The sequence below is a fragment of the uncultured Cardiobacterium sp. genome (assembly GCF_938028825.1).
Classification (GTDB): Bacteria; Pseudomonadota; Gammaproteobacteria; order Cardiobacteriales; family Cardiobacteriaceae; genus Cardiobacterium.
Window position 1 is genome coordinate 1 of record NZ_CALIZP010000084.1, and the last position, 40,890, is coordinate 40,890.

Consider the following 40,890-nt stretch of genomic DNA (forward strand, 5'->3'; position numbering starts at 1 on the left):
TTCAGGTCCTAGTGGGAGCAATCCCTTGGAGGTTCGAGTCCTCTTCTGGGCACCACTTAATAAAATTAAGTGGTGCTTTTTTAATTCTGTCACATAGTGATTTCTCTTTTCCCCTAAACGAATCCTTTCAGGACGGCGGGTTATGCTCCCGTCAGCACCTGATTCATCATTCACCGCTGTCATCAAAAACAATGAAGGCATCACCAGAATGCCGGATTAGCGCTACCGGATGGCAGCGATTATCACCTGATTGCGGTTTTACAGTTTTCTCTAAATTAACCAGATCCGGAACCGTTCGGGATGCCACGGATTCCGACTGTTTCTCCTTGTTGTTTTTAATCGGATAGCACGCGACACGCTGCAATGGTTGCCCGCCTTGCGGCAGGATTCCCGGCTGGTGTTTGCGCATGACGGGAAGCCATGTCAAGCGGCATGACCCCATCACGAAAAGGACGGCAGCGCCGTCCTTTTTTGCATTACCATAGCGCCAACCATTCACGGGAACCCGTCATGTTCAAAGCCCTTGCCGTCTTCGCCGCCGTCTATCTCGCGCTTGCCTGCCTGCTTTTCCTGCCACCGACCCCGCTCGCCCTTTACGCCCCGTGGCTCTATCCCCTGCCTGCTTTTGCCGCCGCCGCTGCCGCCGCGCGCATGGCGTCGCCGCGCCTGTGGCCGTTTGCGCTCTTTGCCCTGCCGCTGGCCTATCTGCTCAATTTCGCCCGCTTCGTTGGCGAGACGGTGTGGTATGTCGGCATCGACACATTGCGCCAGATGCACGGCGTGATGCTGCCGACGATGCTCGCCCAGCTGCGCAGCAATCTCGGCGCGGGTGATATTGCCCTGATGGCGCTGAACGTCATCCTCGTCCTCGCCGCCATCGTCCTCGGCGGCAAGCTCACTACCGCCCGGAGAGCCTGACATGAACGGTTGTGCCGCTGCCCTCCTCTATTTCGTCATCATCCTGCCGGCGTGTATTGTCCTGGATTTTGCCTTCGGCACCGAAGGGATGCTGACCGTCCTCGGCCTGATTTTCGGCTTCTGCTGGCTGATCGCGCGCAGCAATGCGGCGCAAAGCACAGAGGATGACGGCAACGACAGCGCGCCGCCCCGGCCCCGCGCGTACTACGGCTATGGCGACGCTGCGGGCGACAGCACGCCTCATCCGCCCCCCGCCTCTGCGGGTCATGACACGGGCGACGATGCCGCCGCCTTGCGCGACGCACTCGGCACGCTGCAACAGCAAATCGCCGCCATGCAGGGCGATGTGCGCGCCATCGAAACCCGTCTTGCCCGCCTCGCCGCGTCCCCGCCAGCGGCCACGCCGACCCCGCCGCTGGGCGATATCCGCCGCTACATTCACACGCCGCTGCCCGCACCCGGCGAAAAAGCAGACGACGCTTGGGCCTACGACCTGCCCGATGCGGACGCTGCCCCGCCGCAATCACCCGAACCGCCCGCCGCCCCCGCCAAGCCCTGCCCCAAACCCGCCACCCAACCGGCCATCCATCACAGCGAGACGGCGGCCGGCGACACTTACTACCGCCCCGCACAACCCGCCATCAACTACAGCGAACCGGCTCCCCGTCCTGCTGCCCCCGCTGACAACAACGACGCCGCCAACGAACCCAACCCCCTCGCCGCCTGGCTCAGTGAAAACCTGCTGCTGAAAACCGGCATCGCCATCCTCTTCCTCGGCCTCGCCTTCCTCCTGCGCTACGCCTCGGCGCGCATCCACATTTCCATCCCGCTGCGCTACTGCGCCGTCGCCGCGACCGCCATCGTCCTCGGCTTTGTCGGCTGGCGCCTGCGCAACAAACGCCGCTACTACGCCCTCGCCGTACAAGGCGCATCGCTCGCCATCCTCTACCTCACCACCCTCGCCGCCCTCAAACTGCACGGCCTCATCCCGCCGACCTTCGCCTTCATCCTCATGGTGGCGACCACCGGCCTGCTCGTCGCCCTCGCCGTGCTGCAAGACGCCCTCATCCTCGCGCAAATCGCCCTGATCGGCGGTCTCGCCGCGCCCATCCTCACCTCCAGCGGCAGCAACAACTACATCGGCCTTTTCAGCTACCTTGCCCTGCTCAACAGCGGCGTCGCCTTCATCGCCCGCTACAAAGCCTGGCGCTCGCTCAACCTCATCGGCTTCATCGGCACCGCCTTCATCGCCGGTGCCTGGGGCAGCCGCTACTACCAACACAGCGACTACCTCGCGGTGCAACCCTTTCTCATCTACCACCTCGTCCTCTACACCCTCATCGTCTGGCTCTACGCCCGCCACCGCATCGACGATGCCGACCCGCCGACCCTCGACAACAACGCCAGCCTGCACACCATGTTCAGCTACTACCTGAGCGGCATGCAGCGTATCGGTGTCCTTGACAGCGCCCTGCTCATCGCCTCGGCGCTCGGCTTCTACACCCTGCAATACCACCTCGTGACCTGGGCACAGTACGGCGCCGCCATCTCGGCGCTGGCCTTCGCCGCGTGGTACACCGTCTGTGCCCTCTATGTGCGCGGCAGCGACGCCCGCCTGCACACCCTCGCCAGCGCCATCGCCATCCTCGCTGCCCTCTTCGCGACCACGGCTATCCCGCTCGCGCTCGACCCACACTGGACCGTCAGCAGCTGGGCCATCCAGGCCGCGCTGGTGTACACCCTCGCGCACGGCACCCGCAGCCCCATCACCCGCTTGGGCGCGCTCCTCCTCTACCTCCTCGCCGTTATCATCCTTTGCGGCCAGTACCGCCTGAGCGGTGGCGACCCGGAACTTACCGGCCCGCTGCACCCAACCATCCTCGCCCTGCTCGGCGGCATCACCATCCAGCTCGCCTGGTGGCGCAACCGCAGCGAAGACAGCGCCGACTGGGAAAAAAACCTCACCGCCACTTGCGCCGTCCTCACCCTCGGCACCGCAATGGCCTTGCCGCACCTGCTGTTGCCTGCTGCCTGGGCCAATACCGTGTGGCTCATCGAAGGTACCTTCCTCTACAACCTCGCCCTCTACTGCGGACACAATACCCTCCGCCACAGCGCCAGCATCCCCTACCTTGGCGGCGTCATCGGCTTGCTCTTTGGCGGTGCCTACCACTTCACGCCAAGCGGCGCGACCCTGCTCACCGGATCCATCCCCATCACCCTGACCATTGCCCTCTGCGGCAGCCTGAACATCCTCGGTTGGTGGCATCACGCCCGTAACCGCGACGGGGGTGAACCGCCCGAACTCCTCATCCACATCATCACCGTTGCCGTCGCCATCCTTGCCCTGCCGCTCCTCCTCCTGCCGACAAGCTGGGCGCTTGCCGTGTGGCTCATCGAAGCCGCCATTGCCTACCACATCGGCATGCGCAGCGGCATCCGCGCTCTCAGCCACACCGCATTCACCATCCACATCGGTGCCATCGCCCTCATCCTGCTGCTGGGCGAATACCGCATCACCCCTTACGCCGAAACCCTCATCAGCGGCCCCATCCACACCACCCTCATCATCATCGCGAGCGGCGCCGCCAACATCCTCAGCTGGTGGAACTATCCCGGTGATGCCAACAACCCGGCTGACACTGCCGTCCAGCGCCTCTTCGCCATTCTCACCTACGCTGCCGCCCTCGTCCTGCCACTCAGTATCCTGCCACCCGCCTGGGCCGCCGTCCTCATTGCCACGACTGCCGCCCTGCTCGCCCTCATCCAGCAGCTCTACTGCGAAGAAGAACGCGGCGACAGCCATCCGGCGGGACGCGTCTATGGCAGACTCGTTACCCTCATGGTGGCATGTAGTGCCCTTCTTGCCCTGACCCTCGCCGCCGGAGAAAACGTGCCGCTCACCGTCACTGCGCTCTTCACCCTCGCCACCGCTTGGCTGCAACAACGCCGCGACACCGCCGACACCCTGCGCGACCAAAGCGGCTGGCTGCTGCTCACCGCCAGCAGCGGCGCCCTCATCTGGGTAGCCTACACCGCACCATTGCTTGCCGCCCTTGCGCCTGCCCGTGCTACCTGGGCGGTCAACCTCACCATTGCCATCCTCACCATCGCCGGATACCTGCGCTGGCGTCAGGCGGCACAAAGCACACTGGCCTACCTGCCGCTCACCATCTTCGCCCTGCTGCTCGACCAATACCCAATAACGCAGGCCAACCCCGGCAGCTGGTTTATCGCCATCGCCGCCGCAGCCGTGCTGCACCTCATCCTGCTCGCGCGCTACGAAGCGAGCAGCGACCCCGTCATCCAGCGCCACCGCGCTGCGGCCCACTTTGGCGGCGTCAACCTCTTCATACTGGCTGGCCTCCGCCTCGGCCACCTTTTCGGCGTTACCAGCCTCGCGCCGGACAGCATCTGGCAACTGCCGCTGCTGCTCGCCACGCCGCTTGCCATCCTCTGGCTCACCACCCTGCCCGCCGTGCAAGAAAAAACGCGCCGCTACCCCGTCGCCTACCACCATCCGGCGAACCTCGCCTGCGGCCTCACCCTGCTCATCCTCGCCTGGTACAACCTCAGCCACGACGGCAACGCCGCGCCCTTCCCCTACCTGCCCGTGCTCAACCCGCTCGAACTCATCAGCCTTGTCGCGCTCTACATCCTCTGGCGCTGGTGGCAGACCTGCATCCCGCTGGGAGAAGCCGCTCATAGTGCCGCCGTGGCGTCAGGCTGGGAAAAACAAAAAAACCTGCTCCTCGGCTTTACCCTGTGGCTCATCATCAGCCTCGATATCCTGCGCATCTGGCACCACTACCTCGGCGTACCGTGGGACGCGCACGCCCTGCTCGCTTCCTTCGGCGTGCAAGCGACCCTGTCGCTGGTATGGAGCATATGCGCCATCGCCCTGATGCTGCGCGGCCACAATCAGCGCCGCCGCAGCCTGTGGCTCGCGGGCGCGACCCTCATCGGCATCGTCGTCGTCAAACTCTTCCTCGTCGAACTGGCGGACACCGGCGGCATCGCCCGCATCGTCAGCTTCATCGGCGTCGGCATCCTGCTGCTCATCGTCAGCTACATCGCCCCCGCACCGGGCAAAGACGCGGAAGAGGAAAATGGATGACGACCGCCGGGCAGGATGAACACCGGGTTCCTGCAGCCCGCCAAGTACAAAAAATCCGGCGCTTTGCGCCGGATTTTTATGCCCGCACCGCCTGCGGCGGGAAGCGCAGTTCACCACTGTTCGTGGCGGCGGTGTGGCGCAGGGCGGTAACCACCCGGTCGCCCGCCTGCTGTACGGCGTTATGCCCGCGCCGCTTGCGGCGGGAAGCGCAGTTCACCACTGTTCGTGGCGGCGGTGTGGCGCAGGGCGGTAACCACCCAGTTACCCGCCTGCTGTACGGCGTCTTGCAGCGATTTGCCGGTGAGCAGGGCGGCAGTGAGCGCAGCGTGGAAGGCGTCGCCGGTGCCTTTGACGTCGCTGGCAATGCGCGGGTGGCGGGTGGTGGCGACGTTATCACGAGTGACGATCAGGTTGGCGATGTGGTCGCTATCGCTGCCGGGGCTGCTGGTAACGACGACGGTATGCAGCCGTGCGCCGAGCAGGCTGCGCGCAGCGGCGACGGTTTCCGCCTCATGCTGTGGGGCGGTGCCGCTCAGGTAGCCGAGTTCGTAGTGGTTCGGGGTGATGAGGTCGGCGCAGGCGGCGAGGCGTTCGCGGTAGCAGGCGGCGAGTTCGGGGCGGACGTAGAGGCCGCAGTTGTCGTCGCCCAAAACGGGGTCGATGCCGATGTGGATGGCAAGGGCGCGCGCTTTCAGGGCGTCGAGCCAGTCGGCAAGCAGCATTGCCTGTTCGGTGCTACCGAGGTAGCCGAGGATGACGGCGCGGGTGCTTGCCAGCGCGCGGCGACGATCGAGATCGGCGAGGTAGCCCGCGAACCAGTCGGCGGGGATGGCACCGCCGTGGATGGTGTCGTAGTGCGGGGTGTTGGAGAAAAGGACGGTCGGCACGGCAGCGGCACGCAAGCCGTGCGCGGCGAGTGTCGGCAGGGCGGCGTTATTGCCGACAGTGCCATAGACGACTTGTGACTGGATGCTGATGACGTCCAGCGGCAGCGGGTTGCGGGCGGCATAATCAGGAATGAGGTTGCTCATTGGGCGGTATTCCGGGTGGTTTGTTGCAGGATGGAGGAATGGGCGGGTTCACCATGTACGGTCTGTAGCAAGTTTTTTCTTTTCCAGCCACGCCATGTGGGCTTTCGGCACGATGATGGTATGCCGCTGTGCGCTGTCAAGAAGCAGCCGATAGCCGTCCGGATTCCATTTTTTATACTGTCTGTTGATGGTGCCGTTGGTCAGCAGCAGGTGTTCGGCCGCAGCATATTGTCCGGCGAAGAGCAGGTACAGCACTTGTTGGTGCAGGGTGGCACCGCATTCCCCGATGGCGATGTTTTTCTGCGCGAGATAGGCAGGCAGGTAGGCGAAAGGGTCGGGCGGTGCCAGGCGCTTTCCCGCGTAGTAGTCAATCAGATCGAGCATGATGTCTGCGTCGGTCATGACGTCGAACCACTGCCACATGTGTTCTTGCAGCAGAGGCAAGGCCCGTTCGGGGCAGGCGGCCGGATAGCAATGCAACGGAACGTCGGCGGCATCGGCGGTTTGCGGGCGCAGCAGCCCATCGCGGCAAAGGACATTGGCCATGTCGTTCATCATGCTGTCGTCGGGGAAGCCGAGGTAAAGATGGATGGCAAAGACGCCTTCGCCCCGAATCTCCTGTTCGTCAATTTGGACGATCCGGACCACGGGTTTGTCCCGCATGAAGCGCCAGTAGCCGTTTCTGCCGATGTGCCGGAAACCTTCTTGCAGCAGGTATTGGTGAATGGGTTTTGCAGCACTCATGGTTGTGTGTCAGCAGGTTTTTCCGGCGCGAGTCCCGGCCAGTATTCGCTATCCGGGGTACGGCGTGCGCCGAAGATAGCCTGGCCGACGCGCACGGTGGTCGCGCCTTCGGCGATGGCCAGTTCAAAGTCGCCGGACATGCCCATGGAAAGTTCGGCGACGGCGGGGTTTTGTTGTTGCAGGCCATCGCGCAGTTCGCGCAGGCGGATAAAGCAGCGGCGCACCGCGTCCTTGTCGTCGGAAAAGAGGGCGAGGGTCATGAGGCCGCGCAGGCGCAGGCTGCTGTATTGCGGCAGGGCGCGGATAAAGGCTTCCGCTTCGTCCGGAGTGATGCCGTATTTTTGCGGTTCGTCCGAGGTGTTAACCTGCACGAAGACATCCAGACTGCGCCCTTCTTGTTGCAGGCGGCGGTCGAGGTTTTCGGCGATGTCGAGGCTGTCCAGCGCCTGAAATTCGGCGGCGAAGCGGGCGACGTATTTGACTTTATTGCTTTGCAGGTGGCCGATGACGGCCCAGTTGAGGCCGTCTAACGCCGTGAGTGCCTGCCATTTGTCGTAGGCTTCCTGCACTTTGTTTTCACCGAGCAGGCGGATGCCCGCGTCGTAGGCGTAGTGCAGGCGTTCGGTGGGCACGGTTTTGCTGACGGGCAGCAGGCGCACGCTGGCCGGATCGCGACCGCAGGCGGCGCAGGCGGCGGCAATGCGGGCGTGGATGTGGGCGAGGTTGGCGGTGATTTCGGCGGCGGTGGTCGCCTGCGGGTAGAGCGGGGTGGTCATGGTTCAGGCCTTTTTCACGAATGCGGATTTGAGCATCATGCCGCCGAAGCCGTCGATTTTGCAGTCGATGTTGTGGTCGGCGCCGGGGATGACGCGGATGTTTTTCACTTTGGTGCCCTGCTTGATGCTTTGGCTGCTGCCTTTGGGTTTGAGCGCCTTGATGAGGACGACGGTGTCGCCGTCGGCGAGCGGTGCACCGTTAGCGTCCAGCACTTGTTCATCGGCGGCGGTGCTTGCTGCGCCTCCGCCGTCCTGCCATTCAAAGGCGCATTCGGGGCAGACGTTGTTGGTGCCGTCGTGATAGGCGTAATCGCAGCCGCACTGCGGGCAGATGTTTTCGGGCATGGTGTTTCCTTCTGGGGATGGGTGTGGGCGATTGTAGCCGTTTTGCGCGGCATTGGACTAACGGCAAGGCGGCGTTATAATAACCTTATGTTGTTTTTTGTGAAATAGAGAGGTTTTTATGCAAAGTCTGGGTGAATTCATCGTGATGCGGCAAGCGGAATACCCGCAGGCCAGGGGCGAATTGAGCGGCATCCTCGCCGCCCTGCGTCTTGCCGCCAAAGTCCTGCACCGCGACATCAACCGCGCGGGCCTCGTCAACGACATTCTCGGTGAGGCAGGCTCGGAAAACGTGCAGGGCGAAGCGCAGAAAAAGCTCGACATCTTCGCCCACCAGAAAATCAAGGCTGCCTTCATGGCGCGCGACAACGTCGCCGGATTCGCCTCGGAAGAAGAGGAAGACTTCGTCGCCTTCCAGAGCGAGAAGAACAAGAACGCCAAATACGTCGTCCTCACCGACCCGCTCGACGGCTCGTCCAACATTGATGTAAACGTCGCCGTCGGCACCATCTTCTCCATCTACCGCCGCGTCACCCCCGTCGGTACGCCCGTGACCCTCGAAGATTTCCTGCAACCGGGCAACCGGCAAGTGGCGGCGGGCTACATCGTCTATGGCTCGTCCACCATGCTGGTGTACACCACCGGCAACGGCGTCAACGGCTTCACCTACGACCCCTCGCTCGGCATCTTCTGCCTCTCGCACGAAAACATCCGCATCCCGGACGACGGCAGCATGTATTCCATCAACGAAGGGCAATACCTCAAATTCCCGCTCGGCGTGAAAAAATACATCAAATACTGCCAGGAACTCGACAGCGCTACCAAACGCCCCTACACCTCGCGCTACATCGGCTCGCTCGTCGCCGATTTCCACCGCAACATGCTGAAAGGCGGCATCTATATGTACCCCTCCGGCAGCAGCTACCCCAACGGCAAACTGCGCCTCAACTACGAAGCAAACCCGATGGCATTTCTCGCCGAACAGGCGGGCGGCAGCGCCACCAACGGCTATCAGCGCATCCTCGACATCCAGCCTACTGCCCTGCACCAGCGCGTGCCACTCTACATCGGCTCGAAAAACATGGTCGGCAAAGTGATGGACATGATCCGCGACAATCCCGATCAGTAATACCAAAAACGACCCGTCGCGGGACGGGCAGCCGCCCGCCACAACAATGTTAACGGCGGTCTGAAGCCCGCCCCGCAAAAACCGTTTTATAGTCAAACATCTAAAAAATCGTAACGGCGTTGCGTCGCCTCGCCGCACTGCTTGTACTGTCTGCGGCGACGCGCCTTGTTACGCTTTTTTATCCATTCAACTATATCCCTTGGGATTGGTATCAATCGCCGCCCGGCGGCAAAGGAAAAAGAATGTACGACATAGAAGTCGCGAGCGGACACACCCCGCGCCTCTACCCGGCGGGCGAAGCACAAGGCTACGCCCGCGTCATCATCCCCGAAACCTGGGTACACGCCGCGCCCGACGCCGCCGCTGCCCGCCTCAGCCAGTACACCTATGGCGAACCGCTGCGGCTTTATGCACAAAGCGGCGACTACCTCCACGCCCAGTCCCTGCGCGACCAATACAGCGGCTGGGTGGCACTTGCTGCCGTCGAAATCCTCACCGCAGCCCCCGCCTGCACCCACATCACCACCGCCATCGCCCCCATCACCGCCGAACCCGACCTGAAAAGCCCCTACCGCACCGCCCTGCCGCCGGACGCCTGCCTGACCATCACCGCCGAAGCGGGCGACTACCTGCAACTCGAAAGCGGCGGCTGGCTGCACCGCCGCCACACCGCCCCCGCCGACAACATCACCGACCCCATTACCGCCGCGCGCAGCCAGCTGGGGCGCAGCTACCTGTGGGGCGGACGCGGTCTCGCCGGGCTCGATTGCTCCGCCCTCAGCCAATGGGCGTACCGCCGCGCCGGACGCAACATCCCGCGCGACAGCGACCTGCAAGAAATGTATCTGCAAGAACACCACAAACGCGTTGACCTCGGCAAACTGGCGCGGGGCGACCTCCTTTACCTGCCCGGCCACGTCATGCTTGCCGCCGACCCCTACACCGTAATCCACGCCAGCGGCCACCACATGCGAGTCGTCAGCGAAAACCTCGCCGACGCCATCACCCGCTGCAAAAAACAGATGGGCGAACGCTATCGCCTGCGCGCCTACCGCTGGGACGCGAAAGAGCCTTTCGTACACGTCTTCGACTGAAACGGCAGAACCCCATGAATACCAATCCCAAGAAATATAGTTGAATAGATAAAAAAGCGTAACAAGGCGCGTCGCCGCAGACAGTACAAGTAGTACGGCAAGGCGACGCAACGCCGTTACGATTTTTTAGATGTTTAACTATATTGGGAATGAGACAAGGCGGCGAACCGAAGGCCGTACAGACCGTACGGCGCAGGTTTTCATAAAGCCCCGCCCGGTGGTCCCGGCATTTCCGCCGCTTGGCGTGTTCGTGGGTTTTCACCCGTTCAGGCGGCGCAGGGCGGCGGCGATTTGTGTGCGGGCGTCGTTTGCGTCTGCCGGGCGTAGGGTGTTTTGCCCGTCATGGTGGACGAGGGTCGGCAGGTCGCGCAGGTAGGTTTCGATGTCGTGCGCTTTGAGCAGGCGGCCATGCAGGTCGTAGCCGACGTTGAGCAGGCGGCCGGGCAGCGGCGCGAGGCGGTCGTGCACGTGGCCGTAGAGGTGGTAGCGGCCTTTGCCGCAGCCGTCCCATTCCTGAATCGGATAATGGAAGAGCATCAGCGGCTGGCTGCAACCGTCGCAGGTGATTTGCCGGTATTGTGCGATGGAGGCGAGCAGCGGTCTGCCGTCGGCTTTCGCGGTGTGGAGGAAATAGTCGCGGTTTTTGCCGATGACTTCGTCGTGGTTGCCGAGGATGAGGTGGTGTTCGCCGTTCAACTGATGCAGGAGGCGGGCGATGCTCGCGACGTCGCGGGCGAAGGAGAGGTCGCCGAGGTTATAAACGGTATCTTCCGGCGCGACGGTCGCGTTCCATTGGGCAATCAGCGACGCGTCCATTTCTTTGATGGAGGCGTAGGAGCGGAACTGCGGGCAGAATTTCATGATGTTTTTGTGCGAGAAGTGCAGGTCGGAGGTGAAGAAGGTGGTGGGCATGGTGTTTCCGGAAGCTTCGTCGTAAGGGGAGCGGCGTAGGGCGGGCTTCAGCCCGCCATTTAGATAAGTTTCGCGAGGATGTATTTTTGCATAGGGTTCTTTTTCGTTTTCAGTTTTTATAGAAGGTATTGGCAATGTCGGATAGTTGCATGGGCAAGCAGTCTAAATACGATTTCTGAAGATTGATGAGGTGTTGCATGATTTCCCTATTCTGCGTCATATCGCCAGCTATCATGCAACATAGCGCTTCCAGGCCATTAGAGCTTTGCATAATTTGAATCATACCCATAATTGGATAGCCCTCTTTTTTTCTGTTAAATGCCAACATTCCACTATGAACATAAGAGTTCGACATTTTATTCAATTGTCTGAATTCTCGAAGTTTTTCAAGTAATTCATTAGGTACGATACCTTTTCCCACCCCTATAGACAGTTCTTGCAGAATATCAGTAATGGTTGGTGTACTGTTATTGACACGATTGACATTTTCTTCATTCAGAGATTGATGCCATTTGTCAATAATGTGGTCTTTCGCAACCCAGTATATCCATGCTGCTTTTAGTGTGGCTTCGTATTGCAGGCGCAGCAGGCTGGTTGCCGAGATATAGCAGTTATTGACGGCCAATAGATGGATGCTTTCGCCATGTTCTGTCGCTATATCCAGTAAAGTCAGCGCTGCCAATATGCGTTTTTCTGTCTCTTCGGTATAAGGCACTTCTGGGATTTTGCGGTGCAGTGCTTCGCGGAACTCCAGCGATTTGGCGTAAAACTTTTTGAATCCGGTGTCCATGGGTTGTCCTTTGGGTTTTTGCTTTGTGCAGGGTTCGTGATTGATTTGCTCGGCGGGCTGAAGCCCGCCCTACGAACTGCCAAGCGGTTTGCTAAATGTTATTCCGCAGGTATGCCTGGATGTAGGCAATTTTTTCCAACTCGGCCATCGCCTTGAAGATCTCGCGGTTTTCTTTGAGGTGGTCAATCAGCGGGTAGTATTCTTCGTCCACGTGTTTTTTATCCAGTTTGTGGTTGAGGTTTTTTTCGTTGCTGCGTCCCAGGAATTTGGAGATGAGGTAATACGGCGATTTGAGTTTGCAGAGCATTGCTTTGCTTTCGCCGTCGAAGACCATGTAACCCTCGTGTTCGACAGTTTTCAGTTTTTCTTTGAGTGCGCCGAAGGTCAGGTTTTCCAGGAGCGGCGGGCGGTGCAGCGGTTTTTCGTGTGTCTTGTTGTAAGCGGCGGCGATGTCGTTCAGTTCGCGTTCGCTGTATTGGCGGCCGGTCGCCACGTCGATGAGGCCGATCAGGGTTTCGCCCAGTCTTTCTTTGATGATGTGCACGTCGTCGGCGTCGGTGATTTCAAAGAGGAAGGTGTGATTGGGGTAGGCGCGGAAGAGGTCTTCGTATGGTTGGCAATGCGCGCGCGTCAGGTCGGCAAAGCGGCTGTCCAGCGAGCCGGTGGTGGAGTAGAGCACTTGATGGTTGTGGTTTCCTGTGTCGCCCGCGCGCGCCACATAGGTGCAGCAGCCGAGGAAGCCGTTGATTTTTTGCACGGCTTCGACGGGGTGGTCGTCGGCAAGGTGCAGCGGGTAACGGCTGTTTTTGGCGGTGCGTTCGCTGTAATTGAAGACTTTTTTGAAGGGGCGGACGATGATGTTGTCGTCGTCATCCAGGATGATGCCGCGCATTTCCAGTAGGGCGTCGTCAAAGCGGTTTTCGTAGAAGACGCTGCGCGCGTATTTGAGGACGCGCAGGGCGGGATAGCGCGCGGATTTTTTCGCGATGTAGTCGCGGTGGCCGCCGCGCAGGTAGGCGGCGGTGGCGGCGTCCATCGGTTTTGTCGGCGGCACATCTTCTTCGTCACGCAGGCGGTTGTGGTTCAGGCGGACGTAGGCGGCGAGTACGTCGGCTTCGCGCACGCCGTGCTGGTTCGGGTAGAAGTTGTGCAGGCGGTAGGTCTCGGTCGTGAATTTGTGTTTGCGCGCGAGGCGCAGCAGGTGGATGCAGGCGGCGGCTTTCTGGTTGGTGTTGGAGTTGATGATGAGGATGTGCTCGTGCGGGTGGGCGCGGCCGCGTTCGCAGGCTTTCTGCATCATGGCGAGACCTTGTCGTTGTGCGGCGTCCACCGCTTTGCCGGAGAAGCGGTATTCACCGTTTTCGTCGGTCATGAGCAGGTCGTTTTCGATGTGGACGATGTGCGCGTTCGGGTATTGTTTTTGGAAGGCAGCGATTTGCGCGTGGGCGAAGGTGGTTTTGCCGGAGCCCTGGTGGCCGCGCAGGAGGATGAATTTTTGCATGGGGTTCTTTGTGGGTTTTCGGTTGTTATGGAAGGTGGGTTTGGGACGCTCCAAGCGGTGTAATTGCCGGGTTTTGTTGTTTTTTAACGGGTTGAAGCCCGCACTGCGCGAATGCAGGTTTTCCCCGCTTGGCGGGTTTATGCGGCGTAACGGTTTCCCGCGCCTCCCTCCCTCGTGATTTCAGGCCGATGTCCGGTTGTATGGGTACGTTGTGTGTGTCGCTGTTGTGCTGCTGGATAAGTGATGTTGGGCAGTCGTTGTACGGTGTTACGGTAGCCCGCTACCAGCTCCAATTGCTTTTAAGGGTTTGACATCCACGTCCCGGAATCACTACTGAAACGGTTATGCCGCGTGTGTTCTCATGTTGTTTGGACGGCGGGCTGAAGCCCGCCTTGCGGTGTTTATTGTCCTTCTTCTGCCGCGATGTCGTTGTCCCAGTTCGCTTGCTGGATGCGGATATCCAGTTCGCGACAGTGTTTGGCGACGTCGTCCGCTTCACGACGCAGGGCACGGATGTCCACGGCGGCGAGGGTGCGGATTTCGCTGCGGCTGTAGCGGGACTGATCCGCCATCGCAGCGTCCGCGACTTTGCCGAGCATGGCGTGTTCGGCTTTCAAGCGGTCGCGCTCGGCCAGCGCCGCCAGCATGGTGGTACCGTCGGCGAGGGTCACGTTGTGGTTGGCGCGGTTGATGGCGACGATAAGACGGGTCAGCGCCGCCGCACTGCGGCGGTAGTCGGTGAGCAGATCCTGCGGGTCTTCGGCAGGCGCTTCGCCTTCCTGGTATTGGGCGTTTTGTTGCAGGCGGGCGGCAAGTTGCGCCAGTTTGCGTTGCAGGTCGGCGCGTTCGATAAGGGCTTGGGCGAGTTTCATGGGGTTCCTTTCAGGCGAATGTTATGGTTGCGGGGGTTTTGTTCTCGTCAGTTTTTTGTTTTCCGATGCTGCGTCAAGCGGCGTAGTTACGGGGTTTTGTCGCTGCGCGGGTTGTCCAACCCCAACCCCTCCCCCAATGGGGGAGGGGCTTTTGGGTCGCGCTCAAATTCGATGTCTATTTCTGCGGCGGGATGGTAGCCACCGAGGGCTTCCGCGATGGTGATTTCTTTCGGCGCTGCCGTTTCGTTTTGTCGGGTGATGTAGTGGCGCATGAAGTCGCGCAGGACTTCGGCGGGGTCGAGGTGTTTTTGTGCGGCGGCGCGGTTGAAGGCTTGTTGCAGGGCGTCGTCAACGCTGAAGGTGTAGTGGTTTTGGGTCATGAGTGTTGTCCTTTTTTGCTGTGCTGTGGGTACTTTATGTTGTCCCGCCTGTGGGGGCAATGTTGCCACTGCCCCCTTTCGTCGCGGCGGGACGCGCAAGCGGGGGAAGGGTTTTGTCGTCATGCTGCCTGCCGCAGCAGCTCGACGGCTTCGATGTGGCGCACCCAGTGGTCGTCGCCGCTGTTTTGCGCCGCGAAGTCGCCCAGCAGGCTGAAGACGTGGTCGCTGAAGCCGCCGATGTTGAGGATGTCCGTGCGGTTTTTGGTCTGCGCGGCGGTGTACGGCTGGATGTCGATGCAGACGAGTTTCGCCTGCGGGCAGCGCCGTTTCAGGGTGTCCCATTCGGCGAGCAGCGCGCTTTTCTGGCCGCGATGCTGGTCCGCCCAGGATTCGTTGTCCGAGACGAGGATGACCATATCGACGCGCGCTTTTTCGCGGTTGAGCAGGGAAAGCGGCGCGCTGCACGCGGTGCCGCCGCCACCGATGCCCGCCAGTTTTTCGGCGTTGGTCATGATGCTGTCGCGCGGGTTGAGGCGGATGTTCACCGTGGTGATTTCAAACGGGATGACGCGCGCCTGCGGGTTGTGGCGCAGCACGGCGGCGCCGATGAGCGCGGCGACGTCGATGCAGCGGGTTTTTCCCGTTCCGCCCGCGCGGTAGCCGCTGACCGGGCTGTGCATGGAGCCGGAGACGTCCGGGCAGACGACGATGTTGCCCGGCAGTTGCGGCACGTTTTGCACGGCGGTTTCCATCGCGTCCTGCAAGGCGTCGCGGATGGCGCCCGGCATGGCGTCGCCGGCGGCCTGCCAGGTGGTCAGCAGTTGGTACGGCATGACGCGGGCGCGGCGGATGGCGGCCGGGTCGCGCAGTTTGGCGGCGACGCGGCGGATGTGTTTGTCTTTGCCGAAGACACCGTGGCGCGCGAAGGTGTTGAGGTTCTGCCGCACTTGCTGCCAGGAGCCGTCCGCCGCGATTTGTGTCCAGGCGCCGCAGCCGAGATCGAGCGCGGTCAGCATCTGGAAGGGCACCGGCGGCAGCGCGCCGCACCGTTCGCGTTTGTAGGTTTCAAAGGCAGCGGTCAGCGGCGGCAGGGCGGCGGCGGCGTAGGGTTTGCCGATGAGCCAGGCAAACCAGGCGGCACGCCAGGCGTCATGCGGCTGCGGATGCACCATTTTCACCACGTCTGCCAGCGAGGAGTTGTTGCCGATGGCGGCGTTGAGCAGTTGCTGTTCGCTAGCGCGGTTCAGCCAGTTTTGGATGAGTTTTTTCGGGCGGGTGCCGAAGGATTTGCGCCCGGCGACGCCGCTGCGCACGATTTGCGCGAAGTTGCGCAGCATTTTGCCGCTGTCGATGACGCGGTCGAACACCGCCGCGCACAGCGCCACATCGCGCGCCGCCAGCACCGCCAAAAGCAGCGCGGGCATGTCTTTCATGTAGCCGCGCTCGCGGGCGTAAATTGCGGTTTTGGCGAGAAATTCGGGGGAAACGGCGCGGGCGAGGTCGAGCACTTGCGCCAGCTGCATTTCCGCGCTCGCGTAGTAGGTGCTGTTCAGGCAGCCGGTGGCGGCGAGCTGCGCCAGTTGCTGCGCCGGCGTTTGCGTGTAGGCGCGGCCGCCCGCTTCGTTATAGGTATCAGTGGCAGTTTGTTTTTGTTTGTGCGATTGAAACAGTTTGAAATTGGCCATGGTACTTGTCCTCTTAAATGTTGATGGCGACGAGTCGGGGCAGGACATCGGTTTTCAGGATGTAGTCCTGCCGGCATTCGCCAGATGCGCCGTGCTGCACGGCAGCGTGATCCTGCGGGTTGCCGGATGCCCACAACGGGCAATCCTGCATACGAAACGGTCAGGTAACCCGCCAAGCCACAGCGGCGCAACGCAGAGCGGACAACGAGGGGGAAGAAATTGTTACGCGCTCTATCCGCTGAGCTACCCTGCCATCGCTGGCGGCAGGGACGGGATTCGAACCCGCGACCTCGGTTTCCGAAAAACCGTAATTCCTTCGGCATTTGTCCGCTCTGCGCTGCACCGCGCGACGCAGCGCAGGACAGTCAACGAGGGGTGAAGAAATCGTTACGTGCTCTACCGCTGAGCTACCCTGCCATTGATATTGCTGACGGCAGGGGCGGGATTCGAACCCGCGACCACGAGCGTTGGAGGCTGTAATTCCTTCGGCATTTGACTGCCCTGCGCTACGCCGCAAGGCATAGCGCTGCGCCGGCGAATACCGGGAATGGCTGCTCTACCCGACTGAGCTACCCGCAGCGAACCACGGGGCGGGACTCGAACCCGCGACACTGTACATTCCCGCGCATCCGGCGCGTGCAGATAACAAAAGTGAAGAAACCGCTTGCCGTGCGGCTGCCCTTTCACCCGCTGCCCGCAAGCAGCGGCGGGATTCGAACCCGCTTTCACGGCTCCGGATGTAGTTCCTTCGGCATTTATCTGCACCTACCTTATTGCCGGTAACGTGCCAATCATGAAAATAAGTCAGGAGAATTTCATAATCTATTGTTCTTAAACATGATATATACACACCGCCGCGTACGGCAACTAACGCCAAAAAGAAGAAAAACTATCCATACGGATATGAAGATAGAAAATAATCCGGCATAGCCGGTTATCGGTTCAGCCATGGCAACGGCGACTTCGTCCGGACGATGCGTATGCCGGAGAAAGCGGCACCATTACCGATAGCCCCGCCCGATAAACCCGCTGCCTTTTTTCGAGCGGAACCAGCAAAGCACAACATATAGTGCTGCCACGACAAGAAACACGCTATATTTGGGGGCAGATAAAAAATTCCGCCATTTCAGCCGACTAAGCTGCCCCGCATTTTGTCAAGATTTCCATCCGGAAAAATCTCCCTACAATGCCGCACACTCGCGCCCGCGCGAACCCTTATGCCCACCCCATTCAGGAAGCCCCATGAAACCCCGCAACCTCTTCGAAAAACGCCTGGAAATCAAACCCTACGAATACCCGGAACTGCTCGAATTCAAAGACGCCATCCGCCACTCCTACTGGCTGCACACCGAATTCAACTTCACCGGCGACATTCAGGACTACCGCACCGTTATCAACGACCGCGAGCGCAGCGTCCTCACCCGCGCCATGCTGGCCATCTCGCAAGTCGAAGTCAGCGTCAAGCGCTTCTGGGGCGACCTCTACCGCTACTTCCCCAAACCGGAAATCGACGACGTCGGCGGCACCTTTGCCGAAAGCGAAGTGCGCCACAAAGACGCCTACTCCTTCCTCCTCGAAAAACTCGGCATGAACGAAATGTTCACCCAGATCAAACAAATCCCCGCCCTGATGCGGCGCATCGAATATATGGAAGACTTCATGCGCGACAAAGACATCGGCCGCGAGCGCTTCGTCCTCTCGCTGGTGATGTTCTCGCTCTTCGTTGAGCACATCTCCCTCTTCGGGCAGTTCCTCGTCATCATGTCGTTCAACAAACACCGCAACCTCTTCAAGGGCATTTCCAACGCCGTCGAAGCCACCTCCAAAGAAGAAGAAATCCACGGCCGCTTCGGCATCGCCCTCTATGGCATCATCAAAGAAGAACACCCGCGCCTCTTCACCCCCGACTTCTATGACGAGCTGAAAGCGCTGGCCGATCAGGCACTTGAAGCCGAGCGCGGCATCCTCGACTGGATGTTTGAAGAAGGCGACCTCAGCTTCATCACCCGCGACACCGTGGAAAACTACATCGTCAACCGCTACAACAACTCGCTCAGCATCCTCGGCATCAACGCGCCCTACCTCGTGGATGCGCGCAAACTGCGCGAAACCGAGTGGTTCGACATCGAAATCCTCTCCGGCAAAGAAAGCGACTTCTTCTACAAACGCAGTACCGATTACAGCAAGAAGACCAAACAAATCACCGCCGACGACCTCTTCTGACATCCCCCCTGAGACACTAAAAAACCCCTCCCCTGTGAGGAGGGGCCGGGCAAATCGCGATAGCGACAAAACCCGGCCATCTCGCCGCTTGACGGCATTTCGCCGTGAACAAGAGGATTGATACAAAATCACCGCCCACCCGAACAATCACGAGGCGGGCTACGAACCCGCTTCGCCTGCATCTATCCCAAGGAAAACACAACAAGGACCCCCATGACCGCTACCAACAGCACCGCTGCCTCCCGCTCCGATTTCGCCTGGCTGAACGAAGACAGCCGCCTCTTTCTAGAACGCGGCTACCTGCTTGACGGCACCACGCCCGAAAACCGCATCCGCGCCATCGCCAACCACGCCGGCAAAATCCTCAATGACCCCACCTTTGCCGACCGCTTCCATCACTACATGGCGCGCGGTTACTACTCCCTCTCCTCGCCGGTGTGGTCAAACTTCGGCCTCAGCCGTGGCCTGCCCATCTCCTGCTTCGGCAGCTACATCGGCGACTCCATCTACGACATCATGCGCACCACCGCCGAAGTCGGCATGATGAGCAAAATCGGCGGCGGCACCAGCGCCTACTTCGGCGACATCCGCCCGCGCGGCAGCGCCATCAGCAACAACGGCAAATCGGACGGCTCCTTCAACTTCAGCAAACTCTTCGACACCATCATCGACGTCATCTCGCAAGGCACCTCACGCAAAGGCCAGTTCGCGGGCTACATCGACATCGACCACGGCGACATCGACGAATGGCTGGACATCCACACCGAAGGCAACCCCATCCAGCTCATGTACTACGGCGTCTGCATCAGCAACCAGTGGCTCGAAGACATGAAAGCGGGTGATGCCAACAAACGCCGCATCTGGGCGAAAGTCTTGCAACGCAAAGCCGAAACCGGCATCCCCTACCTCTTCTTCAAAGACAACGCCAACGTCGGTCGCCCCGATGTTTACCAGGCGCTCAACCTGCCCATCTACGCCTCCAACCTCTGCACCGAAATCATGCTGCCGGCCAGCGACGAAGAAAGCTTCGTCTGCTGCCTCTCCTCCATGAACCTGCTGCACTACGAAGAATGGAAAAACACCGACGCTGTCGAAACCCTCACCTGCTTCCTTGACGCCGTGATGAGCGAATTCATCACCAAAAGCGCGGACATCCCCTTCCTTGACCGCGCGCACCGCTTCGCCAAACGCCACCGCGCCCTCGGCCTAGGCGTCCTCGGCTGGCACAGCTACCTGCAATCGCAGCGTATCGCCTTCGATAGCTTCGCCGCCATGCAGAAAAACAACGAAATCTTCCGCCTGCTGCAAGAAAAAACCCTCGCCGCCTCGAAAAAACTCGCCGCCGAATTCGGCGAACCGGAAATCCTCACCGGCTATGGCCGCCGCAACACCACCCTGATGAGCATCGCCCCGACCAAATCCAGCAGCTTCATCCTCGGCAGCGTCTCACCCTCCGTCGAACCCTTCAAATCCAACTACCACGTCAAAGACCTTGCCAAAATCAAAACCACCTACAAAAACCCCTTCCTCGTCGAACTCCTTGAAGAAAAAGGCCTGAACACCGAAAAAACCTGGGAAAGCATCCTGCTGAACGATGGCTCCGTGCAACACCTTGCTGCCCTTTCCGACGAAGAAAAAGAAATCTACAAAACCTTCTCCGAAATCAGCCAACTGGCGGTCATCCAGCAGGCGGCGCAACGGCAGAAATACATCGATCAGGGGCAAAGCATCAACGTCATGATCCACCCCGACACCCCGACCCGCGACATCAACCAGCTCTACCTCACCGCCGCCGAACTCGGCCTTAAATCCATCTACTACCAGCACAGCATCAGCGCGGCCCAACGCTTTAACCGTAACTTGCTGAATTGCAGCAGTTGTGAGGGATGAATTTTTCGAATACAAACTAGCTAACTTATAAAGGAAATGAAGAATGAATTTTAATTTTAACATCAAGACTTTTCGGGATTTACTTGGGACCAATTTTAACCAGCTGGTAATTCCTAGATTTCAACGAGATTATTCTTGGGAAAAAGAACATATATCAGAATTTCTTGATGATTTAGTATTCGGCTTAAATGCTGAAGAAACTTCTAATAAATCTCCATACTTTTTCGGTACCATTTTAGTTGTTGGAGATATAACTGGCTCAAAAGGAAAACTAGAGGTTATAGATGGTCAGCAAAGAATAACAACAGCAACCATTTTGTTATCAGTAATTGGAAAATTGCTGGATATGAATGGAGAGAATAGTTTAGCAATTCGCGTTTGGGAGTATATTGTTAAAACAACGGACAATGATGAAAAAATTACAATCTTGCAGAATGATACTTTAGATGACTTCTTTAAAGATAATGTTCAAGATAGAAAGCAAGAATTATCTGATATTTTGAAGAAAGGAGCTGATATACCAGATGATGAAACAAGAAGAATATTTGAAGCTATAAAATATTTTTTCCAAAAATTAAAAAAGGAGCAGATAAAAAAGTTAGTTAAGAAAGAAGATGAAAGCTACATAGAGTCTTTAAAAAGAATTAGAGATGCTCTACTAGAGAGTCAAGTGATTTGTATATCTACGGTAGATAAAGGTAATGCAAATTTAATATTTGAAATATTAAACTCAAAAGGAAAGAAATTAGAAGATATTGATTTAATTAAAAATGAAATATTTAGATACTTAAATAATATAGAACCAAAAGACAATGCAAACAGTAAATGGAAGAAAATAAAGATACAATTAGCAGAACGCGAGAAGATAGAAATTTCTACATTTTATAGACACTTTTGGTCTTCTAGATACAGTATAAATAAAAGATTAGCTCTTTATGAGCAATTTAAGGCTCAAGTGTCGAAAGAAAAATATGAAGATTTCTTAAATGACCTACAAAAGGCGGCAGAAAGCTATAAAAAAATAATATCACCATATTTATCTGATTATGATAAGAAAGATAAGTATATGGTAGATTCATTAAATTATTTAGGCGCGTTTAACATAAAACAATGTAGACCATTGCTATTATCTTTGTTAAGAGCAAAAGAAAAAGGTATATTAACACCAAAAAATTGTAAAAAAATATTAACATTTCTTCCCAGATTCCATTTTGCTTATAATGCTCTATGCAAGAAAAATCCTAACGCTATAGAAACTAAGTACACAGATTTTTCAGTACTAGTATCTAAAAGCAATAATTCAAACGACTTAGGAATAATTATTGATGATATTATAAGGACTTTTAAAGACAAATTGCCTACGAAAAATGAGTTTTTAGAGAAATTTATAAAACTATCTTACTCAAGCAATGAAGAATACGATAGTAATATATTATCTAAATTTGCCATTTCTGAGATTGAAAAAAAAATGTCAAATAGAGTCTGTATCCCAGATAATTATACTATTGAGCATATTGTTTCTGAAAAAGATACCAGATATAGACATTATTCTCTAAATATAGGCAATCTTATTTATTTAGAAGATAACCTGAATCAAAAATGCGGAAATAGCACCCTAGAAGTTAAAGTTGAAATTTATAAAAAATCAAACTCAAAATCTACTGAAGATTTCTTGAAGACATTATCTGACAAAAAATTTTTTGAGGAAGAAGAGATTGAAGAAAGATCCAAGTATTTAGCAAATTGTTTTTATGAACTGTTTGAATAATTGGTCGTAGTGTCCCCTTCCTCTAGCTAGGTAGAGAGGAGGGGATTGGTACAGCGCGCGTCAGAGAGTACAGCAGACAATCCCCGCAGAACAAATCCGAAAATACCGCCAAGCGGCTCAACCACGCCGTTGTCCATTCCATCCAACCCCCAAAAACCATGACCTCCCGCGAAACCTTCCTTCACGCCTGCACGCAAATCGCCGCGCAACTGGACGGCTTCCGCCTCCTGCAAAAAGGGCAGGTGTTGAAAAAAGACCTGTCCGACCGCGACACCGTCTGCGAAATCCGCTTTCAGGGCAGCCGCAACAACGGTGCGCATAACATCACCATGCTGGTGCACATCGTGCTCTCCTCCAGGCAATTCAAACAATGGGCGCAGAGCCAATCCCTGCCGAACGGTGACGTCAGCGGTATTTTCTATGCCAACCAGCTCGGTTACCTGACCCCTAGAAAAGACTGGCGCCACTGGCAACTGGCGGGCGCCAGCCTGCCGCACAGCGTGCGTGGCATCGTTGCTGACTTGCAGCAATACGCCCTGCCGCTGTGCGATCTGTTTACCGATAAAGCCGCCGCCGTTGCCTACCTGCGCCAGCACGGCAGCGCCTTAACCCCTTGGCTGGACAACAAAAACCTGCACACCGGCCTCTTTTATTACGCCTTCTGCTATGGCGGCAGCGAGGCGGCGCGCGATTTCCTCAACCACCATATCCGCGCCTGCGGCTATCGCAGACGCTATGCCGACCTTTACGCCGCCTTAGCCAGCGGTCAGCCGGATGCCAGCAGCAATAGCGACTTTATCGGCGCAGATGAACTGCGTTTTGCCTATGCGCAAGGCATCCGCTTCGATTTCTAACCGACACCAAGCGGGGCTAAAATCCGCATCCAGCGAAACTTCCCCGACCGGAGAACCCCATGCCCATCAACATCTACCGCTTCAAAATATCGCTCATCGAATACCACGCTGTGCCCGTTAACAAACTGCACCGCATCCTCGACATCGCCGGCAATGCCACCTTCGAAGACCTGCACGCGCTCATCTTCACCGCCTTCGACCGCTACGACCCGCACCTCTACCAATTCATCCTCACCCGCGCAGAAGCAAAAAGCGACCACGCCTTATACGATTGCAAAGAGCGGGTTTTTGACCCGTACAGCATGGAAGAGGCCGACATGATGATGGATGAAGGCGATATCGCCCACAACGCCGCGACCTTCACCCTCGACAACACGAAGCTGCAAGAAAAAGATTTCATCTACTACCGCTTCGACTTCGGCGACGACTGGATGCATCACCTGCGCCTGGAAAAAATCTACCCGCTGGCAGCGGCAAGCAGCGACGAGCCCTATGCCGCCATCGTGAAAAAAGTCGGCGCATCCCCCGCGCAATATGAAGAATACGACGACGAGGAAGATGACGGATAAAGCCACACGCCCCCGCTCGTATTAGGCTTTTCGCGAAAGTCTCTTTCTCCTCAAGCTTCTGGCTATTGTGAAATAGCTATCCGCAGCAGCTGCGGCATCTTGGTGATGACCTGCCTAGGCAGGGAATATGGCAGGGCGAGAAATATAGTCGTTTCAACTAGAATTGATACGGTGTTGGCGCGCCTCACCGTACTATCTGTACTGTCTTCGGCTCGCCGCCTTGTCTCAGTCCTATTTGAAATGACTATATCAGCGCACCTCACCGGTTGCAGCCAAAAACGGAATGACAGCGTCATTCCGTTTGGTGACGTTGCCGGACGCCTTGCTGCGTCCGGCATACTGTTTTGCGTGGAAAGCGGTGAATCAGGGTTGATAGCGCTTGACTTTGCCTGCTGCATGCTGCCCGTCGGTGGCGGGCGGTTCTTTGTTTTCGCAGACGTCTTTGCAGCCGCAGGCACGTTCGACGCCGACGGCGCCCAGTCCGCCGCAACTGCCTTTGATGGGCGCACGGCCGAAGATGACACCGACGGCCATGCCTACGCCGACGAGCATAAGGACGATGAAGACGACGATGAAGGTGGTCATGGTTGTTCCTCCTGTATGGCTTGGGTGAAGGCTTTGCTTCTCTGGATGATATAGGGTGTCCCGTTACCGGCGAGAATGAGTTCGGCGGCAAGCCCGTGCTCGTCGGCGAAGGCGAGGGCTTTTTCGTCGCCAAGCAGCATCAGGGTGGTGGCGTAGGCGTCTGCGGTCATGCAGTCGGCGGCAAGGACGGTCGCGGAGAGGAGGCGCGAGCGGTGCGATTTGCCGTCTTTGGGGTCAATGATGTGATACGCCATTTCCCCACCCTTTTCAGCGTAGTTGCGGTAGTTGCCGGAGGTCGCCATTGCCGGCAGGCGGTCATTCATGGCGATGACCGACTCAACCGCCGCACCGCTCACTAATCCAGCCTCAGGCCGTTCAATGCCGACGCGCCACGGCGCGCCGTATTTGTTGCCTTTGCTGCGGATTTCGCCGCCGATTTCCACGAGGTAGTCGGAGTAGCCCGCCGCGTGAATGGTTTCGGCCACCCTGTCCACGCCGTAGCCTTTGGCGATGGAGGAGAGGTCGATGAAGATGTCGGGGTCGGTTTTGGCAAGACCCGCATCGCCGAGGTGCAATTTGTGGTAGCCGACATGTTGCAGGGCGGCGGCAATTTCGGCGTCAGAGGGTTTGTCCTGCCGCTTGACCGGACCGAAGCCCCACAGGTTGACCAGCGGGCCGACGGTCACGTCGTACACACCGCCGCTTTCTTCGCTGATGGCAAGTGCTTTGGCAAGTACACGGCGCAGACCGTCGCTGATGGGCTGCACTGTGGTGTCGCGGCTGCGGTTGAAGCGCATCAGCTCGGAGTTGTCGCGGTAGGTGGACATGCTGTCGTTCACCGCTTCGAGGGTGGTATCAATTTGCTGTTTGAGGGCGCTTTTGGCGGCATCGTCGAGTTCGGCGGCAATGCTGACGTTCCAGAAGGTGCCCATGGTTTCGCCGGAGAGGCGGCTTACGTTCTGCGCACGGCTTTCTGCGCAGACGAGAAGGAAAAGCGCTGTTGCCAGCAGCAACAGCGCTTGTCGGAGTGTACTCAGGTGCCGGTACACGTCAGCCCCCGAAGTTATCCAGCAGGATGTTTTCGTCTTCGACGCCGAGGTTGTGCAGCATGTCGATGACGGATTTGGTCATCATCGGCGGGCCGCACATGTAGTACTCGCAGTCTTCCGGCGCGGGGTGGTTTTTCAGGTAATTTTCGTACACGACGTTGTGGATGAAACCGGTGTAGCCCGTCCAGTTGTCTTCGGGCAAAGCATCGGAAAGGGCGACGTGCCAGGTGAAGTTCGGAAATTCTTTGGCGAGGGCGTCAAAGTCTTCCTGGTAGAAGATTTCCCGCTTGGAGCGCGCGCCGTACCAGAAGGTGATTTTCCGTTTGCTGTGCAGGCGCTTCAGCTGGTCGAAGATGTGTGAACGCATCGGCGCCATGCCCGCACCACCGCCGATGAAGACCATTTCGGCATCGGTGTCTTTGGCAAAGAATTCGCCAAAGGGGCCGGAGATGGTGACTTTATCGCCGGGTTTGAGGTTGAAGATGTAGCTGGACATGATGCCCGGCTTGGCTTCGGGAATTTTCGGCGGCGGGGTGGCGATACGGACGTTGAGCATGATGATGCCTTTTTCGTCCGGGTAGTTCGCCATCGAGTAGGCGCGCATGGTCGGTTTGTCGTTATGCGCCTCGAGTTTGAACAGGCCGTATTTTTCCCAGTCTTCGCGGTATTCCGGGGCGATGTCGAAGTCGCTGTATTTGATGTCATAAGCGGGGCATTCGATCTGGATGTAGCCGCCGGCGCGGAAGGGGACGGTTTCGCCTTCGGGGATTTTAAGCTTGAGCTCTTTGATGAAGGTCGCCTTGTTGTCGTTGGAGATGACGGTGCATTCCCATTTTTTGACGCCGAAGACAGCTTCATCCACTTCAACTTTCATGTTGCTTTTTACCGCGACCTGGCAGGAGAGGCGTTCGCCTTCGCGCGCCTCGCGTTTGCTGATGTGGTTGAGCTCGACCGGCAAGATTTCGCCGCCGCCTTCATGTACTTTGACGACGCACTGGCCGCAACTGCCGCCGCCGCCACAGGCGGAAGAGACGTAGATTTTGTTGTCGGCAAGGACGTTGAGCAGTTTGCCGCCCATCGGTACGTCCAGTTCACGTTCGCCGTTGACGAGTATTTTCACGTTGCCCTGCGGCACGAGATATTTGCGCGCCACCAGGATGATGGCGGAGAGCAGCAGGATGAGGCCGGTGAAGATGAGCACACCGTAGAATATTTCCATGTTTGTCCCCCTTTATAGTTGTACGCCGGAGAAGGACATGAAGCCCAGTGCCATCAGCCCGGCGGTGATGAAGGTGATGCCCAGTCCTTCCAGCCCTTTCGGCACGTCGGCATAGCGCAGTTTTTCGCGGATACCCGCCATGGTGACTATGGCCAGTGCCCAGCCGGCGCCGCTGCCGACGCCATAGACGACGGATTCGCCGAAGGTGTAGTTGCGTTCGACCATGAAGAGCGAGCCGGCAAGGATGGCACAGTTCACGGTGATGAGCGGCAGGAAAATGCCCAGCGCCGAGTAGAGCGAGGGGACGTATTTGTCGAGGAACATTTCCAGGATTTGCACGACTGCTGCGATCACGCCGATGTAGGCGATGAGGCCGAGGAAGCTGATATCCACTTCCACGCCGAGCATTTGCCAGAACGCGGCGTTTTCTTTCAGGAGGTACGTGTAAAGCAGGTTGTTGAGCGGCACGGTCAACGTCTGCACGACAATAACGGCGGTGCCGAGACCGGCGGCGGTGGTGATTTTTTTCGATACGGCGAGGAAGGTGCACATGCCCAGGAAGAAGGACAGTGCCATGTTCTCGATGAAGATGGATTTGATGAACAGGCTCAGATAGTGTTCCATGTCCGTGCTCCTTAGTGTCCGGTGCCGCCGATGAGGATCGGTTTGGCGGCTTTGGCTTCGGTATAGTCACGCGCTTCGTTCTGTTCGGGTTTCCAGGTGCGCAGCGCCCAGATGAGCAGGCCGATGACGAAGAAAGCACTCGGCGGCAGCACCATCAGGCCGTTCGGGACATACCAGCCATCCGGTTTGGTGGGCAGGATGGTGATGTCGAACCAGGTGCCTTTGCCGAAGATTTCGCGGATGGTGCCAACGGTGAGCAGCATGGCGCTGTATCCGAGGCCGTTGCCGATACCGTCCAGAAAGCTAGGGATGGGCGGGTTGGACATGGCGTAGGCTTCGAGCCGCCCCATGACGATGCAGTTGGTCAGGATGAGGCTGACGTACACCGAGAGTTGTTTGGACAGTTCGAAGGCAAAGGCCCTCAGCAACTGATCCACGACGATAACCGCCGAAGCGGCAACCGCCATCTGCACGATGATGCGGATACTGCTCGGGATGTTGTTGCGGATCATGCTGACGAACAGGTTGGAAAAGGCGGTCACGAAGGTGAGGCCGAGGCTCATCAGGAAGGCGGTTTTCATGCTGCCGGTCACGGCCAGCGCCGAACAGATGCCCAAGACTTGCAGGCCAATCGGGTTGTTGGCAAAGATCGGCCCCAGGATGATTTCTCGATAGTCGTATTTTTTGTTATCGCTCATGATTTATTGCTCCGTTTTTTGCCCGATGGCGGCCTGGGAAGCGTCGCGCAGGTCGGCAAGGGTTATTTCACCGTTTTTGATGTGATCCACCAGCGGCTTGTAGCCCTGCTCGCCCAGCCAGAAGTTCATCATGTGTTCGACGCCGTTACTGGTCAGCGTGGCGCCGGCGATGGCATCTACCTGGTTTTTCGCATCCGGATTGCGGACTTTTACCAGATCGACATGCGGATTGCCGCTGTCGTCGTAGGGAATGATGCCCGCCCACAGCGCCTGCCAGGCCGGTTCGACGATGCGCGCGCCCAGTCCGGGGGTTTCTGCATGCTGGTAGAAGGTGATGCCGGTGACTTCCGGCTGTTTGTCCTTGAAAGACAGGGCGGTGAAGCCGTACATGGTGGACCACAGTCCGTAGCCCTGTATCGGCAGGACGAGGCGGGAAATTTGATCCCCGTCGGCCACAACATAAGCAAGCCCCTCTTTGGCAATGCGTTTGATGCCTGCCGGATCGTCGGTGAGGGCATGACCTTCGCTGTCGCTTTGTGCCGCGTTGTACATATTGTAGGTCAGCGGGTTTTTGTCGCGTGCCGGTTCGCCGGTTTTCAGGTCAATCACCAGCGGGATAATCTGCGTAAATTTTTCGTTGATTTGCTCGGTCGTGAGGCGTTCCTCCGCCCCGGCCAAACCAGCTGCGCGCAGGATGTTGATTTTTTTCTCGTTCTCGGCGTTTTGTTTCTGGAAACCGCGCAGTGATACGGCGGCGGTGGAAACAAACAGCGAGCAGAGCAGACAGACGATGGTGGCGAATTTGAGTACGCCCCAAGCGGATTGTTTTTTCTCAGACATGGGTTCTCTCCTGACGGCGTTTGGTGTTCGCGCGCATCACGAAGAAATCGATGAGCGGGGCAAACATATTGGAGAAGAGGATGGCCAGCATGATGCCTTCCGGGAAGGCGGGGTTGACCACCCGGATAAGGACGGTCATCACCCCGACCAGCGCACCGAAAATGTAGCGGCCGGTATTGGTGACGGAGGCCGTGACCGGATCCGTTGCCATGAAGAAGGTGCCGAAGGCAAAACCGCCGAGGACGAAGTGCCACCAGAACGGCATCGCAAACATATGGTTGGTTTCGCTGCCGATGATGTTGAACATCAGTGAGGTGATGGTTGCACCGGCAATCGCGCCAACAACAATGCGCCAGGAAGCGACGCCGGCAAAGAGAATGATGGCACCGCCGATGAGAATGGCCAGCGTTGACACTTCGCCGATGGAACCGGGCATGTTGCCGATGAAGGCATCCCACCAGCTTAACTGGCTGCGCACCGCATCCATACCGCCTTCTGCCGCGCGACTGAGGGCGGTCGCACCGGAATAGCCGTCCACCGCAACCCAAACGCGGTCGCCGGATATTTGCGCCGGATAGGCAAAATAAAGAAAGGCCCGGGCCGCGAGTGCGGGGTTGATAAAGTTGCGGCCGGTTCCACCGAAGACTTCTTTTCCCAGCACCACGCCGAAAGAAATACCGATGGCGACTTGCCACAGCGGAATGGTCGGCGGCAGGGTCAGGGAGAAGAGGATTGAGGTAACGAAGAAACCTTCGCTGACTTCGTGTTTGCGCACGATGCAGAAAAGAATTTCCCACGCGATACCGACGGCGAAGGTGACGATATAAATCGGCAGGTGCAGTTTCGCGCCGAACCACAGGTTCGCCAGCAGGCCGGGATCGGCAATACCCTGAGCCTGTGCCGCTTGTGCGCCGACGAAATACCAGCCGGCAATCATCGCCGGGAATACGGCAAACCAGACGAGGATCATCACCCGTTTCAGGTCTATCACATCACGCACATGCGACGGACGCGCGGTAACGAAGCGGGGGGAATAGACAAAGGTGGCCGTTGCTTCGTAAAGCGGGAAGAGTTTTTCGAATTTCCCGCCTTTTTCAAACAGCGGTGCTATTTTTTCAAAGAAATGTTGTTTCGCCATAATCAGCCTTCCTGCTCTATCAAGGTAAGGTTCTCGCGCAGAATCGCCCCGAAATCATGTTTGCCGGGGCAGACGAAGGACATGAGTGCCACGTCTTCTTCGTCCAGTTCCAGCGCGCCGAGATTGATTGCCGTGTCGGTATCTTTCACGATCAATGCTTTCGCCAGCAAAGTCGGCAGGATATCGAGCGGCATCACTTCTTCATACACGCCGATGGGAACGATAGGGCGGGGGGAGCCGCGCAGCGAAGTATTGAACTGCATCGGCCCTTTCAGGAATTTGCCGATATAGGCATTGGTGCGCGAAAACCAGCCAACGCCGGGACGCAGAAAGCCGAGAAAATAGGACTCGCGACCTTCCGGCAGAACAGTGACTTGCTGGTCGTAAGCGCTGAGATAAGCGGTCTCGTCATGTACCTGGCGGCCGGACAGGGCGGACCCGGAAATGATGCGCTGTTCGCCGTCGTTCAGGTTATCTGCCAGCAAATCCGCCATCGCGGTACCACGCACGGCGCGGATGATGCGCGGTCTTTTCACGCCGGGACCCGCAACGGCAACCAAACGCTGCATATCCAGAATGCCGCTGCGGAAGAATTTGCCGATGCAGAGCAGGTCTTGCACACCGATATGCCACACGGTTTTACCGGCACCGACCGGATCAATGAAGTGGATATGGGTGCCGACCAGCCCTGCGGGATGCGCACCGCCGAAGTCGTGAATTTCCAGGCGGTTGAGGAAATGCGTCGGCACCGGGGTTTCGCGACGGCGGCACAGGTGGACTTGTCCACCGGAAAGCGCCTGCATGATGGCAAGCCCGGTCAACAGGTCGGCATCGCGTCCCTGCATGGCGAGCGCGGGGTCAAATGACAGCGGGTTGCTGTCCATCGTATTAACGAAGATGGAGTGCGGCACACTGTCAATCGCCGGAATTTTACTGAACGGACGGGTGCGGAAAGTTGCCCACAGGCCGCAAGCGATCAAACGTTTGACGATTTCTTCACGCGGGAGTTTTTTGGCCGCGTCATCGCCAAAAGCTTCAAAGACGACGGCTTCTCCCGCTTCGGGACGGATAATGACGGACAACAGGCGACGTTTTTCGCCACGCACAATTTTTTCGACAGTGCCGGAAACCGGTGCACAGACAAGCACACCCGGGTTCTTCTTATCTTCAAAAAGCGGCTGTCCCAGTACAACTTTATCGCCTTCGGCGATGAGCATGGTCGGTTTCAGACCCTGATAGTCTTCGCCGATGACAGCTACATTGTGTTTGGGGACGATGTCGTGAATGTCGGTGCTACTGACGGCACCGGGGATGGGAAGGTCTAAACCTTTCTTGACGAATATCATGCTAACAATACCTTACCTCAGACTACGTCTTTATTTTTATATGGTGCCGACGGCGAGACTCGAACTCGCAAGGCTTTCGCCACTACCCCCTCAAGATAGCGTGTCTACCAGTTTCACCACGTCGGCGGTCTTTGTTGACCCTGCGCGCCCCGCTTAAGGCTTGGCGGGCGCAGGGACGTCGGTATTCGAAGCAGGCGGCGGATTATCCATACCGGCGGTAGGGATGTCAAGCGCTGCTTCGCTTTTTTCTGCTTCCTGAACGACTGTTTGCTGGTTCAGGATGCTGCTGTCGCGTTGTGCTTCGCGGTTTTGCAGGTAGCCCAGAAGCAGGGCTCCGACGAAGAACACGGCGGCGAGGAATCGTGTGGCCTTATAGAGAAACGAGCTCGCACCGCGCGCACCGAATACGGTGCTGGATGCACCGCCACCGCCCAACGCGCCTATGCCGCCGCCACTTTTGGGTTGTTGCAGCAGAATAAGCGCGCACAAGGCAAGCGAGGCGAGCAGGAAGATGATTTGTACCAGTTGTACGGTCATGCCATCGCTCCCACGATTTTGTCGAAGGTGTCCGCTTGCAGGGATGCACCGCCAACGAGGAAGCCGTCAATGTCCGCCCCGGCGAAGAGTTCGGCGGCGTTGTCCGGTTTGACGGAACCGCCGTAGAGGATACGGACTTTGTCGGCAACGGCTGCGGCGCGTTCGTGCAGCAAGGCGCGGATTTTGCCGTGGACTTGTTGCGCATATTCCGCAGTTGCCGCCTTGCCGGTACCGATGGCCCAGACGGGTTCGTAAGCGATAACGGTATCGGCATCCACCAATCCGGCATCCAGCACCGGATTGAGCTGGCGCAAGAGGGCGCTGTCACACTGCCCCGCCTCGTACTCTTGCAGGGATTCGCCGATGCAGTAGATGACTTTCAGCCCCTGGGCTTTGAGTTGTTGCCATTTTTCAATCAGCAGCGCTTCGGTTTCACCGTGAGCGGTGCGGCGTTCCGAGTGGCCGATGATGGCGTAGCTCGCCCCCGCTTCTTTCAGCATGGCCGCCGAGATTTCGCCGGTATGCGCGCCGGATGCGTGGGCGCTGACGTCTTCCCCTGCCAGTTCCGCCAGCCCCATTTCGTGGGCTTTGGCCAGATAGATGGCAGGCAGGCCGAAGATTTTTTCGACGTTGCCTTGCGGCCAGGCATGTTTGGCGAAGGCTTCAACCAGAGCAAAGTCGCCGTTCATTTTCCAGTTTGCTGCTGCGATGGGTTTTCGCATGTTTAATCCTCCCGAGATATGACTGCCGCCAGTTCTTCGACGATAACGTGCAGCCGTGCTTCGTCGCTACCTTCCGCCATGACGCGGATTTTTGGTTCCGTACCGGACGGACGAAGCAGAATGCGTCCGGCATCTCCCAGTTTTTCTGTCGCCTGTTGCAAGGCGTGCTGCACGGCGGGGCTGTTGACGATGTTTTTGTCGGCGACTTCGACGTTTTTCATTACCTGTTTCGCCATATGCAAATCGGCCAGCAGTTCGTGCAGCGGTGCTTCCATTTCCAGCATGGCCGCCAGCACCTGTAACGCGCCGATGATGCCGTCGCCGGTGGAATTGCGGTCAAGGCAGATGATGTGCCCGGAATTTTCCCCGCCGACGCGCGCGTCGATTTCCTGCATGCATTCCAGCACATAGCGGTCGCCGACATCGGTACGGTGCAGGACGATGCCCATGCGGTTCAGTGCGCGTTCCAGACCGATATTGGTCATCTTCGTGCCGACGATGTTGTTCAACTGCTCGCCCTTGAAGGCACGGTATTTGGCGATGATGTAGAGGATGGCGTCGCCGTCGCGCAGGCGGCCGTTGCGATCCACCATCACCACGCGGTCGCCGTCGCCGTCAAAAGCAATGCCGACATCCGCCTGCTCGTCGCGCACCCGCCGTTGCAGGGATTCCGGTGCGGTCGAACCGCAACCTGCGTTGATATTGCAGCCGTTCGGCTCGGCATTCATGACGATAACCCGCGCCCCCAGTTCGCGCAGCACCTCCGGGGCGATGGGATAGGTGGCGCCGTTGGCACAGTCCACCACGATTTTCAGCCGCTCGAAAGGCAGACCGAGGGTGATGGCGTTCTTGCAAAATTCGATATAGCGCCCGCGCGCTTCGGGGATGCGGTACAGCTTGCCGAGTTGCGCCGATTCCACCACTTTCAGCGGCATATTCAGATAACGCTCGATTTCATTTTCCGAAGCATCGGGCAGTTTGACCCCGCCGCGCGCGAAGACCTTGATACCGTTGTCGCTGTATGGATTGTGCGAGGCGCTGACGACGATGCCCGCCGCCGCATGAAAAGTGCGGGTGAAATACGCGACGCCGGGGGTCGGCATCACACCGAGCAGATGGGCATCCATCCCGGCGGCGGAAAAACCGGCGGCGATGGCGTTTTCCAGCATATAGCAGGAAATGCGGGTGTCCTTGCCGATGATGACCTTCTCGCCGGCGAAACCGTTGTCGCCCAGCATCTTGCCGATGGCCCAGCCGAGGTGCATGACGAAATCCGGCGTTATCGGGGCAACCCCGACCTTGCCGCGCACGCCGTCCGTGCCGAAATATTTCCGCCCTGTCCCGCTCATGAATGATTGTCTCCGTTATTGCACAGGCGAAGCCAGACGTACCCCGCCAGACTCGCGATGATTGATGCTACCAAGATGGCGATTTTAGCATTATTCAGCAACAAATCCTCATTCTTGAACGCCAGCTCGGAAATGAAGATGGACATGGTGAAGCCGATGCCCGCCAAGAGCCCCATGCCGCAAATATGGCGGAAATTCACGCCTTTGGGCAGGCGGCCGATACCGAGGCGCACACTCAGCCACACCGCCGAAAACACCCCGACGAACTTGCCGATGACCAGCCCGGCGATGACGCCGAGCGAGACCGGATGCGAGACCAGATTGGCGAGCGACGCCGCATTAATCGTCACCCCGGCATTGAAAAAGGCAAAGAGCGGGATAATCACGAAATACACCGGGCCGTGCAGCGCGTGTTCCAGCCGTTGCAGCGGCGCCTGCGCCTGATTGATGCCGTTGTGCAGCGTATGCAGCACCCCGACCAGCTTGTCCGATTCCAGAAAATCGCCCTCGCGCAGGCGGTAAATATCAAACTTGTCCAGCAACTTGCGCGCTTCGCGGCTGAACTCCCCCGGGTTGTACAGACTGCGCACCGGCGTTGCGAGCGCGCCGAGCACCCCGGCAATCGTCGCATGCACCCCCGAATACAGCATCAGTAGCCACATCGCCATCGCCACCAGCAAATACGGCCACAAGCGGCGGATGCCGAAGCGGTTCATCGCCAGTTGCAGGGCGAAGCAGACAAACGCTGCAACCAGCGGCAGCACATGAATATCCGCCGTATAAAACAGCGCAATGACCACCACCGCGCCGAGGTCATCCACAATGGCGAGGGCGACCAGAATCGTCACCAGCCCGGACGGCACCCGCTTGCCGAGCAGAATCAGCACCGCGATGGCAAAGGCAATATCGGTCGCCATCGGAATCCCCCAGCCGGGCATCCCCACGCCGCCCCAATTAATCGCGCTGTACACCAGTGCAGGCGCAATCATCCCGCCGACAGCGGCGATAATCGGCAGCGCCGCCTGCGCGGGCGAAGACAACTCGCCCACCATCATCTCGTGCTTGATTTCCAGCCCGACCAGAAAGAAAAACAGCGTCATCAAACCGTCATTCACCCAATGATGCAGCGGCATTTCCAGTGCGTGGCCGGCAAAACTGACCGCAAGCGGTGCGTGCAACAAATGACGGTAGGCGTCGCCCCACGGCGAATTGGCGACGAGCAACGCGGCCACCGTGCACATCAACAACAAAATCCCGCTGGCGGAACTGTTGCGGGTGAAATCCTCGATCGGCGTCATCAACTTGCCGAAGAGACGCTCCCAGGAATTGGCATCCTCGCTGGAATGCGCACTGCGCTGAAATAACTTGTACATAGGCACCTCACAAAATGGCGAACCATCATAAACGAAAGCACCGCCCACCGCCCACCGTACACGCCGCGCCCGCCGGGGAACGGGGCTGATTTACCGCAAACGGAACCGCATCGCATGCGGGCATCCGGACGGCAGGCAGAAACCGCCCTGCCCCGCTGTTACAGTCGTTTCAAATAGGACTGAGACAAGGCGGCGAGCCGAAGACAGTATGTTTAATTATGTTTAGGCGAGGCTCGCCAACACCGTATCCGTTCTGGTTGAAACGACTATATGGCGCGATGTGACTATAATGCCCGCCTTTTTCACCGCATCACCGGAACCCCATGACCCTGCAACAAACCATTGAAGCCGCCTTCGAGCGCCGCGCCGACCTCACCCCGGCAAATGCCGAACCCCCCCTGCTTGCCGCCGTCAACGAAGTGCTGGACGCCCTGCAAAGCGGCGCTCTGCGCGTCGCCGAGCCGCTACCCGGCGGCGGCTGGCAAGTGAACGAATGGCTGAAAAAAACCGTGCTGCTCTCCTTCCGTGTCCATGACAACGCCCCCATTGACCACGGCTACACCCGCTACTTCGACAAAGTGGAAAGCCGCTTCGCCCATCACGACGCAGCCCGCTTCGCCGCCGAAGGCGTGCGCGTCGTCCCGCCTGCCGTCGCGCGGCGCGGCAGCTATCTGGGCAAAGGCGTCGTCCTCATGCCGTCTTATGTCAACATCGGCGCCTACGTTGATGAAGGCACAATGGTTGATACCTGGGTGACGGTCGGCTCCTGCGCGCAAATCGGTAAAAACGTGCACCTTTCCGGCGGTGTCGGCATCGGCGGCGTCCTCGAACCGCTGCAAGCGGCGCCGACCATCATCGAAGACAACTGCTTCATCGGCGCACGCTCGGAAATCGTCGAAGGCGTCATTGTCGAAAAAGGCGCGGTCATCTCGATGGGCGTTTTCATCGGCCAATCCACCAAAATCTATAACCGCATGACCGGCGAAATCAGCTACGGCCGCGTTCCGGCCGGCTCTGTCGTCGTCCCCGGCAGCCTGCCCGCCGCCGACGGCAGCCACAGCCTCGCCTGCGCCGTCATCATCAAACAGGTTGACGAAAAAACGCGCAGCAAGACCGGCATTAACGAACTCTTGCGCTCTTAACAACAAGCGGGGCGCTCCGGCGCCCCTGTGGTTCGCAGTCCATCCCACACAAAAAAACCAGGAAACCCATGACACGCCTCACCCTGCTCGGCGACAAAAACGCCGCCATCCCGACCGGCTACGCGCCGGACATCCTCGAATCCTTTCCCAACAAACACCCCGGCAACGACTACCTCGTCACCCTGCACTGCCCCGAATTCACCAGCCTCTGCCCCATCACCGGCCAGCCCGACTTCGCCGCCCTCCACATCGCCTACATCCCCGACGCCCTGCTGGTCGAAAGCAAATCGCTGAAACTCTACCTCTTCAGCTTCCGCAACCACGGCGACTTCCACGAAGACTGCGTCAACATCATTATGAAAGACCTCATCCGCCTGATGCAGCCCAAATACATCGAAGTCTATGGTGCCTACACCCCGCGCGGCGGCATCGCCATCCACCCCTACGCCAACTACGGCCAACCCGGCAGCCGCTACGCCGAACACGCCGCCGCCCGCCTGCTGAACCGCCCGCTCTCGGCATGACCCGCCGTGCCTCTGCCCGCCATCACCTCGCGCCGTCGCCCTGCCACCGCTTGACGACGCGGCGCTGAGCGCCGAAATCAACCGTCTGAAAGACAGCGGCGCTTCCGTGCTCACCTGCATCGCCTGCGTGCAAACCAACCGCCGCCTCAGCCCGAGCCCCGCCAGACAGCGCGGCAGAACGGACCGCGTTCGCACAAGCCTGCCAAATCATGCTGGCGGCCTTCGCAGCGGAGAGCCTTGTACATGACGAAAAAGCCCCTCCCCGCAAGCAGGTAAAGGGTTTGGGGACCGGAACAGCTCGCCCGCAGGGCGAGAAAGGGTTAGAAAAAACCGCACAGCGGCAAAACCCGGCAACCGCGCCGCTTGATAACCTATCAGCACACACCCCCGACGGGTAGCGAATGTACCAAAAGCAGAAATCCCTTTAACAATCCCACCCCAACCCGAGACCCAACCATGCACAACACCACCTACACCTTCACCGCCGCCCAGCGCCACCACGCCCTCATCTGGCTTGCCTTCTGGCACAACGTCGTCATCGTCGCCAGCAACTACCTCGTGCAACTGCCCTTTGAAATCTTCGGCCTGAAAACCACTTGGGGCGCCTTCACCTACCCCTTCATCTTCCTCACCACCGACCTCACCGTGCGCATCTTCGGCGCGCCCCTCGCGCGGCGCATCATCTTCTGCGCCACCATGCCTGCGCTTGCCCTCTCCTACCTCGTCTCCGTCCTCTTCGACGGCGGACAATACACCGGCCTTGCCGCGCTCACTGCTTACAACCCCTTCGTCGGCCGCATCGTCCTCGCCAGCCTATCCGCCTACCTCATCGGCCAACTGCTGGACATTACCGTCTTCAACCGCCTGCGGCAAATGCGCCGCTGGTGGATCGCGCCGACCGCCTCCGCCATCGTCGGCAACGCCATCGACACCATCGTCTTCTTCGCCATCGCCTTCCACCACAGCAGCGACCCCTACATGGCGGCGCACTGGCAGGAAATCGCCCTGGTGGACTACGCCTGGAAAATCACCATCTGCGCCCTCTTCTTCCTGCCCGCCTACGGCATCCTGCTGCGCTACCTCACCGCCCGCCTCACCACCCTGCACCGGCGCGTGCCTGCCGCCTGCCCGCAGGGCGAATAAGCGGGATAACGTCCATGCCCCTGCACCGAAGAAAATCGGAGCCTGTTGACCTTCGGCGTCAACAGCCCGCTCGCCCGGCGCGGCTTGTTGCTTCCGCAGCCCGTCTGTACCTGTATCCGCCATGCGACAGCGAGACATCGCACCTGCCGGACATATCCGGATGAAAAAACAGCAAAAAAACTGCCGACCCGGTTCATTGCCTCAAAAAAACCACAAAACCCCTGGCGAAAAACTTGCAAAGACAAAACGCTTTCGCTAATATGCTCGTCAGCCAAGTTGTGGCTATGGAAAATTTTCTTTCAACCCAAGTTCAAGAAGGTACATCCTGTATGAAACTGACAAATCTCTCTCTCGCTATCTTGGTAGCAGTAGGTGTTGCCGCTTGTGGTGGCAGCGATGACAACAACAGCAACAAGCCGATTGATCCGACGCCGAAGCCGACGCCGGATAATAACAACAATAATAACAACAATAACAACAACCAGGCCGACAACAATGTTGTTGACCCGACTAACACCCAGGTTGTGGACAACAAAGACCTGACCAAAGTCTCTACTGTCGGTACCCTGCAATACATCCGTCGTGACGGATCTCAATATGACCGCGCCAACAACCCAAGCAAACAGGCCTCTGCTTCTCCGCTCTTGGGTGTTACCCTCAATAACCAAAACCCCAGCCTGACCAATATCGTCTTGGCTCGTCAAGAAGTGGTCCGTGCTGATGGTCAGCCGGTTAAAGCGCAATTTACAGGTAGCAGCAATCCCATTCCGCTAGATGCATCAAATGGTGCGCCAAACGTAGATACCCGCGCTGTTCAAGGCGGTCATAATGGTAACAGCCTGCAACAAGAAAACTTTAAGAATGTTGATGTGTTGGCAGGGCTGTACACGGCAACTACCAATACGGATGCAGCTCATACTGCAAACAACATCAATCCGACCACAGGTCAGTTCACACGTACTTTGAATACAACTGGTTCTACGGTATATAACTCAATTGTGAATATTGCTTCAGATGGTAAACGTGTATACCAACCTACCACTACAGCATTAGCAGCAGAAAGCCCGACGGCAGCTGACCAAACTGTCAACACAAGCCCTGAAATTACGGGTACGGCACCTAATGATGTTGGCCGTCATGCAGCAACGGAATTGTCTGCAATTATTGATCGTGCACATTGGCAAAAATCTATAGCAGGTAGTGCTCCTGGCACATTTGCACTCGAAGAAACTAAGAACTATAAAGATAAAAAAGGTAGAGATCTTTATTTCTACCGGGGTGAAACTAAAGAAAAGGTTGACGGTGCTGTAAAAGTTACCAAGAAAACCGTAACGGCTACCTATGCCAATACCAGCCCAAACGGTACTCGTTATGGCAAGGGCTTGGTTTGGTGGAGTGCGCCAGAAACTGCATTTGAAAACAAATTTACCCGTAACGAAACAGATGCTAGTGATACGCGCATTGCCGATGAAAATAATGCCAAAGCAGCAACCAACGGTTTGATTCGTGTCGGTGGTGGTCTCTCTACTTTGGGCGAAGAAACCAAGAACAATCCTTCAACCGGTAAATGGGAAGATCATCACAATACTACAACCCGTATCTTTGGTCGTTATCACTTGGCTTATGCCGATACGAGCAAACAAACTGTCAATCAGGTTTCTCTGAACAGTTTCTCTGGAGCGAAAACCTTCGTCGCTGAATACGATGCCGAGAATGAAAATCGTGCTACTCAATATAGCTTGGGCGCACAACCGATAACGCTTACTCGTGTCCAGTACGGTCGTGTTAGCAGCAACCTGGATGTAGATGCCGGAGTTACCGGATACCAAGATGGTTTCATGCACAGTGATTATGTGCGTAAGAACCGTGAAGACGGTGTAGACAACTATTTCTACCGTGGTACCGACGCTACCAGCATTGAGCAAATGGCTGCTCTGCCGAGCAACCAAAGCGCTGTTTACCATGGCCACGCCCTCATGTATGGCATTAATAACGATTTCCACGGCAACACTGGAAAGAATGGTCGCGACTTGCCTAACTCATTCGCTCCCGCAACTTCCGATACAAGTGCTATCGGTATGGGTAACTTTGTTGAAGCCCGCGTGAACTTTAACAACAAACGCGTAACCGGTGAAGTCTATAACACTTGGTTGCTTGACCCAACCAAGAACGTCACGACTAAAGACAAACTGGTTCAATTCCAAGGTGCCATTACTGGTAATACCGTGGTTGGTACTGCTGACCGCGCATACGCCTCTGGTGATGACAATGCGACCTTCAAAGCCTCCTTCTTCGGCGATAAAGCCCAGGAAATGGGTGGTTCCTTCAACAGCGTCAAAGACGACGATAAATACGGCGACGCTTATGGAGCCAACGACTGGGGTGGCGTATTCGGCGCAACTCGCGGCGAAACCAACACCTTCCAGGGTGATGACGGTAACAACGTGTACAGCGACTAATCGCCAAACAACATCAGGCTGTTCTTTCGGCTTGATGACTACCTTGAAAAACGGCTACGCAAGTAGCCGTTTTTTTATACGTAGCTGACAATGATTTTGATCCAGTGAAGCGCGATCCCCCAACCAATCCCAAGAAATAAAACGACGTTCGTAGGGTGGGCTTTAGCCCACCATTTACGCGGTTTGTTTGTTGCCCTCTCCCCAATCCCAAGAGATAAACCGCAGTTCGTAGGGTGGGCTTTAGCCCACCATCAATATCGCTACAGCGGGCTGCGGCAAACACCGCTCTTTGTAGAGACGTTGCCTGTAACGTCCCACTAATCCCAAGAAATAAAGCGGCGTTCGTAGTGAGCTTTAGCCCACCACTGGATATTATTGCGGCGGGTGCCCGCCCTGCGGCAGATTATTTTTGGGTTTTGGTATTAGAATCTGTTGACACTCAACATTGCGGCGGCTTTTCAACCAAAATCCGGCAGCTGCTGCGTTATAGTTGTTTCAAACAGGAATGAGACAAGGCGGCGAGCCGAAGACAGTACAGATAGTACGG

The 40,890-nt window shown here is 57.6% G+C and carries 38 protein-coding genes, 1 tRNA gene and 1 riboswitch; of the genes, 13 read left to right on the forward strand and 26 right to left on the reverse strand.

The window, feature by feature from the left end:
* Positions 1–166 precede the first annotated feature (166 nt).
* Positions 167–499: a hypothetical protein gene (locus Q0562_RS12140; protein ID WP_298644721.1), complete on the reverse strand. Its 333-nt coding sequence runs from the start codon at positions 497–499 to the stop codon at positions 167–169.
* An 11-nt stretch (positions 500–510) separates the two neighbouring features.
* Here Q0562_RS12140 and Q0562_RS12145 point away from each other — a divergent pair, with 11 nt between their 5' ends.
* Both Q0562_RS12145 and Q0562_RS12150 read left to right on the forward strand, forming a co-directional pair.
* Positions 511–918: a hypothetical protein gene (locus Q0562_RS12145; protein WP_298644722.1), complete on the forward strand. Its 408-nt coding sequence runs from the start codon at positions 511–513 to the stop codon at positions 916–918.
* A 1-nt stretch (position 919) separates the two neighbouring features.
* The gene (locus Q0562_RS12150; protein WP_298644723.1) at positions 920–5,035 is read left to right on the forward strand and encodes a DUF2339 domain-containing protein; all 4,116 of its coding nucleotides are present in this window, start codon (positions 920–922) and stop codon (positions 5,033–5,035) included.
* Between the two features lie 76 nt (positions 5,036–5,111).
* Here the strand turns inward: Q0562_RS12150 and Q0562_RS12155 are convergent, their stop codons facing one another.
* From Q0562_RS12155 to Q0562_RS12175, 5 genes are read right to left on the reverse strand one after another with little or no spacing between them, the layout of a single operon-like run.
* On the reverse strand, positions 5,112–5,252 hold the full coding sequence (locus Q0562_RS12155) for a hypothetical protein (RefSeq protein WP_298644724.1): 141 nt from the start codon (positions 5,250–5,252) through the stop codon (positions 5,112–5,114).
* Positions 5,215–6,066 carry a pyridoxine/pyridoxal/pyridoxamine kinase gene (pdxK, locus tag Q0562_RS12160; RefSeq protein WP_298644725.1) on the reverse strand — a complete coding sequence of 284 codons (852 nt, stop codon included), beginning with the start codon at positions 6,064–6,066 and terminating at the stop codon, positions 5,215–5,217. Before pdxK ends, Q0562_RS12155 begins: the two co-directional genes overlap by 38 nt.
* Positions 6,067–6,114: 48 nt before the next feature.
* Positions 6,115–6,810 (reverse strand): hypothetical protein, encoded by a 696-nt coding sequence (locus tag Q0562_RS12165; protein ID WP_298644726.1) that lies wholly within the window; start codon positions 6,808–6,810, stop codon positions 6,115–6,117.
* Complete coding sequence (locus tag Q0562_RS12170; RefSeq protein WP_298644727.1) at positions 6,807–7,586, reverse strand: YggS family pyridoxal phosphate-dependent enzyme; 780 nt, start codon at positions 7,584–7,586, stop codon at positions 6,807–6,809. The genes Q0562_RS12165 and Q0562_RS12170 overlap by 4 nt, the downstream gene beginning before the upstream one ends.
* 3 nt (positions 7,587–7,589) lie before the next feature.
* Entirely contained in the window at positions 7,590–7,931 is a 342-nt protein-coding gene (locus Q0562_RS12175; RefSeq protein ID WP_298644728.1) for a zinc ribbon domain-containing protein YjdM, read from the reverse strand.
* Between the two features lie 118 nt (positions 7,932–8,049).
* Here Q0562_RS12175 and fbp point away from each other — a divergent pair, with 118 nt between their 5' ends.
* Together fbp and Q0562_RS12185 are read left to right on the forward strand one after the other, a co-directional pair.
* Positions 8,050–9,057: a class 1 fructose-bisphosphatase gene (gene fbp, locus Q0562_RS12180; RefSeq protein WP_298644729.1), complete on the forward strand. Its 1,008-nt coding sequence runs from the start codon at positions 8,050–8,052 to the stop codon at positions 9,055–9,057.
* A 242-nt stretch (positions 9,058–9,299) separates the two neighbouring features.
* The gene (locus tag Q0562_RS12185) at positions 9,300–10,151 is read left to right on the forward strand and encodes an NlpC/P60 family protein (protein WP_298644730.1); all 852 of its coding nucleotides are present in this window, start codon (positions 9,300–9,302) and stop codon (positions 10,149–10,151) included.
* 258 nt (positions 10,152–10,409) lie between these two features.
* Here Q0562_RS12185 and Q0562_RS12190 read toward each other — a convergent pair whose 3' ends face one another.
* From Q0562_RS12190 to Q0562_RS12220, 7 genes are all read right to left on the reverse strand, one after another.
* Positions 10,410–11,063, reverse strand: a complete 654-nt coding sequence (locus Q0562_RS12190; RefSeq protein WP_298644731.1) for a phosphoesterase — start codon at positions 11,061–11,063, stop codon at positions 10,410–10,412.
* 109 nt (positions 11,064–11,172) lie between these two features.
* Complete coding sequence (locus tag Q0562_RS12195; RefSeq protein WP_298644732.1) at positions 11,173–11,853, reverse strand: hypothetical protein; 681 nt, start codon at positions 11,851–11,853, stop codon at positions 11,173–11,175.
* Positions 11,854–11,944: 91 nt separating this feature from the next.
* The gene (locus Q0562_RS12200) at positions 11,945–13,354 is read right to left on the reverse strand and encodes an RNA ligase (protein WP_298644733.1); all 1,410 of its coding nucleotides are present in this window, start codon (positions 13,352–13,354) and stop codon (positions 11,945–11,947) included.
* A 401-nt stretch (positions 13,355–13,755) separates the two neighbouring features.
* A complete protein-coding gene (locus Q0562_RS12205; protein ID WP_298644735.1) occupies positions 13,756–14,226 on the reverse strand; it encodes a DIP1984 family protein in 471 nt (156 codons plus the stop codon).
* A gap of 86 nt (positions 14,227–14,312) precedes the next feature.
* Positions 14,313–14,606, reverse strand: coding sequence for a toxin-antitoxin system antitoxin subunit (locus tag Q0562_RS12210; protein WP_298644737.1), 294 nt, complete (start codon positions 14,604–14,606; stop codon positions 14,313–14,315).
* Positions 14,607–14,725: 119 nt separating this feature from the next.
* Positions 14,726–16,291, reverse strand: coding sequence for an RNA-binding protein (locus tag Q0562_RS12215; RefSeq protein WP_298644739.1), 1,566 nt, complete (start codon positions 16,289–16,291; stop codon positions 14,726–14,728).
* Between the two features lie 13 nt (positions 16,292–16,304).
* Positions 16,305–16,442, reverse strand: coding sequence for a hypothetical protein (locus Q0562_RS12220; RefSeq protein WP_298644740.1), 138 nt, complete (start codon positions 16,440–16,442; stop codon positions 16,305–16,307).
* 1,091 nt (positions 16,443–17,533) lie between these two features.
* Here Q0562_RS12220 and Q0562_RS12225 point away from each other — a divergent pair.
* The 5 genes from Q0562_RS12225 to Q0562_RS12245 all read left to right on the forward strand — a co-directional run bounded on the left by Q0562_RS12225 (position 17,534) and on the right by Q0562_RS12245 (position 23,595).
* A complete protein-coding gene (locus tag Q0562_RS12225; protein WP_298644741.1) occupies positions 17,534–18,514 on the forward strand; it encodes a ribonucleotide-diphosphate reductase subunit beta in 981 nt (326 codons plus the stop codon).
* A 213-nt stretch (positions 18,515–18,727) separates the two neighbouring features.
* Positions 18,728–20,404 carry a ribonucleoside-diphosphate reductase subunit alpha gene (locus Q0562_RS12230; RefSeq protein ID WP_298644742.1) on the forward strand — a complete coding sequence of 559 codons (1,677 nt, stop codon included), beginning with the start codon at positions 18,728–18,730 and terminating at the stop codon, positions 20,402–20,404.
* A gap of 43 nt (positions 20,405–20,447) precedes the next feature.
* Positions 20,448–22,172 carry a DUF262 domain-containing protein gene (locus Q0562_RS12235; RefSeq protein ID WP_298644743.1) on the forward strand — a complete coding sequence of 575 codons (1,725 nt, stop codon included), beginning with the start codon at positions 20,448–20,450 and terminating at the stop codon, positions 22,170–22,172.
* Between the two features lie 158 nt (positions 22,173–22,330).
* Complete coding sequence (locus Q0562_RS12240; RefSeq protein ID WP_298644744.1) at positions 22,331–23,026, forward strand: hypothetical protein; 696 nt, start codon at positions 22,331–22,333, stop codon at positions 23,024–23,026.
* A gap of 59 nt (positions 23,027–23,085) precedes the next feature.
* Entirely contained in the window at positions 23,086–23,595 is a 510-nt protein-coding gene (locus tag Q0562_RS12245) for a hypothetical protein (RefSeq protein ID WP_298644746.1), read from the forward strand.
* 363 nt (positions 23,596–23,958) lie between these two features.
* On the opposite strand, the gene nqrM is transcribed toward Q0562_RS12245, so the two are convergent.
* The 13 genes from nqrM to nhaA form a co-directional block, all read right to left on the reverse strand.
* Entirely contained in the window at positions 23,959–24,180 is a 222-nt protein-coding gene (nqrM, locus tag Q0562_RS12250; protein ID WP_298644747.1) for a (Na+)-NQR maturation NqrM, read from the reverse strand.
* Positions 24,177–25,229: an FAD:protein FMN transferase gene (locus Q0562_RS12255; RefSeq protein WP_298644748.1), complete on the reverse strand. Its 1,053-nt coding sequence runs from the start codon at positions 25,227–25,229 to the stop codon at positions 24,177–24,179. Before Q0562_RS12255 ends, nqrM begins: the two co-directional genes overlap by 4 nt.
* A 1-nt stretch (position 25,230) precedes the next feature.
* A complete protein-coding gene (gene nqrF / locus Q0562_RS12260) occupies positions 25,231–26,448 on the reverse strand; it encodes an NADH:ubiquinone reductase (Na(+)-transporting) subunit F (RefSeq protein ID WP_298644749.1) in 1,218 nt (405 codons plus the stop codon).
* Between the two features lie 12 nt (positions 26,449–26,460).
* Positions 26,461–27,072: an NADH:ubiquinone reductase (Na(+)-transporting) subunit E gene (nqrE, locus tag Q0562_RS12265; RefSeq protein WP_298644750.1), complete on the reverse strand. Its 612-nt coding sequence runs from the start codon at positions 27,070–27,072 to the stop codon at positions 26,461–26,463.
* Between the two features lie 11 nt (positions 27,073–27,083).
* Positions 27,084–27,770 (reverse strand): NADH:ubiquinone reductase (Na(+)-transporting) subunit D, encoded by a 687-nt coding sequence (locus Q0562_RS12270; RefSeq protein ID WP_298644751.1) that lies wholly within the window; start codon positions 27,768–27,770, stop codon positions 27,084–27,086.
* A gap of 3 nt (positions 27,771–27,773) precedes the next feature.
* Positions 27,774–28,610: a Na(+)-translocating NADH-quinone reductase subunit C gene (locus Q0562_RS12275; protein WP_298644753.1), complete on the reverse strand. Its 837-nt coding sequence runs from the start codon at positions 28,608–28,610 to the stop codon at positions 27,774–27,776.
* Complete coding sequence (locus Q0562_RS12280) at positions 28,603–29,748, reverse strand: NADH:ubiquinone reductase (Na(+)-transporting) subunit B (protein WP_298644755.1); 1,146 nt, start codon at positions 29,746–29,748, stop codon at positions 28,603–28,605. The genes Q0562_RS12275 and Q0562_RS12280 overlap by 8 nt, the downstream gene beginning before the upstream one ends.
* Before the next feature lie 2 nt (positions 29,749–29,750).
* Positions 29,751–31,094, reverse strand: a complete 1,344-nt coding sequence (locus Q0562_RS12285) for a Na(+)-translocating NADH-quinone reductase subunit A (RefSeq protein ID WP_298644758.1) — start codon at positions 31,092–31,094, stop codon at positions 29,751–29,753.
* A 41-nt stretch (positions 31,095–31,135) separates the two neighbouring features.
* Positions 31,136–31,220: transfer RNA gene (locus Q0562_RS12290), tRNA-Leu, on the reverse strand.
* A gap of 27 nt (positions 31,221–31,247) precedes the next feature.
* Positions 31,248–31,631 carry a preprotein translocase subunit SecG gene (gene secG / locus Q0562_RS12295; RefSeq protein WP_298644760.1) on the reverse strand — a complete coding sequence of 128 codons (384 nt, stop codon included), beginning with the start codon at positions 31,629–31,631 and terminating at the stop codon, positions 31,248–31,250.
* Positions 31,628–32,353: a triose-phosphate isomerase gene (tpiA, locus tag Q0562_RS12300; protein ID WP_298644762.1), complete on the reverse strand. Its 726-nt coding sequence runs from the start codon at positions 32,351–32,353 to the stop codon at positions 31,628–31,630. The genes secG and tpiA overlap by 4 nt, the downstream gene beginning before the upstream one ends.
* Positions 32,354–32,355: 2 nt before the next feature.
* A complete protein-coding gene (gene glmM, locus Q0562_RS12305; protein ID WP_298644763.1) occupies positions 32,356–33,702 on the reverse strand; it encodes a phosphoglucosamine mutase in 1,347 nt (448 codons plus the stop codon).
* The gene (gene nhaA / locus Q0562_RS12310) at positions 33,699–35,123 is read right to left on the reverse strand and encodes a Na+/H+ antiporter NhaA (protein WP_298644765.1); all 1,425 of its coding nucleotides are present in this window, start codon (positions 35,121–35,123) and stop codon (positions 33,699–33,701) included. Before nhaA ends, glmM begins: the two co-directional genes overlap by 4 nt.
* Positions 35,124–35,398: 275 nt before the next feature.
* Here nhaA and dapD point away from each other — a divergent pair, with 275 nt between their 5' ends.
* The 4 genes from dapD (at position 35,399) to Q0562_RS12330 (ending at position 40,343) form a co-directional block, all read left to right on the forward strand.
* Positions 35,399–36,217: a 2,3,4,5-tetrahydropyridine-2,6-dicarboxylate N-succinyltransferase gene (dapD, locus tag Q0562_RS12315; protein ID WP_298644767.1), complete on the forward strand. Its 819-nt coding sequence runs from the start codon at positions 35,399–35,401 to the stop codon at positions 36,215–36,217.
* Between the two features lie 21 nt (positions 36,218–36,238).
* Positions 36,239–36,284, forward strand: a riboswitch (PreQ1 riboswitch).
* Between the two features lies 1 nt (position 36,285).
* Positions 36,286–36,741, forward strand: a complete 456-nt coding sequence (queF, locus tag Q0562_RS12320) for a preQ(1) synthase (protein ID WP_298644769.1) — start codon at positions 36,286–36,288, stop codon at positions 36,739–36,741.
* A gap of 456 nt (positions 36,742–37,197) precedes the next feature.
* Positions 37,198–37,884 (forward strand): 7-cyano-7-deazaguanine/7-aminomethyl-7-deazaguanine transporter, encoded by a 687-nt coding sequence (locus Q0562_RS12325; RefSeq protein WP_298644771.1) that lies wholly within the window; start codon positions 37,198–37,200, stop codon positions 37,882–37,884.
* Positions 37,885–38,117: 233 nt separating this feature from the next.
* The gene (locus tag Q0562_RS12330; protein ID WP_298644773.1) at positions 38,118–40,343 is read left to right on the forward strand and encodes a transferrin-binding protein-like solute binding protein; all 2,226 of its coding nucleotides are present in this window, start codon (positions 38,118–38,120) and stop codon (positions 40,341–40,343) included.
* Positions 40,344–40,890 lie beyond the last annotated feature (547 nt).

Excerpts from the sequence above, each read along its gene's own strand:
- Q0562_RS12145 (WP_298644722.1), top strand. The coding sequence starts at position 511 with ATGTTCAAAGCCCTTGCCGTCTTCGCCGCCGTCTATCTCGCGCTTGCC.
- Q0562_RS12150 (WP_298644723.1), top strand. The coding sequence starts at position 920 with ATGAACGGTTGTGCCGCTGCCCTCCTCTATTTCGTCATCATCCTGCCG.
- pdxK (WP_298644725.1), bottom strand. The coding sequence starts at position 6,066 with ATGAGCAACCTCATTCCTGATTATGCCGCCCGCAACCCGCTGCCGCTG.
- Q0562_RS12165 (WP_298644726.1), bottom strand. The coding sequence starts at position 6,810 with ATGAGTGCTGCAAAACCCATTCACCAATACCTGCTGCAAGAAGGTTTC.
- Q0562_RS12170 (WP_298644727.1), bottom strand. The coding sequence starts at position 7,586 with ATGACCACCCCGCTCTACCCGCAGGCGACCACCGCCGCCGAAATCACC.
- Q0562_RS12175 (WP_298644728.1), bottom strand. The coding sequence starts at position 7,931 with ATGCCCGAAAACATCTGCCCGCAGTGCGGCTGCGATTACGCCTATCAC.
- fbp (WP_298644729.1), top strand. The coding sequence starts at position 8,050 with ATGCAAAGTCTGGGTGAATTCATCGTGATGCGGCAAGCGGAATACCCG.
- Q0562_RS12185 (WP_298644730.1), top strand. The coding sequence starts at position 9,300 with ATGTACGACATAGAAGTCGCGAGCGGACACACCCCGCGCCTCTACCCG.
- Q0562_RS12190 (WP_298644731.1), bottom strand. The coding sequence starts at position 11,063 with ATGCCCACCACCTTCTTCACCTCCGACCTGCACTTCTCGCACAAAAAC.
- Q0562_RS12195 (WP_298644732.1), bottom strand. The coding sequence starts at position 11,853 with ATGGACACCGGATTCAAAAAGTTTTACGCCAAATCGCTGGAGTTCCGC.
- Q0562_RS12200 (WP_298644733.1), bottom strand. The coding sequence starts at position 13,354 with ATGCAAAAATTCATCCTCCTGCGCGGCCACCAGGGCTCCGGCAAAACC.
- Q0562_RS12205 (WP_298644735.1), bottom strand. The coding sequence starts at position 14,226 with ATGAAACTCGCCCAAGCCCTTATCGAACGCGCCGACCTGCAACGCAAA.
- Q0562_RS12210 (WP_298644737.1), bottom strand. The coding sequence starts at position 14,606 with ATGACCCAAAACCACTACACCTTCAGCGTTGACGACGCCCTGCAACAA.
- Q0562_RS12215 (WP_298644739.1), bottom strand. The coding sequence starts at position 16,291 with ATGGCCAATTTCAAACTGTTTCAATCGCACAAACAAAAACAAACTGCC.
- Q0562_RS12220 (WP_298644740.1), bottom strand. The coding sequence starts at position 16,442 with ATGCAGGATTGCCCGTTGTGGGCATCCGGCAACCCGCAGGATCACGCT.
- Q0562_RS12225 (WP_298644741.1), top strand. The coding sequence starts at position 17,534 with ATGAAACCCCGCAACCTCTTCGAAAAACGCCTGGAAATCAAACCCTAC.
- Q0562_RS12230 (WP_298644742.1), top strand. The coding sequence starts at position 18,728 with ATGACCGCTACCAACAGCACCGCTGCCTCCCGCTCCGATTTCGCCTGG.
- Q0562_RS12235 (WP_298644743.1), top strand. The coding sequence starts at position 20,448 with ATGAATTTTAATTTTAACATCAAGACTTTTCGGGATTTACTTGGGACC.
- Q0562_RS12240 (WP_298644744.1), top strand. The coding sequence starts at position 22,331 with ATGACCTCCCGCGAAACCTTCCTTCACGCCTGCACGCAAATCGCCGCG.
- Q0562_RS12245 (WP_298644746.1), top strand. The coding sequence starts at position 23,086 with ATGCCCATCAACATCTACCGCTTCAAAATATCGCTCATCGAATACCAC.
- nqrM (WP_298644747.1), bottom strand. The coding sequence starts at position 24,180 with ATGACCACCTTCATCGTCGTCTTCATCGTCCTTATGCTCGTCGGCGTA.
- nqrF (WP_298644749.1), bottom strand. The coding sequence starts at position 26,448 with ATGGAAATATTCTACGGTGTGCTCATCTTCACCGGCCTCATCCTGCTG.
- nqrE (WP_298644750.1), bottom strand. The coding sequence starts at position 27,072 with ATGGAACACTATCTGAGCCTGTTCATCAAATCCATCTTCATCGAGAAC.
- Q0562_RS12270 (WP_298644751.1), bottom strand. The coding sequence starts at position 27,770 with ATGAGCGATAACAAAAAATACGACTATCGAGAAATCATCCTGGGGCCG.
- Q0562_RS12275 (WP_298644753.1), bottom strand. The coding sequence starts at position 28,610 with ATGTCTGAGAAAAAACAATCCGCTTGGGGCGTACTCAAATTCGCCACC.
- Q0562_RS12280 (WP_298644755.1), bottom strand. The coding sequence starts at position 29,748 with ATGGCGAAACAACATTTCTTTGAAAAAATAGCACCGCTGTTTGAAAAA.
- Q0562_RS12285 (WP_298644758.1), bottom strand. The coding sequence starts at position 31,094 with ATGATATTCGTCAAGAAAGGTTTAGACCTTCCCATCCCCGGTGCCGTC.
- secG (WP_298644760.1), bottom strand. The coding sequence starts at position 31,631 with ATGACCGTACAACTGGTACAAATCATCTTCCTGCTCGCCTCGCTTGCC.
- tpiA (WP_298644762.1), bottom strand. The coding sequence starts at position 32,353 with ATGCGAAAACCCATCGCAGCAGCAAACTGGAAAATGAACGGCGACTTT.
- glmM (WP_298644763.1), bottom strand. The coding sequence starts at position 33,702 with ATGAGCGGGACAGGGCGGAAATATTTCGGCACGGACGGCGTGCGCGGC.
- dapD (WP_298644767.1), top strand. The coding sequence starts at position 35,399 with ATGACCCTGCAACAAACCATTGAAGCCGCCTTCGAGCGCCGCGCCGAC.
- queF (WP_298644769.1), top strand. The coding sequence starts at position 36,286 with ATGACACGCCTCACCCTGCTCGGCGACAAAAACGCCGCCATCCCGACC.
- Q0562_RS12325 (WP_298644771.1), top strand. The coding sequence starts at position 37,198 with ATGCACAACACCACCTACACCTTCACCGCCGCCCAGCGCCACCACGCC.